The 57,671-nt window shown below is 41.1% G+C and carries 57 protein-coding genes and 1 riboswitch (2 of these 58 cut by a window edge); of the genes, 17 read left to right on the top strand and 40 right to left on the bottom strand.

Annotated elements, in window-relative coordinates; genetic code table 11:
- From cydB to C9414_RS00765, 13 genes are all read right to left on the bottom strand, one after another.
- Nucleotides 1-819: the 5' portion of a cytochrome d ubiquinol oxidase subunit II gene (gene cydB, locus C9414_RS00825; protein WP_047202951.1), read on the bottom strand. Its footprint begins 198 nt before the window's first position; 819 of the gene's 1,017 nt are visible here — the first part of the coding sequence; its start codon is at nt 817-819; its stop codon lies off the left edge, out of view.
- Nucleotides 806-2,221, bottom strand: a complete 1,416-nt coding sequence (locus C9414_RS00820; RefSeq protein WP_039182485.1) for a cytochrome ubiquinol oxidase subunit I — start codon at nt 2,219-2,221, stop codon at nt 806-808. Before C9414_RS00820 ends, cydB begins: the two co-directional genes overlap by 14 nt.
- A gap of 323 nt (nt 2,222-2,544) precedes the next feature.
- Entirely contained in the window at nt 2,545-3,660 is a 1,116-nt protein-coding gene (isdG, locus tag C9414_RS20600) for a heme oxygenase (protein ID WP_269773774.1), read from the bottom strand.
- A 7-nt stretch (nt 3,661-3,667) separates the two neighbouring features.
- Nucleotides 3,668-4,681 carry a FecCD family ABC transporter permease gene (locus C9414_RS00810; RefSeq protein WP_047202949.1) on the bottom strand — a complete coding sequence of 338 codons (1,014 nt, stop codon included), beginning with the start codon at nt 4,679-4,681 and terminating at the stop codon, nt 3,668-3,670.
- Nucleotides 4,678-5,616 carry an ABC transporter substrate-binding protein gene (locus C9414_RS00805; RefSeq protein WP_047202948.1) on the bottom strand — a complete coding sequence of 313 codons (939 nt, stop codon included), beginning with the start codon at nt 5,614-5,616 and terminating at the stop codon, nt 4,678-4,680. Before C9414_RS00805 ends, C9414_RS00810 begins: the two co-directional genes overlap by 4 nt.
- 18 nt (nt 5,617-5,634) lie before the next feature.
- The gene (gene srtB / locus C9414_RS00800) at nt 5,635-6,384 is read right to left on the bottom strand and encodes a class B sortase (protein WP_107162854.1); all 750 of its coding nucleotides are present in this window, start codon (nt 6,382-6,384) and stop codon (nt 5,635-5,637) included.
- Between the two features lie 26 nt (nt 6,385-6,410).
- A complete protein-coding gene (locus tag C9414_RS00795) occupies nt 6,411-7,181 on the bottom strand; it encodes an ABC transporter ATP-binding protein (protein ID WP_041087616.1) in 771 nt (256 codons plus the stop codon).
- Nucleotides 7,168-8,154 (bottom strand): FecCD family ABC transporter permease, encoded by a 987-nt coding sequence (locus tag C9414_RS00790; protein WP_107162853.1) that lies wholly within the window; start codon nt 8,152-8,154, stop codon nt 7,168-7,170. Before C9414_RS00790 ends, C9414_RS00795 begins: the two co-directional genes overlap by 14 nt.
- A gap of 34 nt (nt 8,155-8,188) precedes the next feature.
- The gene (isdE, locus tag C9414_RS00785) at nt 8,189-9,076 is read right to left on the bottom strand and encodes a heme ABC transporter substrate-binding protein IsdE (protein ID WP_107162852.1); all 888 of its coding nucleotides are present in this window, start codon (nt 9,074-9,076) and stop codon (nt 8,189-8,191) included.
- A gap of 76 nt (nt 9,077-9,152) precedes the next feature.
- Nucleotides 9,153-11,009: an NEAT domain-containing protein gene (locus C9414_RS00780; RefSeq protein WP_107162851.1), complete on the bottom strand. Its 1,857-nt coding sequence runs from the start codon at nt 11,007-11,009 to the stop codon at nt 9,153-9,155.
- 19 nt (nt 11,010-11,028) lie between these two features.
- Nucleotides 11,029-11,685: a heme uptake protein IsdC gene (isdC, locus tag C9414_RS00775; protein ID WP_047202944.1), complete on the bottom strand. Its 657-nt coding sequence runs from the start codon at nt 11,683-11,685 to the stop codon at nt 11,029-11,031.
- 20 nt (nt 11,686-11,705) lie between these two features.
- A complete protein-coding gene (locus C9414_RS00770) occupies nt 11,706-12,164 on the bottom strand; it encodes an NEAT domain-containing protein (protein ID WP_047202943.1) in 459 nt (152 codons plus the stop codon).
- Between the two features lie 370 nt (nt 12,165-12,534).
- Nucleotides 12,535-12,867 (bottom strand): winged helix-turn-helix transcriptional regulator, encoded by a 333-nt coding sequence (locus tag C9414_RS00765; protein WP_047202942.1) that lies wholly within the window; start codon nt 12,865-12,867, stop codon nt 12,535-12,537.
- Between the two features lie 177 nt (nt 12,868-13,044).
- Here C9414_RS00765 and C9414_RS00760 point away from each other — a divergent pair, with 177 nt between their 5' ends.
- The 3 genes from C9414_RS00760 to ribD are packed head-to-tail and all read left to right on the top strand — an operon-like array spanning nt 13,045 to nt 15,755.
- Nucleotides 13,045-13,899, top strand: coding sequence for a VOC family protein (locus C9414_RS00760; RefSeq protein WP_047202941.1), 855 nt, complete (start codon nt 13,045-13,047; stop codon nt 13,897-13,899).
- A gap of 16 nt (nt 13,900-13,915) precedes the next feature.
- A complete protein-coding gene (locus C9414_RS00755) occupies nt 13,916-14,677 on the top strand; it encodes a GTP cyclohydrolase II (RefSeq protein WP_024427515.1) in 762 nt (253 codons plus the stop codon).
- The gene (ribD, locus tag C9414_RS00750) at nt 14,664-15,755 is read left to right on the top strand and encodes a bifunctional diaminohydroxyphosphoribosylaminopyrimidine deaminase/5-amino-6-(5-phosphoribosylamino)uracil reductase RibD (RefSeq protein ID WP_107162850.1); all 1,092 of its coding nucleotides are present in this window, start codon (nt 14,664-14,666) and stop codon (nt 15,753-15,755) included. Before C9414_RS00755 ends, ribD begins: the two co-directional genes overlap by 14 nt.
- Nucleotides 15,756-15,799: 44 nt before the next feature.
- Here ribD and C9414_RS00745 read toward each other — a convergent pair whose 3' ends face one another.
- From C9414_RS00745 to C9414_RS00715, 7 genes are all read right to left on the bottom strand, one after another.
- On the bottom strand, nt 15,800-16,168 hold the full coding sequence (locus C9414_RS00745; RefSeq protein ID WP_047202939.1) for a VOC family protein: 369 nt from the start codon (nt 16,166-16,168) through the stop codon (nt 15,800-15,802).
- A 298-nt stretch (nt 16,169-16,466) separates the two neighbouring features.
- A complete protein-coding gene (locus tag C9414_RS00740) occupies nt 16,467-17,315 on the bottom strand; it encodes a polysaccharide deacetylase family protein (protein ID WP_107162849.1) in 849 nt (282 codons plus the stop codon).
- Nucleotides 17,316-17,380: 65 nt separating this feature from the next.
- Nucleotides 17,381-17,710, bottom strand: coding sequence for a PTS sugar transporter subunit IIA (locus C9414_RS00735; protein WP_024423898.1), 330 nt, complete (start codon nt 17,708-17,710; stop codon nt 17,381-17,383).
- 19 nt (nt 17,711-17,729) lie between these two features.
- Complete coding sequence (locus tag C9414_RS00730; RefSeq protein WP_107162848.1) at nt 17,730-18,053, bottom strand: PTS sugar transporter subunit IIB; 324 nt, start codon at nt 18,051-18,053, stop codon at nt 17,730-17,732.
- Between the two features lie 12 nt (nt 18,054-18,065).
- Nucleotides 18,066-19,499 carry a glycoside hydrolase family 1 protein gene (locus C9414_RS00725; protein WP_107162847.1) on the bottom strand — a complete coding sequence of 478 codons (1,434 nt, stop codon included), beginning with the start codon at nt 19,497-19,499 and terminating at the stop codon, nt 18,066-18,068.
- Between the two features lie 31 nt (nt 19,500-19,530).
- On the bottom strand, nt 19,531-20,841 hold the full coding sequence (locus C9414_RS00720) for a PTS sugar transporter subunit IIC (protein ID WP_039182533.1): 1,311 nt from the start codon (nt 20,839-20,841) through the stop codon (nt 19,531-19,533).
- 89 nt (nt 20,842-20,930) lie between these two features.
- On the bottom strand, nt 20,931-22,889 hold the full coding sequence (locus tag C9414_RS00715) for a BglG family transcription antiterminator (RefSeq protein WP_107162846.1): 1,959 nt from the start codon (nt 22,887-22,889) through the stop codon (nt 20,931-20,933).
- Between the two features lie 136 nt (nt 22,890-23,025).
- Here C9414_RS00715 and C9414_RS00710 point away from each other — a divergent pair, with 136 nt between their 5' ends.
- On the top strand, nt 23,026-23,241 hold the full coding sequence (locus C9414_RS00710) for a hypothetical protein (RefSeq protein WP_235436031.1): 216 nt from the start codon (nt 23,026-23,028) through the stop codon (nt 23,239-23,241).
- Nucleotides 23,242-23,289: 48 nt separating this feature from the next.
- Here C9414_RS00710 and C9414_RS00705 read toward each other — a convergent pair whose 3' ends face one another.
- The 6 genes from C9414_RS00705 to C9414_RS00680 all read right to left on the bottom strand — a co-directional run bounded on the left by C9414_RS00705 (nt 23,290) and on the right by C9414_RS00680 (nt 29,016).
- The gene (locus C9414_RS00705) at nt 23,290-23,715 is read right to left on the bottom strand and encodes a YwqH-like family protein (protein ID WP_039182541.1); all 426 of its coding nucleotides are present in this window, start codon (nt 23,713-23,715) and stop codon (nt 23,290-23,292) included.
- A gap of 287 nt (nt 23,716-24,002) precedes the next feature.
- Nucleotides 24,003-24,266 (bottom strand): YwqI/YxiC family protein, encoded by a 264-nt coding sequence (locus C9414_RS00700; protein ID WP_047202934.1) that lies wholly within the window; start codon nt 24,264-24,266, stop codon nt 24,003-24,005.
- 37 nt (nt 24,267-24,303) lie between these two features.
- Nucleotides 24,304-24,729: a YwqH-like family protein gene (locus tag C9414_RS00695; RefSeq protein ID WP_041118256.1), complete on the bottom strand. Its 426-nt coding sequence runs from the start codon at nt 24,727-24,729 to the stop codon at nt 24,304-24,306.
- A 295-nt stretch (nt 24,730-25,024) separates the two neighbouring features.
- Nucleotides 25,025-26,431, bottom strand: a complete 1,407-nt coding sequence (gene nhaC / locus C9414_RS00690) for a Na+/H+ antiporter NhaC (protein ID WP_024427525.1) — start codon at nt 26,429-26,431, stop codon at nt 25,025-25,027.
- Between the two features lie 145 nt (nt 26,432-26,576).
- Nucleotides 26,577-27,998 carry an aspartate ammonia-lyase gene (gene aspA / locus C9414_RS00685; protein WP_039182553.1) on the bottom strand — a complete coding sequence of 474 codons (1,422 nt, stop codon included), beginning with the start codon at nt 27,996-27,998 and terminating at the stop codon, nt 26,577-26,579.
- Nucleotides 27,999-28,026: 28 nt separating this feature from the next.
- Entirely contained in the window at nt 28,027-29,016 is a 990-nt protein-coding gene (locus C9414_RS00680) for an asparaginase (protein ID WP_024427527.1), read from the bottom strand.
- 205 nt (nt 29,017-29,221) lie between these two features.
- Here C9414_RS00680 and C9414_RS00675 point away from each other — a divergent pair, with 205 nt between their 5' ends.
- Nucleotides 29,222-29,569: a helix-turn-helix domain-containing protein gene (locus C9414_RS00675; protein ID WP_039182556.1), complete on the top strand. Its 348-nt coding sequence runs from the start codon at nt 29,222-29,224 to the stop codon at nt 29,567-29,569.
- Nucleotides 29,570-29,622: 53 nt separating this feature from the next.
- On the opposite strand, the gene C9414_RS00670 is transcribed toward C9414_RS00675, so the two are convergent.
- The 5 genes from C9414_RS00670 to C9414_RS00650 form a co-directional block, all read right to left on the bottom strand.
- On the bottom strand, nt 29,623-30,087 hold the full coding sequence (locus C9414_RS00670; protein ID WP_039182560.1) for a helix-turn-helix domain-containing protein: 465 nt from the start codon (nt 30,085-30,087) through the stop codon (nt 29,623-29,625).
- A gap of 99 nt (nt 30,088-30,186) precedes the next feature.
- Nucleotides 30,187-30,714: a YfjD family protein gene (locus C9414_RS00665; RefSeq protein WP_058838437.1), complete on the bottom strand. Its 528-nt coding sequence runs from the start codon at nt 30,712-30,714 to the stop codon at nt 30,187-30,189.
- A 21-nt stretch (nt 30,715-30,735) separates the two neighbouring features.
- The gene (locus C9414_RS00660; protein WP_058838436.1) at nt 30,736-31,494 is read right to left on the bottom strand and encodes a hypothetical protein; all 759 of its coding nucleotides are present in this window, start codon (nt 31,492-31,494) and stop codon (nt 30,736-30,738) included.
- Between the two features lie 12 nt (nt 31,495-31,506).
- Nucleotides 31,507-32,703, bottom strand: coding sequence for a DUF6861 domain-containing protein (locus C9414_RS00655; RefSeq protein ID WP_024427531.1), 1,197 nt, complete (start codon nt 32,701-32,703; stop codon nt 31,507-31,509).
- Nucleotides 32,704-32,707: 4 nt separating this feature from the next.
- On the bottom strand, nt 32,708-33,031 hold the full coding sequence (locus C9414_RS00650; protein ID WP_024427532.1) for a WXG100 family type VII secretion target: 324 nt from the start codon (nt 33,029-33,031) through the stop codon (nt 32,708-32,710).
- 226 nt (nt 33,032-33,257) lie between these two features.
- On the opposite strand from C9414_RS00650, the gene pepT reads away from it, so the two are divergent.
- Both pepT and C9414_RS00640 read left to right on the top strand, forming a co-directional pair.
- A complete protein-coding gene (gene pepT / locus C9414_RS00645) occupies nt 33,258-34,490 on the top strand; it encodes a peptidase T (protein WP_047202931.1) in 1,233 nt (410 codons plus the stop codon).
- A gap of 289 nt (nt 34,491-34,779) precedes the next feature.
- Nucleotides 34,780-34,959 (top strand): hypothetical protein, encoded by a 180-nt coding sequence (locus tag C9414_RS00640; protein ID WP_008345664.1) that lies wholly within the window; start codon nt 34,780-34,782, stop codon nt 34,957-34,959.
- An 83-nt stretch (nt 34,960-35,042) separates the two neighbouring features.
- Here C9414_RS00640 and C9414_RS00635 read toward each other — a convergent pair whose 3' ends face one another.
- Nucleotides 35,043-35,720, bottom strand: coding sequence for a DUF3298 and DUF4163 domain-containing protein (locus C9414_RS00635; protein ID WP_039182576.1), 678 nt, complete (start codon nt 35,718-35,720; stop codon nt 35,043-35,045).
- Nucleotides 35,721-35,881: 161 nt separating this feature from the next.
- On the opposite strand from C9414_RS00635, the gene C9414_RS00630 reads away from it, so the two are divergent.
- The 5 genes from C9414_RS00630 (at nt 35,882) to C9414_RS00610 (ending at nt 42,035) form a co-directional block, all read left to right on the top strand.
- A complete protein-coding gene (locus C9414_RS00630; RefSeq protein ID WP_181286087.1) occupies nt 35,882-36,739 on the top strand; it encodes a MurR/RpiR family transcriptional regulator in 858 nt (285 codons plus the stop codon).
- 198 nt (nt 36,740-36,937) lie between these two features.
- Nucleotides 36,938-37,831, top strand: a complete 894-nt coding sequence (garR, locus tag C9414_RS00625) for a 2-hydroxy-3-oxopropionate reductase (protein WP_107162845.1) — start codon at nt 36,938-36,940, stop codon at nt 37,829-37,831.
- A 7-nt stretch (nt 37,832-37,838) separates the two neighbouring features.
- Nucleotides 37,839-39,260, top strand: coding sequence for a four-carbon acid sugar kinase family protein (locus tag C9414_RS00620; protein WP_107163154.1), 1,422 nt, complete (start codon nt 37,839-37,841; stop codon nt 39,258-39,260).
- 50 nt (nt 39,261-39,310) lie between these two features.
- On the top strand, nt 39,311-40,630 hold the full coding sequence (locus C9414_RS00615) for a gluconate:H+ symporter (protein ID WP_024423918.1): 1,320 nt from the start codon (nt 39,311-39,313) through the stop codon (nt 40,628-40,630).
- Between the two features lie 82 nt (nt 40,631-40,712).
- Nucleotides 40,713-40,825: riboswitch (SAM riboswitch) on the top strand.
- Between the two features lie 88 nt (nt 40,826-40,913).
- Nucleotides 40,914-42,035: a 5-methyltetrahydropteroyltriglutamate--homocysteine S-methyltransferase gene (locus tag C9414_RS00610; RefSeq protein ID WP_107162844.1), complete on the top strand. Its 1,122-nt coding sequence runs from the start codon at nt 40,914-40,916 to the stop codon at nt 42,033-42,035.
- Nucleotides 42,036-42,187: 152 nt separating this feature from the next.
- Here the strand turns inward: C9414_RS00610 and C9414_RS00605 are convergent, their stop codons facing one another.
- The gene (locus tag C9414_RS00605) at nt 42,188-43,180 is read right to left on the bottom strand and encodes a JmjC domain-containing protein (protein WP_047202926.1); all 993 of its coding nucleotides are present in this window, start codon (nt 43,178-43,180) and stop codon (nt 42,188-42,190) included.
- 1,002 nt (nt 43,181-44,182) lie between these two features.
- Between C9414_RS00605 and C9414_RS00600 the strand changes: the two genes are divergently transcribed.
- From C9414_RS00600 to asnB, 5 genes are read left to right on the top strand one after another with little or no spacing between them, the layout of a single operon-like run.
- Nucleotides 44,183-44,911: a class I SAM-dependent methyltransferase gene (locus C9414_RS00600; protein ID WP_107162843.1), complete on the top strand. Its 729-nt coding sequence runs from the start codon at nt 44,183-44,185 to the stop codon at nt 44,909-44,911.
- Complete coding sequence (locus C9414_RS00595) at nt 44,901-45,158, top strand: PqqD family protein (RefSeq protein WP_047202924.1); 258 nt, start codon at nt 44,901-44,903, stop codon at nt 45,156-45,158. Before C9414_RS00600 ends, C9414_RS00595 begins: the two co-directional genes overlap by 11 nt.
- Complete coding sequence (locus C9414_RS00590; protein WP_107162842.1) at nt 45,155-46,144, top strand: GNAT family N-acetyltransferase; 990 nt, start codon at nt 45,155-45,157, stop codon at nt 46,142-46,144. The genes C9414_RS00595 and C9414_RS00590 overlap by 4 nt, the downstream gene beginning before the upstream one ends.
- The gene (locus C9414_RS00585) at nt 46,141-47,529 is read left to right on the top strand and encodes an MFS transporter (RefSeq protein WP_047202922.1); all 1,389 of its coding nucleotides are present in this window, start codon (nt 46,141-46,143) and stop codon (nt 47,527-47,529) included. The genes C9414_RS00590 and C9414_RS00585 overlap by 4 nt, the downstream gene beginning before the upstream one ends.
- A gap of 6 nt (nt 47,530-47,535) precedes the next feature.
- On the top strand, nt 47,536-49,719 hold the full coding sequence (gene asnB, locus C9414_RS00580) for an asparagine synthase (glutamine-hydrolyzing) (protein ID WP_107162841.1): 2,184 nt from the start codon (nt 47,536-47,538) through the stop codon (nt 49,717-49,719).
- A 214-nt stretch (nt 49,720-49,933) separates the two neighbouring features.
- Here asnB and bglH read toward each other — a convergent pair whose 3' ends face one another.
- The 7 genes from bglH to C9414_RS00545 all read right to left on the bottom strand — a co-directional run.
- Entirely contained in the window at nt 49,934-51,352 is a 1,419-nt protein-coding gene (bglH, locus tag C9414_RS00575) for an aryl-phospho-beta-d-glucosidase (RefSeq protein ID WP_107162840.1), read from the bottom strand.
- Nucleotides 51,324-53,231 (bottom strand): beta-glucoside-specific PTS transporter subunit IIABC, encoded by a 1,908-nt coding sequence (locus C9414_RS00570; protein WP_107162839.1) that lies wholly within the window; start codon nt 53,229-53,231, stop codon nt 51,324-51,326. Before C9414_RS00570 ends, bglH begins: the two co-directional genes overlap by 29 nt.
- A gap of 327 nt (nt 53,232-53,558) precedes the next feature.
- Nucleotides 53,559-54,392 carry a BglG family transcription antiterminator LicT gene (licT, locus tag C9414_RS00565; protein WP_047202918.1) on the bottom strand — a complete coding sequence of 278 codons (834 nt, stop codon included), beginning with the start codon at nt 54,390-54,392 and terminating at the stop codon, nt 53,559-53,561.
- Nucleotides 54,393-54,627: 235 nt separating this feature from the next.
- A complete protein-coding gene (locus tag C9414_RS00560) occupies nt 54,628-55,443 on the bottom strand; it encodes a YwqG family protein (RefSeq protein ID WP_107162838.1) in 816 nt (271 codons plus the stop codon).
- 169 nt (nt 55,444-55,612) lie between these two features.
- Nucleotides 55,613-56,068 (bottom strand): methyl-accepting chemotaxis protein, encoded by a 456-nt coding sequence (locus tag C9414_RS21270; protein WP_257218432.1) that lies wholly within the window; start codon nt 56,066-56,068, stop codon nt 55,613-55,615.
- Nucleotides 56,069-56,602: 534 nt separating this feature from the next.
- Nucleotides 56,603-57,337, bottom strand: coding sequence for an energy-coupling factor transporter transmembrane component T family protein (locus C9414_RS00550; protein ID WP_058838430.1), 735 nt, complete (start codon nt 57,335-57,337; stop codon nt 56,603-56,605).
- A protein-coding gene (locus tag C9414_RS00545) for an ABC transporter ATP-binding protein (RefSeq protein WP_107162837.1) crosses the window boundary here: on the bottom strand, nt 57,327-57,671 show its final stretch. It continues 1,254 nt past the right edge of the window; only the last 345 of its 1,599 coding nucleotides appear in the window; its start codon lies off the right edge, out of view — the gene reads right to left on this strand; it ends in the stop codon at nt 57,327-57,329. The genes C9414_RS00550 and C9414_RS00545 overlap by 11 nt, the downstream gene beginning before the upstream one ends.

Here is a 57,671-nt window from a genome sequence, read left to right as displayed (position 1 = left end):
TGCAGTGAACAGCATGGACACCGTCACCATGATGCCTGCGCCTGTGAATAAGAATGTCCAGCCATCACGTTCTTTTCTCATCAAAACAAGAGCAGCTATATAACAAGCCACAATCAGCACAGTTAACGGAATGGTGATGATCGGGCGTACGGTATAAATATCTGTTTCAATGATGGACACACCGACAAAGATGACAAGAACAGGGAGTGCAATGAGCAGGACACGCTGACCTAGTTTTCTTGCACGATCTCTTAAGTCACCCTCTGTACGAAGTGTGACGAAAATCAAGCCATGCAGCAGGCAAAGAACTGTCACAGCTACCCCGCCGATCACTGAATAAAGATTCACAAAGTCCGTAAAACCAGCGTACATGTTCATGTCTTGATCAATTGGCATCCCGCGTAAAATACTCGTGAATAATACACCTAGTAAAAATGGCGGAAGCAGACTGCCAAAGAAGATGACCCAGTCCCACACCTTGATCCAAGAGGCTTTCTCAACCTTCCCTCGGAATTCAAAGGCGACCCCGCGCCCAATGAGCGCTAAGAGGAGAACCGCAAACGGAATATAGTATCCGCTGAACATCGTGGCATACCAGTTAGGAAATGCAGCGAAAATAGCGCCGCCAGCTGTAATCAGCCAGACCTCATTCGCATCCCAGAAAGGACCAATCGTATTGATTAAAATGCGGCGCTCGTGCGCGTCCTTTCCAAGCAGCTGCATGGACATCCCGACACCAAAATCAAATCCTTCTAAGAAGAAAAATCCAACAAACAATACTGCGACAAGAATAAACCAAATCTCGTTAAGATATGCCATGATATGCGCCTCCATCAAATGGATCTGTAGACAGGTCCGTTTCATCCTTTTGATCTGTATCTTCTTCAGAATGTGCACCTTTTTTAATTTCTCGAATGAATAAGTAAGCGAGCACAATAGCAAGAATCAGATACATCGCCGTAAAGCTAATGACTGAGAATAACAGCATGCCATACGATACGTTCGGTGAAATCGATTGAGCCGTCGTCATCATGCCAAAGACGGTCCACGGCTGACGCCCGATCTCAGTCATGATCCAACCGGCTGAGTTCGCAATAAACGGGAACGCAATCATCCATACCATGAAGCGTAAATACCATTTGTTTGTTTCGAGTTTCTTTCTAAAGCTTAAGTACAAGCCAATCATACTAGCAAAAATCATCAGCATTCCTGCACCGACCATGATTCTAAAGCTCCAGAATGTTGTTTTCACTGGCGGAATATAGTCCCCGGGACCAAACTTGGCTTCATATTCTTTTTGAAGTGTCAGCATACCTGGAACGTCTCCACTGAACTTCGAATAAGCCAAATAACTTAAGGCAAACGGAATATTGATCTCCGCAGAGTTTTCTTTTTTATCTGTGTCAATGTTGGCAAATAGTGTCCAAGCCGCTGGATCTCCACTATCCTTCCAAAGGGCTTCACTTGCTGCCATTTTCATTGGCTGTGATTTCATTAAATGCTTCGCTTGATCATGTCCAGAGAACGCCACACCTAAGCCAGAAATTAAAGCGAGGACCATCGCAATCTGGAATGACTTTTTGAAAAAGGCGATTTCTTGTTTTTTAATCATTTTATAGGCACTAACTCCTGCAATAAAGAAAGCTCCTGTTGCCAGTGCACCAAACAGAACGTGCGGGAACTCAACCCAAAGCTGCGGGTTCGTCACAAGAGCGCCAAAATCATTCATTTCTGCACGGCCATTTTTAATGGCAAATCCAACTGGCTCCTGCATAAATGAGTTGGCGAGTAAAATCCAAAACGCCGAAAAGATCGTACCAAGGGAAACAAGCCAAATGCACAATAAATGAATTTTCTTCGGCAGACGATCCCAGCCGAATATCCAAAGTCCAATAAATGTAGATTCAAGGAAAAAGGCCAAAAGCGCTTCAATGGCAAGCGGTGCACCAAAGACATCACCGACAAACCTTGAATAATCTGACCAGTTCATCCCAAACTGGAATTCCTGCAGAATCCCTGTTACCACACCTACTGCAAAGTTAAGTAAGAACAGGTGACCCCAAAACTTCGCCATCTTTTTATAGATGTCTTTTTTCTTGACGACATAAAGGGTCTGCATCAATGCGACGATAAACACCAAACCTATTGACATAGGAACAAAAATAAAATGAAATAATGTCGTTGAAGCAAATTGAAATCTTGCTAAAAACAGCTCACTCACAGCCTTACATCCTCCCTTACTTTCACATGCCGAACGATTCATGCTCACCATTTCACAAAATGTTCACTATTTGTTCAATGTTTCACAAATAAAAGTCCATTTGAAATGGTTCACTCGGTGAAATTTTACTCTTGATTTTCATTCGGTTAGTTATTTATACCTGTACTTTACACCCATACGCTTCAAAAATAAAGTAAATTTTACCTAAAAATTGGATGGTATTGTGTCAGTTATTTGAATACTTTGTCAACAATATGTGACGGAAAATAAAAAACCGCAAAAAAAAGAGCGCTGCATGTGGACCGCAGCGCTGTGTTTCTTTTTTAGGCTTTTTTCTGTAATGCAGGTCTTGTGACTTGCACTTCATAATACGTAATTTTGTTTTTTAATAGTCCTTCAGGTTTCGCTTTTCCATGAGCGTGTGCATCTCCAAATGCCTGAGATTTTGTCCAGTTCACAAAATCTTCTTTTCGATTCCAGCGGGTATGAATAGTCACTTCATCGTAATCGGTTGTCTGCTGTGTGACCCAGACTTCCATGCCTAAAAATCCTTCCATGAATTCTACTTGTCCCTGCTTGTTAAAACGCTTGACAAGGTGGTCTGCACTGCCTTTTTCTACTCTAACCTGGTTGTTTACAATGATCATGTTTGATTCATCTCCCTTTTGTTGTTGGATCGAAGCGATTGGGATAATGAGCGGATGCTCTCCATCTAAGTGAACCTCTGCCTGAATCCCAAAGACTTCTTTGAAAAAGTTTTCTGTTAATACTTCGTTTGGTGTCCCTATTTGGTAAACCTGACCACGCTTCATCGCAATCAGGCGGTCACAATATTTTGCTGCCTGCTGCAGGTCATGAAGAACCATTAAAATGGTGATCCCATGCGTTTCATTCAGCTGTTTGAGCAGCTCTAGTAAATCAAGCTGGTGCGCAATATCTAAGTAAGTGGTAGGCTCATCCAGAATAATCGTCTCTGTTTTCTGAGCCAGTGCCATTGCAATATACGCCTTCTGCCTTTCTCCGCCTGACAATGTATGCAGCATCCTGTTTTCATTCACGCGGCTATTTGTCACATCAAGCGCCCACTCTATCGCTTCCTGATCTGTCTGCGAGCTCTTTTTCCAGATCGAACGATGCGGACTGCGTCCAAGTGCAACCAGCTCACGTACTGTCATCGATGGGATGGCATTTCTCGTCTGCATCAGAACGGCGATTTCCTGTGCAATCTCCTGCGCTGTCATTTCTTTTTGCGGGATATCGTGAATATAAATCATGCCGCTTTCAATCGACGTAAGGCGTGCTGCCGCTTTAATAAACGTCGACTTCCCTGACCCATTCGGTCCAATAATTCCTGTTACACTCCCTTTAGGCACAGCTGCTGAAATAGACGACAGCCGAAAGCCTCCTTGACTGAGGCTCACGTCATCCATCGCAATCACATCCAACTTAACCCCTCCCTTTCTTTTTTAATAAATAGAGGAAGAAAGGTGCACCAATACAGGCAAGCAGAATACCAACAGGCAGTTCAACCGGTGTAAACCATACCCGTGCTGCTGTATCAGCAAAGACCACAAGTACGCCGCCGCCCAGCATGGAGATCGGAAGCAGGTACCGGTAGTCATCTCCAATTAAAAGGCGGATAAAATGAGGAACGACAAGACCGACAAATCCAATTAAACCGCTCACGCTTACCGCTGCACCCGCCAAAAGCGCCGCCAGTGCAATTAAGAAAAAACGGGTTCGCTCGACTCTAAGGCCGAGCAGCTGCGCTGACTCATCACCAAGTAAAAGAAGATTTGCGGGCTTGATCGCAAAAAAACAAAGACACAAACCGGCAAGCGCATAGGGTGACACAAAGCTCAGATGATGCCAGCTCCGTCCATTTAATCCTCCTGATAAAAAAGGCAGAACAGCCTGCACACGCTCACTATAAAGCACCATCAACCCATTCATGACCGCACCAAGCAGGGCATTGACTGCCACTCCCGCCAGAATCAATTTCAGTGGCGAAACCCCTTGGTCAAACGACAGGATATACACAACGAGTGCCGCTAATAAAGCGCCAAGAAAGGCAGCCGCTGGAAGCAGATATGTGAATTGTGGGAACACAATCATGCTGAGTACAGCAGCTAACCCACCGCCGGCGGTCACACCGATGATGCCGGGATCAGCGAGTGGATTTCGGACGACTCCTTGTAAAATCGCTCCTGATGCTGCGAGACAGGCCCCGACGATGAAGCCTATGAGAACGCGCGGCAGGCGTAAATCCATGACGATCTTTTCATGGACAGGCTGGCCTGATCCCGTCAAAGCAGCGATCAAATCTGGCAGCGATAATTGAACAGAACCTAATGCAAGCCCTAGACATATGCCCACACCTAGCGAAAGAAGCAGTCCTGGTATCAGCCACCTTCGTCTCGACTGTCTTTTTTGAAAATCTAACTCTGCATTCACCTTCATGATGACAATCGCTTCAATCTCTTTTCTAGTTCATCAATCGCCTTGATGACGTCTGCGCCTGGATTCGTCCCGAATAAATCACTAGGCAAAATCTCCACGCGACCATTTTTGACAGCTGATACGTCGTGCCATGCTGCATTTTGTTTCATTTCACTCATAAAGCCCGCTTTCACATCTTCAGGATTGCTGTGTGTCATGAGCAGAATGAGATCAGGATCGGCTTCGATCACCATTTCTGCATTGATTTGGGCGTATTGAGGGAATTTTTCGAGTGCCGGTTCATTCTCAGCAATGTTTGCACCCCCGGCGATATGCAATAAATCTCCGCTTAAGGATTGAGGAAGCGCCGCCATATATGTGCCGGGTGCACCGTACACAACGAGTGTTTTTACTTTTTTCTTAGGCTGCTTGACCTGCTTTTTCCGCTCATCAATTTGATCATTGAGTGCTTTAGCCTTTTGCTGCTTCCCAAGCAACTCCCCAAATAACGAAATTTGGCGCTGGATGTCCTTCACTGAATTGGCGCTTGTCAAAAGAAGCTGTGAACCAATTCCTTCTATTGTCGAGATGTCCTTGCTGTTTAATTGTTCATTTCCAAGCACAACATCAGGTTGTAGGCTTGTGATCAGCTCTACATCAAATTGATGCGTTGTGCCAATCGTTTGTACGGACTTTGCCTTTTGTAAGCTGTCTGGTAACTCGGCAGTTGGCCTGCCGACCACCTCACCGCCTAAAGCATATAGAATGCTCAAGTCCCCGGTCGATAAGGCGACAATACGCTGAGGTGATTCATCAAATGACAGCGTTCTTCCGGTAAAATCCTTTATCTTCAGCGCTCCTGCCGCGCTTTCTTTCTCTACAGGTGCTGCCTGACTGCATCCGCCGAGGAGAAGCATCAAGACGAGTCCCGCCAAGATCACATGTGAAAATTTCAACCGTCTGTCTCTCCTTTTCTAGTAAACTTTCTTTAGCTTTGCCTGTACCACGAGACGCCCGTTTTTAGGTGCAAGCACATGATCACAGGTCGATAAGGTGAGGATGAGGTCATCTGTGGACACGTCTGTCTTCGTTTGATAGATTGATTTATTCCGCACAGCTTGCAAGTAATGGGCATATTCGCCAAGATCCTGAAAATCGGTTTGAATATAATCGAAGTCAACCGTCGTTTCATACACGGCAAAAATCTCCGCTTCATAGCTTTGATACAGCGTATCGTACTGAAATGTCCGGTGCTCATTAAAGAAATCTTTTTTTAGATAGTTTGTGAGTCCAGCAAACATGGATCCATCCCTCATCCGATGGCCGTACACCACTGTATTTGGGCTTTCATGCAGGACATCATTACGATAATCCATAAAGATACTGCCTGCCCGGGTGTCGTTTTTTAAATAATTACGAGTCAAGTAGAACGCATTATCGCGAGATTGAACGATCGGATACTGAATCATCGTATCCTCCATATTGATCCAGCCGACAATGTCCTCATTCACCTTCCGCAGCTCATCAAATGACGAACGGATCTTTCCCGACTCCCGTTTTTCATTCATTTCTTCATGTCCATACATCGTCTGGGCCTTTGCAAGCACCTGTCGATTTTGATAATAACCGAAAAGTTCGAAGCCGATGGCTGTTCCGCTATAAATCAATACTCCTAAACAAACGATCGTCAGCATCCGTTGCCAAAGCCGTTTTCCTCGTTTCACACTGTCTCACCTGCTTTTTGCCCAGCTTATATACCAACAGGCACGATGTACATCCCTGTTTCTGCATCCTGTCGAATCGTGACGGACACATCATAAATGTGCCGTACGTTCTCTTCTGTTAACACATCGTTTGGCTGTCCTTCGCTGATAATCTGTCCATCCTTCATCGCTATGATGATATCGCTGTAGCGGACAGCCTGATTCATATCGTGGAGCACCATGACAATGGTTAATCCGTGCATGGCATTCAGCTCACGAATCAGCTCAAGAATGTCAAATTGATAGTAGATATCCAAATAAGTTGTCGGTTCATCTAAGAAAAGGATCGGTGTTTTTTGCGCAAGTGCCATCGCAATCCATACACGCTGACGCTCTCCACCTGACAGTGAGGCGAGCGGCACCTTTCGTTTGTCCGTTAGCTTTGTACTGGACAGTGCCCACTCTATCGCTCTCTCATCCTCTTCCTTGTCTCCTCCGCGCATTGTCTGGTACGGCGTTCTGCCGAATGCCACGACCCGTTCGATCGTTAAATCAAGAGGTGCTTCATTTTGCTGATGGACGACAGCCAGCTTTTTTGCCAGCTCCTTTGGCTTGAACGCATTCAGCGCTTGCCCGTCTAAGTGAATCTGCCCTTTATTTGGACAATGATTATTTGCCATTAAGGAAAGCAGTGTGGATTTTCCCGATCCATTTGGACCGATAATGGTTGTGATTTTCCCCTTTTCAATCTGTGTTGTGACCGATTGAACGATGTCCTTCTGCTGGTCATATGAGAATGACACCTCACGAATGTCCATGGAGACGGTCCCCCCTTCTTAATAAAAAGATCAGAAACGGCCCGCCAATCACGGCCATGATCGTAGAAGCAGGAATCTCATTTGGCGCCACAAGCGTCCTGCCAAGCGTATCAGCCGTCAAAATAAGCAAAGCCCCGCTTAACGCAGAAAATGGAATCAGTACTCGGTGATCCGAGCCGACAAGCCTTCTTGAAATGTGCGGAATGAGCAAGCCGACAAAGGCTATCACGCCCGCTACTGCAGCTGTCACTGCCGCAAGTAAAACGGCTGTGATGGAAATCAAAAGGCGCATTCTGGTCACACGCAAGCCTAAGTTTTTCGCTGTCTTGTCTTGAAGGGCCAGGAGATTGCACCATCTGCTGAAGAAGAGTGCAACGACAAGACCGACGACACCATAGACACCGATTAAACGGACATCTCCCCACGTTTTCATCGTGAGATTCGACTGTCCTGACTGATTAATTGTGATATTGAAATAGCTGCAAATGGTCACAAATGCTTCAGCCATTCCAGTAAACATGGCATTGATGGCGATCCCAACTAAGATCATGCGGATCGGGCTTAAACCACCCTTCCAAGATAGAACGTATACGAGGAAACACGCAATCGCCCCGCCTAATACCGAAAATAAAGGTGAGTAGAAATAAAATTGAGGAAGCGCTGTAATCGCCATTAATGAAAAGAAGCTGGCTCCTGATGAAATCCCAATGACGCCGGCATCAGCTAACGGATTCCTCATGACCGACTGCAGCAGTACACCGGAGACAGATAAGGCGGCCCCTGTAAACATCGCGATGAGCACGCGGGGGATTCTCAAATCTTTAATGATTTCTACCTGTGCATGTTGACCGGTGATGAGCCCTTCTAATAATTCAATTGGGGTCACATGAATGCTCCCAGTAATGGCTGAATAAATAAACACGCAGATCAGTAAGAGACTGACTATCAGAAATAAAAATCCTGTTTTTTTCATCTTGAACGTCCTTTTATCATTAAGATTCGCAAACTTATGACGGATACAACATACGAGTCAATTCATCTAATGCCTCTGCTGCCTTTAAATTGCCTGTTGTCCCGAATAAGCTTTCTTCGAGGTCATACACCCGGTCTTGTTTGACCGCATTAAAATGTTTCCAGATGTCATTTGTTTTAAATTCTTGATCAAACATTTTGACGACTTCATCCGGCATCCCATGTGCGGCTCGGAGAATGATATCTGGATTGGCTTTTTGTAAATACTCCGTATTGGATTCCAAATACTCCATTTTCTCGCCTTCCACAATGTTCTTTCCTCCTGCGATACGTACAAGATCACCAATATATGAATTTTCTGTCGCCACCAAATAACTTCCTGGCACACCAAGCAAAATCAGAACGGACGGCTTGCGTTTTCCTTTTGCCTTCTCTTGTATGTCTTTCTTTTTTTGCTCAAACGCAGACACAATGCGCTCAGCCTGCTTCTTCCTGTCATACTTATCCCCAAGCTTCGTGATGGCCTTCTCCATGTTGGCCATACTCTCGAGATTTAAGTATGTGGCAGGGACACCTGCTTGCTGAAAGGGTTTCTCTAAATCATATTGAAGGGTTGTGACAGACAGGACATCTGTCGGTTGAAGTGATTGGATGATTTCCATGTCCGGGCTCATGGGATTGCCGACTTCTAGCAGTCCTTTGTAACGAGCTGGCAAGGATTTTTGACTTGTTGGCACCCCGACAAGATCCACCTCTAAAGCATCCATGATCTCCGCAGCAGCTACAGTCGTTGCTACAATACGCTCACTTGATTCAGCGCTTTTTTTGCCTTTTGCTGAGCTTTCAGCTGACTGTGAGCAGCCCGATAAGATCATGCACACACTGAAGGCAGCGATCAAGGTACATAACATTCGATGCTTCAAAAACAGAAGCCTCCTTTCGAAAAAAGAGAGTGGATGCGCCGAGGTAAAAGGCGCATCTCACTTAAAATAAAACGAACTATCTTGTCCGTGTTTGATATTTTCTGACGAGTACGAATAACGAACCGCCGAATAAAAGAATATACACCCAAAGAAGAGAGGCATCTCCCGTTTTCGGATTCAGCTGTCCAGACTCAGATTTGGTTTGATCATCTGATGGCGTAAATGTCATCTGCTCCGCACCCGTTTCCTCTGGTGCTACATTCTCAAGTTGAGTTTTTTGAGAATCGTGATCATTTGGATTTTTGATAAATCCGATACTCTCATCGTCTCCAATGACCGTTGAAATTCCGCTTCCCTCACCGAGAGCGATTCCTTTTGTGTCATAGACAAGTTTGACATCGTACTGCTCATGATAGTTCGCAGCTGGAATATCAATTTTTACGCGTGCAGCCTGAGCACTGCTTAAACTTTTTGCTTCATATTGAATGACACGTGTATCTGCTTTTTGATCTGTTTTCGCGACAAGTGTCTCTTCAAATTTTCCGCCTGTTCCTACTTGGAATGACGTGATGGCTGAGCTGTTTTTCACTTTATATGAAACGAAATGGCGGCCATTTTTCACAACCAGTGTCGCAGGGCTCACGACGTAATCGTTCATGCGGGAAAGCTCATCCTTGTCTGCTTTCTTCATTGAGAAAGGAAGCTTGTATACACCATCTTTTAGCTGAGTAGTCTCTTGATCAGCTCCGCTGTTATTTGTTTCTGGTGATGGTGTATTTGGTTTTGGCGTTTCTGGTGTAGCTGGTGTTTCTTCCTCTACCACCTGCCCGTCCTTCACTGGAGCGATACTCTTTGAGTCAAATTGAAAACGAATATCGTAGGTTTGGTCATAGTTAGCGGCTGCTACTACAATGTGTACTTTTCCTTTCACCGCTTTTTTCAAATCAGCAGCATCAAATGAAACCACTCTTGTATTCTTCGCTTCATCTGTGCTCACTGTCTTTGCTTCTTGATAAGAACCGTTTTTCTCTGTTTTCAAAGAAGCGACAGACTTATGATCCTTCACTGTAAAGGAAATGGTCTGCTTTCCATTTTTGACAGTTAAGGTTGCGGGATGTGAGAAGTATTGATTCATTCGAGATGCTTCATCCGTATCCCCTTTTAGCACACTGTAATTGATACGATATACGCCATCTTTTAATTGATTTTGCGCAGAATCATCTGGCTTTGTGCCATTGTTATTGCCTGGTGTTGTCGGTTGATCGTCTGGTTTTGTGCCATTTTGGTCATCCGGTTTAGTTTCATTGTCATCTGGCTTTGTACCGTTTTGATCATCCGGTTTTGTTTCGTTATCGTCTGGTTTTGTACCGTTTTGGTCATCCGGTTTAGTTTCATTGTCGTCTGGCTTTGTACCGTTTTGATCATCTGGTTTTGTTTCGTTATCGTCTGGTTTTGCAGGCGTAACGAGTGTTAAGCTGCTTTGATCGAATGCAAGCTGTACGTCATATGCTTCGTCATAAATAAAGCCGCCTAAATCCCAGTAAATCTTCACCCAGCCGTTTAATTTTGCTGATAAGTCGGGTACGTCAAATTTGATCACACGTGTATTGGCTGTTTCATCCTCACTGACTGTTTCAGTGGTGACGAGCGCACCATTTTGTTCAACCTTGAAGTCTGTAATTTCTTTGCTTTGCTTCAGTGTGACATAAGCTGTTGTCTTGCCATTTTCCACAATCAACTTAGCTGGCTTTTCTGTATAGGTATCCATCATAGACGCTTCTGAGGTACCATCTTTTAAAATGGTGAATCCGACTGTGTATTCCCCATCAACGAATGAAGCCGCTTGAGCTGTTCCTTGAGGAATCTGAAACGCAGTCAACAAACTGAATAAAACAAGCAGAATGGCTGCCTTTAGATGAAAAAGACGTTTCAAATGGTGACACTTCCTTCCGTTATTGCTTGATGATCCACTTTCTTGCTAAAAACCCGCCTGAACATAAGACAAGCACAAGGAGCCATCCTACCTGGCTTGTATCACCAGTTTGAGGGTTCTCTTCTTGTTGTTTCGTTGTGGATGTATCAGCTTTGTTTGTTGATTCTTTTGATGGCTGCTGACTTTCTTGTGCACCCGTTGATTTATTTGCACTGTTAGACGATAGCGATTTCATACTGCTTTCATCAAATTTCAGCTGAATGGTGTAATCATGATCATAATCAGCAGATTTTACAGTGACGTGAATTTTTGACTTGATCGGTTTAGACAGGCTCTGAGCTTGGAACTGAACGAGTCTTGTATTCGCTTTTTTATTCGTTGAGAGAACAGTTGTGTCGACATAGCCGCCATTTCCAGGCACTTTAAATTCCGTTACCCAGCTGCTATTTTTAATCGTCATTTGCACAGTCAGCTTCCCATTTTTCGCAATCACTTTTGCCGGCTTCAGCCAGTAGTCATTTGCCATTGATACCGCATTTCCTTCAGCTTTCAGCACAGTATAATTGACGGAATATGTACCATCCTTTAACGTGGCAGCCTGTGCGTTTGAAAAAGGCAGTAGAAGTGCCAGTAAAAAAGCGGCCATGAAGGCTGGCAGCCTCATCCATTTTTTCATCAAGCGAATTTCCTCCCTTTCTATTGAACAGATGCCGCATCAAATTTAAGACGAATGTCGTAATTACCTGTATATCCGATGACCGGTACAGTCACACTCACTTTTGCTGGTAAGACCTCAGTCAGGCTGTTCACATTGAATTCTACCGTTCTTTTATTCGCAGCTGTATTGGTACTGATCACTTTCGCATCTTTGTAGACACCTTGATCAAGCGTTTTAAAGCTTGTGATCCAAGAGCTATTGTTTAACGTGACTTGCGCTTTGATTTTTCCATCCTTTACGACAAGCTTAGCTGGTTTTTCAAAATACGTATTCGCTGTTGAAGTCGAATCGCTATCAGCCTTCCATACCACATATTGCGCTGAATATTGACCATCTGCTAAGCCAGCTGCTGAGGCCGAGCTAACAGGAGCTAGAGCAAATAATAGAACAAAACTAAGGAATAATAATACGGGTGATGTTGAACGAATGACTTTCATGTGAACCCTCCTAAATGATATTGATAATTATTCTCAATAGATAATAAAAAAAATAACCTTCACAAGTGCTGGAACACACTTATAGATGATTATGATAATCATTATCAATTGAGTTAAAAAAATAAATCTTTGCTTCCTAAAAGTCAAAGATGTCTGCTTCTAAATGATGGATTGATACGAGTTTTAGGCAATCTGTCCCATTTATAATACCATGGCATAACCTCCATTCCATTACAGGGAAAAGAACCCTCTTCTCCTTGATATTATATAATGCATGAAATGATTGTCAACATCATTTTTCATACTATTGTCTTAGTTTTCTGGAAAATCACACAAAAAAATTTCGATCAGACACACTGATCGAAATGGATTAAGATGAAACATGTTCCTCTATTTTGCTGTGTTTACGATCTAAAGACCAAGCATACATTTCACGAATAATCGGTTCAATTTTCTTCCCTTGAACTGTTAATTCGTATTCAATCCGTACTGGAATATCGGGGTATACTTTTTTCTCAACAAGTCCCTCAGCTTCTAAATCCTTCAGCCTTTCTGATAGTAATCTTCCGCTGATGTTCATTTCATTTTCAAGCTGACAAAAACGCTTAGGCCCTGTCAGAAGCTGATTGATGATGAGAATGACCCACTTCTTGCCTAGAATCTCCATGGCATCTGTAATTGGACAGCCATCTACTTGAGCCATATCTTACTCCCTCCTGCTTTTTTCTCTTTTTTTTATTATAACACAATTAATTACTTGAAATAAGTCACTAACTATTATATAGTTTATTTACTAAAAGTAACAAGGTATTCATTTTTTATAGATTTTCAAAAACATTTGAACATGCCGATGCATATATCATGAAGGAGATGACCGAGCTTGAAGACAATTGAGCAGCTAAGGCTGGGTGTAACAGAATTACATGTGTCCAGCTTTGATCGTTCTTTACCTTTTTATACAGACATTTTAGGATTTTCTATATTAGAAAAGACAGATTCCACGGTGACACTTGGCAGCAATGCAAAGGAACCGATTCTTTTGTTAAAAGAAGATGCACAACTGAAAGAAAAGCCTGATCATGAGCCAGGACTTTATCATTTTGCTGTTTTATTACCTACCAGAAAAAACCTGGGCACATGGCTGGCACATGTAATCAAAAAAGGCTATCCTTTAATTGGAGCAAGCGATCACTTTTTCAGTGAAGCCATTTATTTAAGTGATCCTGACGGCATTGGCGTAGAAATTTATGCTGACCGTCCTCAGGACATTTGGGTCGGTGAGCATGGAGAACTGAAAGGTGGCGGAAATGCACCGCTTGATGGAGATGGACTCCTGCAAGAAGCTGCTGATACCACATGGGAAGGACTCCCTGCCGGTACAGTGATGGGACACTTGCATTTCCATCTCAACCCAGAAGAAGCGGATTCATTTTATGTCAATACGCTCGGTTTTCATATCCGAATGGCTCCACCAGCAAGCGTATTTATCGCCGCTGGTGTGTACCACCACCACCTTGCCTTTAATGCATGGGGACGCGGACGAAAAGGAGCCATTGATCCACGTTTTTCAGGAATTAGAAGCTATACACTGGTTTTCCCAGAAGAAGCAGACAGACAATCCGTCGTCGAACGTCTGACAAAAGCAGGCACTCAAGTCAACACGACAGGAAAAAGCAGCGAATTTGTTGATCCATTTGGCGTTCTCGTTCGTTTACAGATTGAAGAAACAGACTAAAAAGAAGGTGCAGAATATGGACAAACACACAGAGCTTAAAACAGCCATATTAAAAGATAAAATCAAACGAGTACAGCAAGAAGACGGGTATATCTATATCACTGGACCCATTAAACTGCCAGTGAATTTAGACGGCAGAACCGTGATGTTTAACTGGTATTCATGGTTAAAAGACGATGGAAAAGAGCCACTGTCAGATGAAGCTTTAATTGAAAGCCTTTCGTCCCGCCAGCTGGCTGATCATCAGCAGTCAAGCGTTCTTGTGTATGGGGATTTCGAGCACGCTGACGAAGCTCTTATCCGTATGCATTCCATTTGCCACACTGGCGATATTTTCGGAAGCAAGCGCTGCGACTGTGGATTCCAATTGAAGCAGTCTATGCGAATGATTGAGGACAATGGAGCAGGAGCCCTGTTTTACTTAGCCAATCATGAAGGCCGCGGCATTGGTCTATTCAGTAAAGCCATGGCTTATATTCTTCAAGAAAACGGCTATGATACAGTAGAAGCGAATGAAGCACTTGGTTTTGAAGATGACACACGTCAATACGAAGAAGCCATTGCCGTTCTTCAAACACTTCGTACAAAGCCGGTCAGACTCATTACCAATAACCCGAAAAAGACAGATGCGATCAGCCATGCAGGTTTATCTCTTTCTGGACGCATTCCGCTTTGGGGAGATGTCTCTGAATTTAACGAGAAATACTTGCAGACAAAAATCAACCGCTCAGGTCACATGAAGGCGGAGCAAGAGGTGCGTACGATTGCCACATCATGAGCGATATATGAAGCTAGCCCTTGATAATGCACGGGCAATGAAAGGTCAGACATCTCCGAATCCGCTCGTCGGGGCTGTGATTGTGCGAGAGAATGAGATTGTTGGAGTCGGCGCTCATATGAAAGCCGGTGAACCGCATGCTGAAATTCATGCACTCAACATGGCTGGAGACAAGGCAAAAGGAGCCACGATTTATGTGACCCTTGAGCCTTGTTCCCACCATGGGCGCACAGGCCCTTGTGCCGAAGCACTTGTGAAAGCCGGCGTCGAAACCGTTGTCGTCGCAGCTCTTGATCCGAATCCACTTGTCGCTGGCCGCGGGATTGCCATTTTACAAGACGCGGGCATCCAAGTTATCACGGGCGTACTTGAACAAGAATCCATACTGATGAATGAAGTATTTAATCACTTTATTACGAAAAAAACACCTTTCGTGACGCTCAAAGCGGGCATTACCTTAGATGGGAAAATCGCCTCTGCCACGTCTGACAGCAAGTGGATTACATCTGAGACATCCCGTTATGATGCTCACCATATCCGCAGTATCAATGATGCGATTTTGGTCGGTGCTCAAACTGTCATTCACGATGATCCTTCATTAACTGCGCGGATTCCAAATGGAAACAATCCGATTCGAATTGTCTTAGACTCTAAGCTGTCTACACCACTGACAGCAAAGATCGTCACAGATCAGATGGCACCTACATGGATTTTTACAACAAAGCAAGCCGATGAGGAAAAACGAGCGGCTTTAGAAGAAGCTGGCGTCCGTGTCTTTATGACTGACAGCGACAAGCGGGTTCCCCTGCAGGAAGTGCTTCAAGTGCTGGGAGAAAAAAATATCTCCTCCCTCATGATTGAAGGCGGCGGCCAGATTAACGCCTCTTTCTTAGAACAGCAGCTTGTAGATAAATTGGTCATCTATATGGCGCCTAAACTCATTGGCGGACGACTTTCCCCTTCCTTTTTCGGAGGCGAAGGCATACGCCTCATGAGTGATGCCATTGAACTGGATCAACTCGCTGTGGAACCACTCGGAAAAGATATCAAAATGACGGGCTATCCCGTTTATCAATAACAAATAGGCTGTCGAAGAAATCTCGACAGCCTTATTTTTGTCTTCTAGTCTCTTCTCTCTAAAAACTCAATTCGATTCCCAAATGGATCTTCTACATAAAACCGATTGGCTCCCTCCAATGGCTCATCTTCTTTTATACTAATCTGATGCTTCAATAATACCTCTTTTAATTCTGATAGGCTCTTTACAAGAAAAGCTGGATGAGCTTTCTTTGCAGCTTGAAAATGTTCCTGAATGCCAATGTGAAGCTGATGATGACCGCATTGGAACCAGACACCTCCTCGTTTAGCTAAATTACTAGGCTTAGGTATTTCTTTCATCCCTAAAATTTCACCAAAAAACAAGCGAGCTTTCTCTTCACTGCCTTTTGGGGCAGCTAGTTGAACATGGTCGATTCCCAAAAAGTTTGACATATTTCCCTCTCCCTTTCTGTTCTCAATTGGTTTTTCAATGTAGTGTTTCTTCAGTTTTTATGATGCTGAACAAATTTGATTGTTACCTCATTGGTGGGCTTGATACTTGAAGATTTTCTTTGAGGTGTTTCATAAGATGTAGTGTTTGAATACAGTATTTTTTTCAAAAACAGAACTCCCATGATCATGAAAGTTCTGTCCATCTAAGTGTCTCTTGTCATGACATTTGAAACCAAGATATATCATGATTCATTTTGATGAAACTTGTCGTAAAATGTTTCATGTGAAACATTGATCGTTACTTCCCTTCGACCAGCCTGCCAAAGCTTTCTGGTGAAAGTCCCGGTGAAATGCGGACGCGGTGCAAGGACATCATGCCTTGTTCCTTCTTCGCATGTCCTGGTTCAGTGGTAACAGCCATTTGGTATCCGGCTTCCTTCGCCAGCTTCAACGTCTCTTCATTATAGCGCCCGACAGGATAGCTGACCATTCTCGTACGCTGAGAAAATCGCTGATCAAAGAATGTCTTTGATCCTTTTAACTCCTCTTCCTGCTGCTGCTTTGATAATTGATTGAGCTCTAAATGATGAATCGTATGACTCTCAATCGAGATCCCATGTGCCATCATCTCATCCATTTGCTCATCCGTTAAGTGATTCGGACGGCCAATGGATTGCTCAATCATGAAAATCGTTGCTTTCATTCCATACTGCTTTAAAATCGGAAATGCCTTTGTATAGTTATCCGTATATCCATCATCAAATGTAATGAGGACACTCTTCTTACTTGGCATCGAATTTGTTGTGAAAACGCGGTACACCTCTTCTGGCGACAGTGTGACATAGTCGTTGTCCTTCAGCCATTTCATATGAGATGCAAATTCGCTCTTTGGCACACGTAACGAGTTACCGCTTGAGATGCTGTGATACATCAAAATTGGAAGCTCGACCGGCTCCTTTTGCTTCATCCAGTTTTGTGTCTTTATCACTGCCGTTTCTTTTTTCTGATGCATATCTTTTGTTTGTAATGGACCCTTTTCCTCTTTGACGACTTGCTGGCTTCCTTCCGCCTGCTCCTTCATTCCCATACAGCCCGAAATGAGCAGCAGCATAAGACCAACCGTCATCAGCATACATGTTTTCTTCATTCACCAATCCTGCTTTCTCTTTATCTACCGAATGATTATAACAGAAATTGGTTATTCATTGATATCTATTTAGACAGGGTATTCATTTTTTTACACATTTCGATCATCTCGATGGCGAGCAGATGAATGGTCTCTGTTGTGAGCATTTGATCTTCTGCGTGTATCAGCAGTAAAGAAAACGGAAGCTGTTCACCTGCCGCTTCTTTTTGAATCAGCGACAAGTGCAGGTTGTGGATGCTTCGAAACGCTTCCTCCCCTTTTTCGATCAACTGCTGCGCTTTTTCAAAATCATCAGCTCTTGCTAGACGAATCGCTTCTACATAATGACTTCTTGCCTCGCCTGCATGGGCAATGATTTGAAAGGCTGCTCCCTGCATTTCCTCTAATACCGTCATCTGCTTCTCCTCCAATTACTCAAGATTCATTTGCTAGTTTCAGTGCATGATCTAGGATTTTTTCTCCGTTTGCTGTTCCGTATAATCTCACATTGACGACATCGACAGGGATTTGATAAGGTGCCGCTGTTTTTTCTGCTGCTTTTTTCATAAAACTTACTTGCGGTCCAAGTAAAATCGCCCTTACATCCTCTCCATGCTCTTCTAGTTCATCCGCAATGGCTCCTTCAGGTATAGCATAAATATAGTAATCCAGCCCTTTAGCTTCTGCGGCGGCCTTCATTTTCGACACCACAATGGACGTCGACATTCCTGCTGCACAAGCGAGAATGATTCGTTTCATATCCCATCACTCCTATTGATAAATGACTTCTGTTTCAACTGTCAGTTCCCTAGTTTTGATTAATGTCTGGTACCAATACGCAGATGCTTTCAGCTGTCGATTTCGTTCATTTTCCAGCTGGATTTCGACTAAGCCGTAGCGGTTTTTAAAGGCATTCATCGGTGAGACATTGTCTGTAAATGCCCAAAGCATATAGCCCGTGCAATTTGATCCTTCTGCTTTCGCTTGAAGTGCCCGCTTCAAATGCTGGCTGATAAATGAAATGCGATACTGGTCATCAATGATTCCATCTTCTTTTTTAAACCGTTCTTCCTTTTCTACACCCATGCCATTTTCGGCCACAAACCACTCAATATTTCCGTATTCTTCTTTTATCCTCATCCCCATATCGTAGACAATCTTCGGGTAGATTTCCCAGCCTCTAAAAGGATTCATTTTTCTCCCTGGAAGCTCAAACATATCGTAATAATAGGATGGGTGAAAAGGCGTCCCTTCGTTCCAAGCCTTACTCGGCGCCTTGACACGATGCGGATAGTACAAATTAAGTCCGACGACATCTACCGTATGATTCTTGATGATTTGAAGCTCTTCCTCTGTGGAATCGAAAAGAATATCATGCTTTTTCAACACATCGATCAGTTCCTCTGGATACTCCCCTTTGATGGAAGGATCTAAGAACACTCGATTAAAAAACAAATCATACATACGTGCCGCTTCTTGGTCATGCGGAGCAGACGATCTTGCATACGTCACTTCTGGATTGAGAATCACCCCGATTTTGGCTCCTGCCGAATCCTTCAAACCCATCTCCTGAAACAGCTTCACCACTTTTGCTGTTGCCAGTGCTTTATGATAGTTCCACTGCATCCATTTCTTCGTATTTTGCTCATACGGATATCGGATGGCATCTAGATAAACACGTGTCTGGACAACAATCGGTTCATTAAAACTAAACCAATGTTTGACCCGGTCCCCGTAGCGCTCAAACACTTTTTCTGCATAGAGAACAAACAGATCGACGACATGCTTTGATGACCATCCGCCGTACTTCTCAAGCAAAACGGCAGGAAGCTCATAATGCTCTAAGCAAAACATCGGCTCTACACCTGCTGCGATTAATTCATTGATCAGATTATCAATGTAACGAGCATAGGCCTCATCCACTATCCCATTCTCGTAATCTATGAGAAATCTCGACCAATTGATCGATGTCCTGTAATGTGTCAGTCCAATCTCTTTCATTAAGGCTACATCTTCATGATAGCGCTCGTAAAAGTTCGTCGCACCAGCTGGCCCATAGCCTTCGTGCCACACGTGATACCCTTCCTTATACCATAAATCGATGTACGAGTCCTGATGCGCCCGCTTTCCCTTCCAGCCCTCCGTCTGCCATGCAGAAGCCGCAGCACCTAGGATAAAATCTCTTGGAATCTCAATGCTGTTCATGTCGCCGCCTCCCTTTTCTTCTTCTGAATGTTTATTCTGAATCTGGTGCTGCTTCTGGCTTGCGATTAGACAAGAGAACAAACGGTAAATAGATGAAAACAGCAACCACAATACAGATAAGCTGTGTGATGACAGCTCCCATGCTGCCAGCAGTGGACAGCCATGCATTCACAAGCGGCGGTGTCGTCCACGGCACCATCACGACCGCTTTTCCAGCGAATCCTGTAGCCGTCGCAATATAACCAATCGTACCTGTCACAAGCGGTGTGACGATAAATGGGATCGCCATCACAGGGTTTAGCATGACGGGTAATCCAAAAATAACGGGTTCATTGATGTTGAATAGTCCGGGTCCTGATGAGAGCTTGGCAATGCTTCGCATCTCTTCCCTTCTCCCAGCAATAAAAATCGCAATCAAAAGACCAATGGTCACACCTGAACCACCGATGCTCATATACACATCCCAAAACGGCATCGTGATAATATTCGGGATCTCTTTTCCCTCTTGAAATGCTGTCATATTCACTGCAATCGATCCTAATAAGAGCGGCTCCCGGATCGGCTTAATCATCTGGTTGCCATGGATGCCGATCACCCAGAAAAATTGTGCCACAAACATCAACGTTAAAATCCCTGGCAGCCCCTGCACAACACTTTCTAGCGGACGCTGCACCACGTTATACACTGCTTCATGCAAATAAATGCCTGTCACACGATGAAATGCAAACCCGAATGAACTAATGATCGTAATTGTAATGATAGAAGGAAAAAGTGATGAAAAAGACGTTGCCACATTCGACGGAACCGAATCTGGCATCTTGATTTGCAGCCATTTCACCTCAGTCAGCTTACAGAAGATTTCCACAGATACGATCGCAATGATCATCCCTAAAAATAAGCTTTTTGGATCGGAAAATTGTCTTGCCAACACGTCTACAACCTCACGCATCGATCCATCAACTTCAAGAAGAAGTGTGGTTGGAATAACGGATATAAATGAAATCAACGCCATCAATCCTGGGAACAGCGACTTGTGCCCGTTGATTTTCCCAAGCTCAATCCCAATGAGGAACACAGCCCCAATGGTTAAAAAGTTCAGCGTGGCATAATTGATTGCCTTCATAATAGGCTGAAGCTCTGCTAAAAACCTGAATATCTCAAAATGAGCAAGCCCTGTTTCCGGGCTCATGATCATATTTGCCACCAGTACAGCAAAAGCTCCTGTAATGATGATCGGCATCAGTGTGACAAATGCCTGTTTAATCGCCATAATATATTTCTGATTGGTGATGCGATAAGCCACATGCCCCATGACATCTGCCGCTTTCTCCTTGAAGCTCATGATCCGTCTCCCCCTTTGCACAAACTCGTGATCATCCTCCTTTTTGATGTTATTTTAAAAGCGCTTTCATTAACATCTAATCTTTTTCCTCACAGATGCGGAAATGGGTGTCTCGTTTTTTCATTTGGCTGCTCCAATACTTGAAGAGCTGCTGTCAATTCTTCAAATGAAGAGGCTTTGATGAGCTGCTCCACCACTTCCTTCCGTTCTGTCAGCCGTACAAGAAATTGATAAAGCGACTGTAATTCTTTTTGATACGTCTTCTGGATGCTTAACAAGCAAACGACTTGTACTCGATCTTCTCCCCACAGCACCGGCTTTTTTAACGTACAGATTGCACAAAACGTATCGTCTGTTGCCGGCTTAATTGGATGAGGAATCGCAACCAAATGACCGAAAGATGTGGGTGACACTTGCTCTCTTTCTAGCAATAATTGTTCAAACTCGTCTGGGATTCGATGCTGCTTCTTTAACACGTTCACGAAAAATTGAAGAACCTCTTCCCTTGATTGAAGGTCTTGCTGAAAAAATGTCAGCGCCGGACTCACATACCGTAAAACCCCTGTATCCTGTGAATTTTGCACAAATCGTTTCAGCCGGACAATATCATCGTCACTTAGAATCGTATGTACATCAATTACTGGTACCGGCAATGTATTCTGTAGCGGAATGGTACTAATAATAAAATCAATGCTTCTCAAATCATATGAAGGAAGTTCCCCGACACTTGCAGTTCCAGCGATCTCCAGCCTTCCGCTAAAAGCCGCCGTGAGCTTATGAAGAAGAAGCTGACTGCTGGCGACACCCGTCGCACACACAATAAGACATGTCTTTCTCACATACTGTGATTTTGTCCGCTCGATTGCAGCTCCAATATGAAGTGCCAAATATCCGATTTCATCCTCAGGAATCTCAACACCCTCTTTTTCCTTCAGCCACCTGCCCATATAAACACCCGCCTCAAACGCAATGGGATAGTGCCTTTTAATGTCTGGTAAATAGGGATTTCGAATATTCATATCGTATCTAAAACGATGAATGGCGGAACGCAAATGAAGACTTAAACCAACGATCAGCTCCTTATCAAACTGAATATCAAGTGACATATGCTCCTCCACATAAGCAAGCAATTGGTGAGTGAAACGAAAATGATCTTCGTCCAGCAGATGAAATAGCGTATGGCCAGCCTCTCCATATGCCATCATCTTTGCCCCCATTAAGTGAATTGCGATGTACGCCATTTCAGATAACGGAAAATCAATCGCTAATACGCGGCGAATATCTTCTGTCATTTGTTGAGCTATTTGGAAAACTGGCTGCACTTGAATTTCTCTCAATTCCGCTTCTGGCATCTGAACCAGCTTTTTTTCTTCTATTCGTTTGCATGCGATGGCAATATGGGTCACTAAATTACTTAAACCGATTTCTGATAAATGAAGCCCGGTGGCTTTTGTACGTGAACGCACGATGTCCTGAATCAGTTGATACGTTTCTTCAGGTAACAGTGCAGAGTTCGCTTGATCCTGCTGAAACACATGCTCTGCCATACAATATCTTAATTTCATTTCATCGCCTGTCAGACGCAGTCCATATTTAGGGCGGTGCGATATAGAAAGTCCATGCAATGAAAACAAATGCCTGACAGCTTTTAAATCATTTTTCACTGTGGATTCACTCACAAATAATTCCTCTGCCAATCCCTCTAATTTGATATAGTCTTCTGACAGAAGCAGTCTTTTCAATAGATAAGCCACGCGGTCCTCAGGCTGATTGGGAATGAATTGTTCCTTTTTCTCATTTCTTTCTCTCAATGATTTTTTCAAAAATGTACGAAATGCCCCATAATCTTCAACGCTCAATGTATACCCTGCCCCGCGTTTAATATGTAGTGCGGCACCATGTTCTTCTAAGATTTTTTTAAGCGCTTTCATATCTGTTCGGATGGTTCGTGATGTGACTCCGATCACACGGGCAATTTCTTCACTTGTCAGTTCCTGCTCCGCTTGCATCAATCGTTTCAGAAGCTCCTCCTGACGTAGAGACAGCATGGGCTCTCCTCCCTTGGCATTTACTTTTGCCTATCATCATAAACGAAAATAGAACTCTTTGCCCAGTTTTTCTTTCAAATCGGGAACCTGGATATGGCTCATTCGTATGAATATGAAACTAGAGGAGGGATGCATTATGGGTACTTTTATGTTTTTTGTCATTATCATATTAGCTTCTTTAGGAGCCATCGTTGCCAGCTTGTTCACACCAAAGGATAAACGTGCATCTGCTAAGCGTTCTGCACATCATAATTCAACGACAAGTACATATACTGATTCGTATACCCATCACGCTTCTGATGCCTCCTGCGGGAGTGATTCAGGTGATAGCGGCGGTGGTGGATGTGACTAAACAAAAAAACAGCCGCCCTTTTATGAGACGGCTGTTTCGTTTATGGTTTTAAAGAGCTTTCCAGCCCCGTTCAATCAAATGTTTAACATCCTTTGCAAAATCCTCGCCCTTTTCCATCACGTCCTGAGCTCTTCCTGCAAAATTACTGGCAACGGCCAACTCCATTTTTTTCAATTCAAAGTGTAAGATTTTTTGGTCAATCTCTGTTATATATTTTTCATATTCATCGTTGACGATGTCGTGCATCACGCTGTAAGCGTCTTTTCGGTGGCGATGAAAGTCGGTTCCTCTCTCGCCTTTCCATGACGAATCTAGAGCAGGCTTCTTGATTTCTTTGATATCTGACTGGGCAAGATCTTGTTCTGTTCGAATATTGCTTTTGGCTGTCTTTAACCGAGAGATCATTTCGTCAAATTCTGCACGTTTGTTCTCAATTCCCATATGCAGATGGTGCAGCATCTCGGATAAACTCATGTCATCCACCTCTATCTGACCTCATACGAAAGCACGGCGTGAGCACCTTTGGAAACCATCGACTCACTTGATTTTTCCAATCCTGACATTTCTATCGTTCTGCTTTCATTAAGTATAGTATAAGGTGAAAAGCCTCAGGCTTAAATAGGGAAAAGGTGTCCTTTTAGTGACGTGTTTGGAAGAAAAACGGAATAATACAAGGTCTTACACCCCGAATTTTATATGAGTCTTTTTAACTATAATTACATCATGTAAATGATATCCATAAATAAAAGCGATTGTGCTGACTATTTTGCAGCAATCGCTTCGTCTTGTTCTTTTAATGTTTTCACGTTAGAACGTGTATCCTGAACATTTTTCATTAAAGCTTCTTTAAAGTTTGAAACCATTTCGCTTACCTCTGCTTCACGTGCCGTCCACTTGGTTACAAATTCAAGACTGTTTTCACCTGCTTTATCTGCTGCTTTTTTCATCGCTAAAGCTTCGACTGCTTGGGAGACTTCATCTAGTTTATCCATGACTGTTTGGTAGTTTAACTTAATTTGTCCCATTGTGATATCCTCCAGATTTGTTCAGCATGAAGCTCGCTTACAAGCTGCTCCATGCTTTTGAGATCAAGCGTTTTGCGTCCTCTACTGCGTCTTCTCCTTTTTCAGCAAGGCGTGCGGCGTCTCCAGCTAAGGAACTGGCAAAGGATAACGCAGCTTGTTCTGCTTCTAATGTACTGATTTTAAATTCGATACGGCTCACGTAACGTGGGTATTTATCGTTCACGATCGTTTGCAGCGCATCATGTGCTTCATTTCGGTCTGTTTTGAAATCCTGGCTTCGCTCACCTTTCCAAGAGGTCCCAAGCTTTGGCTGCTTGATTTGCTTTAAATCTGTTTCTGCCGCATCTTGTTCACGTTCAACCTTGCTTTTCGCCTTTTTGAGCCGAGCGATTTTCTCTTCAATTTCTGCTTTTTTATTTGAAATGCCACCGTTAAGGGCAGACAGCATATCCGATAAGCTCATATGGGTTCCTCCTCCTGTCAAAAAATAAAAACGCTGCTTAGAGTTCCTCTAAACGAGCGTAAGGTGAATTGCACTTTTTCCAATATTGTTATTATAAGGTTCAAAGACTCATGTTTGAATAGGGATTTGTACCCTTTTTATGGGATAAATATGCTTTCACTCTGCTTCACACTCCCCCTTTTGACCTCTTTTATAGGAGGTCAAAATTCCTGTTCGTTTGCTATATGTCACATATAGTCTCTCGGTCCTAGGACAAACAAAGCCGCCCCGTGCAGGAGCGGCTTTTGCAAACGGCTTATGAGGCCGATTCTTCTCTTTCTTGTTGATCTTTCACGTACCAAATGAATTTGCCCGTATATCCGTAAATGATCGCAAGACCAATGGCGACAAAGCTCAGCCACATAAATGGTAAATAAGAGAATGTCGATACGCCAAGAATTCCTGCCATGTAAATACCGTTATCTGACCATGGAACCATACCTGACGTAAGCGTACCACCGACCTCAGAGTTTCTGGATAAAACTCGTCTGTCTAACTTTAATTTATCGTAGCTCTTTTCCATAATTTTTGGTGTAAGGATAATTGATACATACATTGCACATCCAAAAATGTTAGCAAAGAATGCAACAAGAATAGTGGAAAGAGTAACATTTCCCGCATTGTGCAGTTTTTTCTCAAAGGTTGAGACAATGACTTTCAATACACCCAGATGTTCCAATACTCCCCCGAAACCAAGCCCAAGGATAATCACTACCAAAGAGCCAAGCATGTTGACCATTCCACCACGATTGAGAAGTTGGTTTAGAAAGTCTACATCTGATTGAATTGAAAATCCATTGTATGCTGCACCAATTGCATCACTAGGATTCGCACCTTGAAAAGCAAAGGCCCAGATCGCCCCAAACAAAGCACCGATTGCAATAACCGGCAGAGCAGGCTTTTTCATGACAAGTAAAACGACAACAATTAGAGCTGGAATGAGCATCCATACATTAATATTGAATGTATCGAGCAGTGCATTCTTTAAGTATTCAACCTTTTCTTGATCAATATTACGTCCTCCATATATAAAGCCGGTGACCGTAAACATAATAGCTGTAATAACAAAGGCAGGTATGGATAAGACCATCATCGCTCTTACATGCGCCAGCACTTCTACCTTTGATAAGGACGAAGCGAGAACTGTACTGTCTGACAGTGGAGAAAGCTTGTCTCCAAAATAAGCACCTGACAAGACGGCACCTGCAACGATTGGAAGAGGAATCCCTAAACCTTCACCAATGGCAATCATGGCAATACCAGCTGTACCAACTGTTCCCCAAGATGTCCCTGTTGCGACAGACATAATGGCACAAATAATGAGTGTTGCCAGTAAGAAGATATTTGGATGAATAAATTCAAGACCATAATAGATCAGTGTCGGTACGACTCCGCCAGCGATCCAAGTTCCAATTAAAGCACCTACAGCAAGTAAAATCAAAACAGCATCTAATCCATTTGATATCCCTTTTGTAATAGCACCCTGTAAATCCTTATATGAGTGTCCTAAATGAAGACCAAGCCCAATTGCTAGAAACCAAGAAATAAATAAAGCCAGTTGAATATCCAAGTCAAAATAAATAGTAAATGATAAGACAATCGCCAAAAATAAACCTAGTACGGCGATGATCTCCACCATAGATGGCAAGCGAACCGATTTCAATGTTGTTTCCTCCCTTTGTGCGTGCGTTAAGCGTTTTCAAAATATTGTGAAAAAAGTGTGTCAATTCGAAAGAAAGTGAATTGCCTGTTTTTTCTCTTTTTCACAGGCAATTCCACATATTAATAAAATAAAATTTTTGATAATATTATCGCTCTAGGAGCTCTGCACCCGCAATGCCAGGCTTTGTCATCTCAAATGGATTTAAGATAATATCAAGTTCTTCTTCCGTTAAAACATCGTTCTGCAAGCAAAGATCTCTGATCGATTGACCTGTTAAAATGGCTTCTCTTGCAATTCTAGCGGCTGCTTCATAGCCTAAGTGAGGGTTCACGGCAGTGATTACGCCTGCACTTTTTTCTACATATTCTTTCAAACGTATTTCATTTGCTTCAATGTCCACTAAGCAATGATCTGTGAATGAGCGGAATCCGTTATTCATTATACTAATAGACTGAAGCAAGTTAAAGACTAAAACAGGCTCCATCACATTTAACTCAAGCTGGCCTGCTTCAGAAGCAAGACAGATCGTGTGGTCATTCCCAATAACCTGGAATGCGATTTGGTTAATGAGCTCTGCCATGACTGGATTGACTTTCCCAGGCATAATGGATGATCCAGGCTGACGTGCTGGCAATGCAATTTCAGCAAGACCTGCACGCGGACCAGATGCCATTAAGCGAAGGTCATTGGCAATCTTAGACATGTTCATCATACATACTTTTAAAGCGGCGGATACTTCTGTGTAAGCATCTGTATTTTGCGTTGCATCCACGAGATGCTCTGCGCCTACAAGAGGAAGACCCGAAATATCAGCGAGCTTTTTCACCACGATCTCAATATAACGAGGATCTGCGTTTAAGCCCGTCCCAACAGCTGTCGCACCCATATTGACTTCATATAAATGCTGCTTCGATTGGTTGATCCGCTTAATATCACGGCTCAGCACACGGCTGTAAGCTTCAAACTCCTGTCCCAAACGGATTGGAACAGCATCCTGCAAGTGCGTACGACCCATTTTGATCACATGATCGAATTCTTTTGCTTTCTTTTTGAAGACGTCCTGCATGGCTTGCATCGTTTCAAGCAGAATGTCTAACTGCTTGAGCACAGCAATATGGATCGCCGTTGGGAATGAGTCATTCGTTGATTGCGACATATTCACATGTGTGTTTGGGCTTAAATGGATGTATTCACCCTTTTGATGTCCCATGATTTCTAATGCTCTGTTTCCAATCACTTCATTGGCATTCATATTCATGGACGTTCCTGCGCCGCCTTGAATTGGATCGACAATAAAATACTCGTGAAGCTTGCCTTCAATGACTTCGTCAGACGCTTGAACGATGGCATTTCCAATTCCCTCATATAAACGTCCGACTTCCATATTGGCTTGAGCTGCTGCTTTTTTCACGATGGCAAAGGCTCTGATTAGTTCCTCGTGCATCCGATATCCTGTAATCGGGAAATTCTCTTTCGCACGAAGGGTTTGAACCCCATAATACACGTCTGCTGGAATTTCTTTTTCTCCAAGAAAATCCTTCTCATAGCGATAAGTTGCTTGAACCATCTCTTATGACCTGCTTTCTATAGAATAGTTAAATCACTAAATCTTCAGCGATTGGCGTTTCCATAATCTTTTTGACTTCTCTTGGATCTGTTGTTTTGCCTAGTGCCCACATCAGTTTCGGCACGATAGCTTCTGTATTCATATTTCTTGAACGTGCCACCAATTCTTGATTGATCTTGCGTCCTACCTCATACACACTCATGTCTTCGCCTTCTTCAAGACACTGAGTGGTGATGACAACAGAAATGCCTTCTTCCAGCAATTCGTTGATCTTTTCTAAAAGGTTTCTTCCTTCGAAAGGAATTCCGCCGCTGCCGTAGCTTTCAATGACAACGCCTTTGTACATGCTTTTGACTGCATCTAAAAACTCAGGCTTAAGGCCTGGGTGCAATTTTAACAGACACACATCTGTGTTCAAGGATGCATCTAATTTAAGCGGTTTCATTGGTGTTCTTTTTACTTTGCTATTGTATTCAATTTGATGGTTTTCAATTGATGCAATATATGGGTAGTTAATGCTTTCAAATGCATCATAGCTTTTCGTTCTTAGCTTGATCGCACGTGTTCCTTGGATGACTCTGCCATCAAACACGACATACACGCCGCCAACACCGTCACATGCAAAACGAATCGCATCTGTGATGTTTTTCTTCGCATCTGTTTTCTTAAAAGTAATCGGAATTTGTGAACCTGTAATTACGATCGGCTTATCAGGATTTTGCAGCATATAAGACAGCGCTGCTGATGTATAGGCCATTGTATCGGTTCCGTGAGTCACGACAAACCCGTCATACTGATCATAATTCTCATAAATGGCTGTTGCGATATCAACCCAGTATTCAGGCTGCATATTTGTACTATCTATACTCATTAGGGACTTTGTGTCCATTGTATATTCTGCATTAATTTCGTTTAAATAGCTCAAAAGATCCTCAGCTTTAACACCTGGAGCTAATCCATTTTCACTCTCTACAGATGCTATCGTCCCACCAGTCGTTAAAAGCAATAATTTCTTCAACAGGTCCACCTCTTTCGTAAAATTACTTCGTTTGTCACACATATTATAAGCTAGCTTGTGCTATTCTATAATATACGCTTTACGCGTACCTTCATTGCCATTATAGTCACATAACGCGAATTAATCAAGAAATTGTTACGCATAACGCGTACATTCTATGCCAAAATATGATATACTGTTGTTGTAAATAAAGGAGCGTTCATGTATGATACTCGATCGTTTAACCACTCTTAGAAAAAAGAAAAAATGGTCTCTCCAGCATACGGCAGATCGCCTAGGTATCGCCAAAAGCACCTATGCCGGTTACGAATCTGGGTACCGACGACCTTCGCTTGAAGCAGTGAAGCTGCTGGCTGATTTGTATGATACGTCCATTGATTTTTTACTTGGTAGAACGGACGAGCCAGAGATACAACGCAAAATCTCTGATATCAAAATTGAACTGACGGAAGCAAAAGAAGGAACCATTCATGTAGACGGCGTTCCCCTAAATGATGAAGAAATCAAACAGCTTGTTGCCTTTATTCGGGCGAAAAACACTCTAAAAGTATAAACACAGAAAAAGAGGCACCTATCCAACAGGTGCCTCTCTTTCCTTTTCCAATCTCAATATGGAGAAGACAGCTGGCTTAATTCCTCTAGCCGCCGCTTCGCTTCTTCTTTATTAAAAGAACTATAATAGCGGTAATTCTCCTCATCTAAGATGCGGTAGTGCTGACTAAGTACATTTTGCTGAAGGCGAAACGTGCCTTTTTTGACAGCCGTCCTCCACCAAACCTTTCCGCCAATCGTACGCTCAACTGATAGATGTAATTCATCATGTGCCACAACTTCCAAAATCTCAAGCGGGTCATCCCCTAGTGTCCCTTTCAGAATGTCACTATCTCTGAATAATGCACATACGGCCGCGGATTGCGTCCAATTGAGACGCAGCCTGTTTTTTTCAACCTGCTGTAAATGCCGTTTCGATAGACCAAGTACCTCTGCCATGCGATCCTGCGTATAATCCTTTTCTTTTCGAATCCGTGCCATTTGTTCTGTGACGAGGTCGATTACCATCTCTTTATCCATATCTCATCACCTCTTTCGAGTGTTCAGTCTTTACTGACATCATACACGACTTTTCCGAAAAAGTGGCGCCTCATCCTATAGAATTCTGACAAAAACAGCTTAGTCGGTCTTCTCTTCTCCCTGGCCATGCTGCTGTCTCCAATTTTCTTGGGCTGCCTGATGTAAATATGGATAGATCTCCTGTTTGACGGTCTGCTCAAATACTTCTTCATCTAAAATGCTGTACGCCGGAATTCTGATCAATTTTCCATCTACTTTCCGAATGAGCACATCCATAAAAAGAAATCCTCTTATACTGTAACGATGCCTGCGCATGTCGATTGATTGAATATCTTGAAAAGGAATCGTTCGCTCCCTGTGCAGCACAGCGCCATTCTCTCCGCGCTGAATCCGAAAAATCACATTTCCCCTCTTCGTAAAAGCAGGCAAAATCATCAAAAAGGAGATCCAGCCATAGACAATACCTAATAGTCCACCTAAAAATAAAAACAATGTATAGTTCGATTCAAATGTAAGAGCTTCTGAAAATAACCAAATACCGATGATACCGAAGCCGCCCGTTGCTAAGAATGCCCATACTCTTAAAAAAGGTCTGCTCCTTACTTCTATTACTTCACTTGGATTCAAGCGTCATTCTCCTTTTCTCCATTAGAATATAGAACGGAAACCGTCTCGATGAGCCGTCTCAATGCGAAATTGATTTTCTTTTACTCCTGATACAAGCCACGATTGGTTCTCACCTGGAATGACAAATATCATCGACTCCACATCAGGCGTATTATTTTTGTCATAGACGACCTTCATGAGGGAATCCATCTTTCCTTTTCTCGTCTGTACATCAGAAACAAATGCCTTCACGAGCTCTTGATTCTCTGCTTGATTCAGAAAAGATGGCCACTCATTTTTTGCTTCGCTTGCTTGCTCTAACAGCATTTCAAATTCCTCCGCCTGGAGACTGATTACAGGTTCAGGGTGATCATTCATCTGTATGTTGAAAAAGGCTGTCACTTGCTCTTCTGCCTGCTGATCGCCGCTCAGTTTACGAATTTGATGCACTTGTTGATCATAAAGCGTATGATGCGCATATACACCCGCCTGAGTTGTGTGAAAGGAGGTGCTGATTTCTTCATCTAAATCTCCAAATCTAGACGCCTTGACGGTGTAAGAGGCATCATTCATCGCCTGGATGAAATGACGGTATTCCGCTTTATAACGGTATTGTCTGTTTCGAAATTCCAGTACACCTTTTGCGAGCAAAGAACGGCACGCAATTTCAAATAAAAACCCAAGGCGCTCATCCTCAACATCAGGATAATACGCTTCCTTTAAGGACATGCCTTGTTCAAAATAGCCTTCACTGTAAAAACTAAAGATGAGTTCCTCAATACTTAGACTTAGCTGATCCAACTTGATCTCTCCTTATCCAAAAGAAAATGCACCCTTAAAGAAATCGCCTGCACCCTTTATGAGCGAATCTGCGGTTTCTTTTGTTTTTTCTATCCCTTTATGTATCACCTGATTTGCCTGATCAATGGTATCATTGACTGCTTTCACACCTTGCCCCGCCAGTTCGAATGCTTTTTTCCCTTTATCCACGACCGCATGAATCGGGTCCTTTAATTTCACTGCCATCTGTTCAGCAAAACCGGATGTCAGCTTGGCGACTTTTTCTCCAATAAATCCACCTACCGCTGAACCAATGGCTCCGCCAACAACGGTACCAATCGGGCCTGCAAAGCTTCCTAGAGCGCCGCCGACAACGGCACCTGCGACAGAACCGCCAGCGATAAAGACCGTATTGTTCACTGCATTTCCAACAGCCTTTGCATTTTCACGCTTAAGAACTTCTGGCTGATCACCGAATTCTGCATAGTTCTCGGCAATTTTCAATCCACAGCCCACTGTTTCTGTTGCACCAGTGACAACTGTTGCAATGATGGCATTCCCTTTCGCAAACCTTGCACCATTTTTCAGAACAGACTTGATCGCAGCTGTGTCCTTCCAATTAATACTTCCTTTTGTAAAATCACGGACACTGTTTGTGAACGCAACTGTATCGTCAGGATAAAATTTTGTGAATTTCTTATGGACCAAGTCAGCCATCGGCCAGTTCGATCGTTTTAATAATTCTTTTTTACTCAGCCAAATCCTTGCTAACCGGTCAAATCTCGTTCCTTCTACCCGGCTGGTCAGATCAAGCAGCAGCTTCGAATGCTGCGCTGCATATCGGCCATTTTCTTTAATGAAGGTCGTCATTCCAAGCCCGTAATATTTCGCCTGCATCATCACGATACCTGCTAAGCTCGTGAGTGTACCATATTGATCATAGATGCTGTACAATTTCCGCAATATATCATCTGCTTCGACCATTTTATCTGTTGCATGACGAATGGCAATATCATCGCTGCTCAATTTGCTGATTAACGCTTGTCCTGCTCCCCATGCATCCCCGACACCAGAAAAACAGCTTCTATACCGAGGATCGCAGCCTAAAATCAGCCCGTCCAGTTCACTATGTAAATCGCGGTGCTTCGTTTCAATGGCTGACAGCTCGCCTACAAAATCATTCGCCAGCCCTGTCAGCTGATCTGGATCAACCACAATGTCACGCGCCATCACATCATCTCCCTTCTCTGTTTCTTTCTCTCCGTTCTTCTCGTCTCTTTCGCTCAAGCTCTTCCATTCTGGCAATTTCAGCTTTACGCTCCTCAATTTTGACCGCTGCATCCCGCAGTTCCTGACTTGTTTCAAGCAAATCCTTTTCAAATTGATCATAGCGTGCCGTTGTTTCTTCAAAGCTTTGATCAAATTTATCTCTTGCTTCTCCCTGCCAGCCTGATCCTACTGCCTTCAGCCGATTCTCCAGCAGCTGCTTTGACTGCCGAATCTCATCAGCCGCTTCCTGAAACTTTTGAGCGAGTGCCAGCGTTTGACTAGAATCCAACTTTCGCACCCCTTTCTCCCAATTTAACGTACAAATGGATGATTTTATATGTCCTCATTATAAATAAAAAGACACCCAAAAAAATCACCCTAAAGAACCATTCAGCACATCACCTAATGAAAGTAGGCCTTTTTCCTCTCTAATTGCCAGAGAAAGCCTTTCTTGTTATGAAGCGCATTCAAGACGTGATAAAATGGACGTATTCTACAAAAGGAGTGACGTATAGATGAAAGAGGAAATGATTCAGCGTTTCACAAGTTATGTGAAGGTAGATACGCAGTCAGATGCAGAAAAGGAAAGTTGCCCATCTACTGAAGGACAATTGAACCTGGCGAGACAGCTTGTTGAAGAAATGAAATCCATCGGGATTCAAGAAGTGACAATGGATGAAAACGGCTATGTCATGGGAACGATCCCATCTAACACAGACAAAGACGTGCCGACTATTGGCTTTTTGGCTCATATCGACACAGCCACTGACTTCACCGGCAAAAATGTAAAACCGCAGCTTCATGAGAACTATCAAGGCGGCGACATTACCTTAAATGAAGATCTACATATCGTTTTATCTCCACAACAGTTTCCAAATTTACAAAAATACCAAGGACATACGCTGATCACAACAGATGGCACTACCCTGCTTGGTGCAGATAACAAAGCTGGTATCGCAGAAATTATGACAGCTATGCATTACCTAATTGAACACCCAGACATTAAGCATGGAAAAATTCGCGTCGCTTTTACGCCAGATGAAGAGATTGGCAGAGGGCCGCACAAGTTTGATGTTGATGCCTTTGGCGCTTCCTATGCTTACACAATTGACGGCGGACCGCTTGGCGAGCTGCAATATGAAAGCTTTAACGCAGCAGGTGCGAAAGTATCCATTAAAGGAAACAACGTCCACCCAGGAACAGCTAAGGACAAAATGGTCAGCGCTGCGAAAATCGGGATGCTCTTTCACAACAAACTTCCTTCTGACGAATCTCCGGAGTATACAGAAGGCTACGAAGGCTTTTTCCACCTGACGAAATTTGTAGGAGAAGTAGAAGAGGCGGAGCTGCAATATATTATCCGTGATTTTGATAAAGAGAAATTCAACAATCGCAAGGCATTGTTTGAAAAAATAGCAAATGACTTAAAAGCCACTTATGGAGAAAACAGCATCACCCTCAGCATTCAGGATCAATATTATAATATGAGAGAAAAAATTGAACCGGTGAAACATATTGTGGACATAGCTCATGAAGCTATGGAAAATCGCTCAGTCACACCGGTCATTGAACCAATCCGCGGCGGCACAGATGGCTCCCAGCTTTCATATAAAGGTCTACCAACGCCAAACATCTTTACTGGCGGGGAAAACTTCCACGGTAAATATGAATTTATTTCCGTTGAAAACATGGTGAAAGCAACCGAAGTTATCGTTGAAATTGCCCGTTTATTTGAAGAAAAAGCATAGACATGTTTACAACCGTTCCTGTTCGGGAACGGTTTTTTATTAAAAGTTTACAATTTTCTGAAACTTTTATGACACTTATTCGTACTAATAGAGACAACCCCAGAAAAAATTCTTCTTGACGAGTGAAATAACTGGAAATATAATAGTTAAAAACAACCAGTATTTTAGACCTAAAATAGCAGATCGAATGAACCTTAAGGACTAAACCGATTCTGCTGCTTATTTTCAGTTATAAACATCACTCACCCTGTCTACACTTAAAGAATAGGATGAATTGGAGGAATGTCATATGATGATTTTATTGATTATCGCTTCACTTTGCTGCTACTTACTATTCTCTTTCAAAAAAGATAACCGCACCCAAAAAAGAAAAAGCGCAGAGCTTTCGGAGTTTGAAATCTTTCGTATGCGCCGCCACTACAACGGAAAACGCCGTCACCCTCTAAACGATGCACCTAAACAAGTATAAATCCAAATAAGAGAGCCTCATGAGGGGCTCTTTTTGTTGAATAAACAGCAAAAAACGACCAGATTCAGTGGTCGTTTTTCTTTTTATTTATATACCTTCGCAGGAACTTGAATCATAGGAATTCCAACATAATAAGGTGAAATTTCATATGGCTGGAAGACAACAGCAATTCCCTTTTTCGTGAAGTAATACTGTGTGTTGTAGTTGATTTCAATGTCACTTTTTTTCAGGTTCGCATAGAATTTGCTTTTATGTTTCTTTGTGTAGTTATAAATATAATCTCTTACTTTCGTACGCTTTTTCTTTGTTTTCACAACGTCAGTCAAGAACAGCTGCTTTGTTTTTTTCTTTGTTAACACATAGTTCATGCTGGAAACCATTGTGTCTCCGTGCATGCTGCCATCATTCATGTAGTCATAGTTTAAGATACTTAGTTTCTTCCCATTGTTAAATTTCGTTTTAAACGATCTCTCGTACGTGATCTTCCCAAAGCCTTCCTTTTTCGCTTCGTCCTTTAAAAACAAGTACGTAGAATAAGAGAATGCAATATCTTCTTTTAAATCACGATTGATGGTTTTCATATGCGCCTTGCTTAGGTTTTTCACCTGTGCATATTTGAACGTTTTTTTCTTTTTATAATAGTGTGTGCTTACTTTTGCTTTTTTTGCTTGTTTGGCATCCGCAGATCCAACTGGCGCAAACAAGGAAACAATCAGTGAGAAAATAAGCAGGCTGATCGTTAGGCCTTTTTTCATTGTCATAGTAAAAACCCCCATTTTTGTCTATTACCAAATGAGTATACCATGACAAAAGAACCAAAAGAAGTATTTTTTCCATATTATTCTTCATTTTTCCACATCTGGTTTGTTTACCGTTTTCATAAGTTCCTGTATGCTTAATGTAGAATGCTAGATGAAGTGTGGTGTTTATCATAGAAGAGAATATTTTTAGTCACATTCGGACGACGTTTCATAGTTTGTCCCCAACCCAGAAAAAGATTGCCAATTACATTTTACAAAACCCTCAGAAAGTTGTGCTTCATTCTATCAGTGCACTCGCTGCTGAATGCAGCACAAGTGAAACGACGATTTTTCGTTTTCTAAGAAAAATTGGCTATGAATCGTACCAAGTGTTTCGTGTCCATGTTGCACAGGATATCGCGACCAATACACCTCAATCCATATACGGCGAGATCGAGGCATCCGATAGTGTAGCTGACATTAAGCATAAGGTCATAGAGTTAACAACAAACTCTATTCAAGATATGAAGCATATTTTAGAGGATCATGCCGTCACACAATTCATTGAACACATGAAACAGGCACATAAAACCGTCTTTTTTGGAGCAGGTGCGTCCAGCTTTATTGCTGGTGATGCTTATCATAAGTTCCTGCAGCTTGGTTTTGAAGTGAGCCTCTGCAGTGATCCGCATATGATGAATATGATTGCAACACACGCCACGGAACACGATTTTATCGTCGCAATCTCCCATTCAGGAGAAAGCAGAGAAATTCTTGACGCCGTACAGTTTGCAAAAGAAAAAGGGGCAAAAATTGCCTCTATCACCAGCTATCCGAAATCAGAGCTCGCAAAACGGTCTGATTTTCATCTGCTTAGCTCTTCCAGAGAGACAACCTATCGATCGGACTCCATGATCTCCCGTATCAACCAGCTTGTGATCATTGATGTACTATACGTCGCCGCTGTTTTAGAGCTAGGATCAAATGCCATTGAAAACGTGAAACGATCTAGATTAGCTGTAGCTAAAAATAAAACATGAACACAAAAGACCGGAGCTGATTCCGGTCTTTTTTTGTGACTTTTTTCATATTTTCCGTTGACACGTTCCTATCACGTCATGTACATTAAATGAACAATAGTTTATTTCCTACTATTAAATTTAGAAGATAGTATATATACTAACACAAAGAAAAGAAAGCGCTTTTTGTAAGGGTTTTCTATATAGGAGGCGGACAACGTGACAAAGAAGATTGGATTTATTGGACTAGGTATTATGGGAAAACCTATGGCACTCAATCTATTAAAAGCCGGTCATACTTTAACGGTTTTTGACCTAAATGAGGAAGCGATTCGATCGTTACAGAAAGCCGGAGCAAAAGGTGCTGTTTCAGCAGCTGAGGCAGCTTCTGAAAGCGATATCATCATCACAATGCTTCCTAAAGGAGAGCATGTAGAAGCAGTCGTTTCAGGTTATCAAGGCATTTTAACGACAGCCGCACCAGGCACTGTCATCGTAGATATGAGCTCAATTTCTCCTGTAACCTCTAGGGCTTTAGCTGCTCTTGCCAAACAGCATCAGGTGGAATTTATCGATGCACCTGTCAGCGGCGGAGAACCGAAGGCAATAGACGGAACACTTGCCATCATGGCTGGCGGCGAAGAATCCATCTTTGAGCAAGTGAAGGATGTCCTGCTTGCAATGGGCACTGAGGTCGTATTAGTTGGACCGAATGGAAGCGGAACAACAGCAAAGCTTGCCAATCAAATCATCGTCAACTTAAATATTGCGGCCATGTCCGAGGCGCTCGTTCTAGCTGCTAAATCAGGCATTGCCATTGATAAGATGTATGAAGCCATCCGCGGCGGACTGGCAGGAAGTGCCGTTCTCGACGCAAAAGTCCCCCTCATCTTAGAACGAAATTTTGAACCTGGCGGACGCATCGACATCAACTTGAAGGATTTAACCAATGTCATGGAAACTGCTCATGATATCGGTGTTCCTCTTCCGCTTTCTAGTCAGCTGCTTGAAATCTTCCACGCCCTCAAAGCAGACGGAAAATCCGGGCTTGATCATGGCGGCATCGTTCAATATTACGAAAAAATGGCTCATGTCGAAGTAAAGAAAGGATGAGATGGTCATGAAGCAAAGTACTGACATATTGAATGCCATTCCAAAAGCAGATTCAAAGGCCATTCAATCAGCATACGAACAAGCACTGAGCGACTTTCAGCATAAAGTCATTGTATTAGACGATGATCCAACAGGGATTCAAACCGTACATGGCGTCTCTGTTTTCACCGATTGGTCAGAAGAAAGCATTGAGGCTGGTTTTCTTGAAGACAGCCGCATGTTCTTTATACTGACAAATTCTCGCAGTATGACAGAGAAAGAAACTGCCGCTGCGCACGAAACAATTGCTGCAACCATTGTAAAGGTGGCTGAACGGCTTAATCAGGAATTCATCATTGTCAGCCGAGGAGATTCTACTCTTCGCGGACACTTTCCGCTTGAAACTGAAGTACTCAAAACGACCATTGAACAGCAAAGCTCCCGCCAGTTCGATGGAGAAATCCTTCTTCCTTTTTTCCAAGAAGGCGGACGCTTTACGATCGACAATATTCATTACGTACAGGAAGGACACGAATTAATTCCTGCTGGTGACACAGAATTTGCACGAGACCGTACATTCGGCTTTCAATCCTCTCATCTAGGAGAATGGATTGAAGAAAAGTCAGAGGGATTGTTCACAAAAGAGAACACGACCTACATTTCGTTAGCTGATCTGCGGGCTTTACGCATCGATCCAATCAAACAACAGCTCATGGGTGTGAAGGATTTCAAAAAGGTGGTTGTAAACGCAGTGGACTATGACGATGTCAAAGTCTTTGTCACCGCTCTCATTGAAGCCATTCAAGCAGGACAGCAGCTGATGTTCAGAAGTGCGGCGGCGCTCACAAAAGTACTTGGCGGTATAGGGGATCACGCCTTATTAACAAGAGGTGACTTGATACAAGAAGAAAGCCCTCATGGTGGTCTCATTATGATCGGTTCTCATGTAAAAAAAACAACAGAACAATTACAAGCGCTTGAGCAAAATAAAGAGATGGCTTTTATTGAATTTAATACCCACCTCGTGTTAGAGCCTGATGCCTTTCGCAAAGAAATTGACCGTGTCATTCAGCAAACTGAAGCACTGTTGGTAGCAGGTCAATCTGTGGCTGTTTATACAAAAAGAGAACGGCTTGATCTTGGGGATGATCGCCAAGAGGAAGAATTAAAGCTCTCTGTACAGATTAGTGATGCTGTGACAAGTATTGTCCAGCGCCTCACCATTCGTCCTAAGTATCTCATTGCCAAAGGCGGAATCACTTCCAGTGATATTGGGACAAGAGGACTTAGCGTGAGACGTGCGACCGTGGCAGGTCAAATCAAACCAGGGATCCCTGTTTGGCAAACAGGAGAAGAAAGTAAATTCCCTTTCATGTCTTATGTGATTTTCCCGGGAAATGTTGGGTCAAAGGATACGTTAAAAGAAGCTGTAGACATACTTGAAGGATAAGGCATAGGGGGTGTCTGCGCCCCCTTATGCACCACAAAGGAGGAAAGATCATGTCGTTAGTGTTTATTGGACTTGGCGTTTTGTTATTGCTTTTACTCATGGTTGTCTTTAAGTTAAACGCTTTCATTTCTTTGATTATTGTCTCTTTAATTGTTGCTGTGTTAGAAGGGATGACACCACTAGAAGCGATTGCTTCCGTCGAAAAAGGACTTGGCAGTACGCTCGGACACCTGGCACTCGTTCTCGGTTTTGGAGCGATGCTTGGAAAATTGATGGCTGATTCTGGCGGTGCTCAGCGTATCGCGATGACACTCATTGACCGATTTGGCATCGGAAAAATCCAATGGGCGACGATGCTAACTGGATTTGTGATTGGAATTGCTCTATTTTATGAAACCGGATTCATTATTTTAATTCCATTAGTCTTTACGATCGCTCAGGCTGCAAGACTTCCTGTGCTGTATGTGGGCATGCCGCTTGTCGCTGCTCTCATCACCACACATGGCTTCCTCCCTCCTCACCCAGGGCCGACTGCCATTGCGAATGTCTTTCAAGCAAACATGGGACAAACCTTATTGGTTGGGATTATTTTAGCGATTCCTGCTGTTTTAGTAGGTGGACTTCTGTTTACAAAACTATTTAAAAAAGACCAGTTGCACGCACATATCCCAAAGAACTTATTTAATCCAAAGGAATTCACAGAAGAAGAAATGCCTAGCTTCGGCATTAGCATTTTCACCGCTGTTTTGCCTGTATTGCTTATGACTTTCAGAGCATTTCTAGAAATTTTCTTCCCTTCCTCCCCATTGCTGCCTACCGCTGAGTTTTTAGGCGAACCGGCGATTGCACTATTAATCTCAGTGCTGCTTGCCATCTACACGTTTGGGCTTGGAAGAGGAAAGAGCATGCAGGACGTGATGAAGTCCATCACGGATTCTATCGGCTCTATTGCTATGATTTTATTAATTATTGCGGGCGGAGGCGCCTTTAAACAGGTGCTCATTGATAGCGGCGTCGATCAATACATTGCAGGGATCATGCAAGGAAGCACACTTTCTCCCCTGCTTCTGACTTGGCTCATTGCTGCTGTCCTTCGTGTCTCTTTAGGATCAGCGACTGTCGCCGGTCTCACGGCGGCTGGCATTTCTGCACCACTGATTGGCCTGACGGGTGTCAGCCCTGAATTAATGGTGATCGCAACAGGTGCCGGCAGTATCACGTTCTCTCATGTGAATGATGCAGGTTTCTGGATTTATAAAGAATACTTTAACCTATCAATGGCTCAAACCTTTAAAACGTGGACATTGATGGTCACCGTGCTTTCACTTGTCGGACTAGCTGGTGTTCTTGTTGCTGATTTGTTCATGTAGGAAATTAAATTGTAAAAACCATTGACTTTTCCTCGAAAAAGTTGAATAATTGTGTTTATTAAGAAAATTGAATCAAAAGGTAACCTTATTAAGAGTGGTGGAGGGACTGGCCCTGTGAAACCCGGCAACCGCTGTTCCTAGGAACAGAATGGTGCTAATTCCTTAAGCAAGCAGATGCTTGTTTGAAGATAAGGCAGAGTTCTCACAGTATATGATGCTCTTCCTTATCCAAGGAAGAGCTTTTTTAATTGTTTTTTTAACCTGAAGAAAGAAGGGATTCAGCATGACACAAGTACAAACCATTGGAAAGAAAACAACGAAACCGCCATTCCGCGCAGATCAAGTAGGAAGTTTACTTCGTTCAGAGCGCATCAAGGAAGCACGCAAGCAAAAAGCAGATGGTACGCTGACAGCAGAGCAGCTCCGACAAATTGAAAACGAAGAAATTACACGTATTGTAGAGAAGCAAAAAGAAATTGGGTTAGAGGTTGTCACAGATGGTGAGTTCAGACGTGCATGGTGGCATTTTGACTTTCTGGAAGGACTCGATGGGGTTGAAGGATTTGAAGCAGATCAAGGCATTCAATTTCATAACACAACGACAAAAGCTAGAGGTATCAAGGTAACAGGCAAGATCGATTTTACAGATCATCCAATGCTGGAGGATTATCGTTTCCTGCACAGCATCGCTGGTGATCATACAGCTAAAATGACGATTCCAAGTCCGAATATGCTCTTTTTCCGTGGAAAGCTTGAAGAAGGGGTGTATGACAGCTTAGAGGAATTCCACCATGATGTGGCACAGGCGTATAAGAAAGCCATCCGTGCTTTTTATGATGCAGGCTGCCGCTACTTGCAGCTGGACGATACAGCATGGGCGGTGTTCTTTTCTGAAAAAGGCCACGAACAAATCAAAGCCTTTGGCCGTGAAGAAGATGAACTTCGTGAGTCGTTTGCGAAGACAATCAATGAAGCTGTTGCCGATCGCCCAGAGGATTTGGTGATTACTATGCACATTTGCCGCGGTAACTTTAAATCAACTTGGGCAGCTGAAGGTGGTTACGAAGCAGCGGCAGAAACAATTTTCGCCGGCTTAGATCTTGATGGTCTCTTTTTAGAATTCGACGACGATCGTTCTGGCGGATTTGAGCCTCTTCGATATGTGAAGAACCCAAACCTTCAAATCGTACTAGGCCTTGTCACTTCAAAATACGGTGAGCTTGAGCCAGTTGAACAGATTAAAAAACGCATTGAGGAAGCGTCTCAATATGTGGACATTAACCAAATTTGTTTGAGTCCACAATGTGGATTCGCCTCAACAGAGGAAGGCAACCTGTTAACAGAAGAGCAGCAATGGGAAAAACTGCGTCATGTGATTGAGATTGCAGATCAAGTGTGGAAATAGGCGGAAACCTACAGAAAAAGCTGACCGTCATCATAAAGAACCGCTTTTTTGGGCGGTTCTTTATTTTTTGTCATCTCAATCGACATTATGCTAAGTTTAATCGTAATACTTCTATAGTTGAGTTAAGAAGATAATGAACATAAGTTATCTTCTTAAAAACCATCTTTTATACTCATAAGTTGTCTTACAACAAGTTGTGTAGATTGATATACATCTAAGTCATCTTTCTTTCTTGCCAGAATATCCCCTACTGAAATTCCCCTGAAATCGTTTGGTAAATTATTTATCATTGATTTTAATTTTTCTTCTATCTTTTTTCGTTCATTTTCATCCAAAAGATCGATATTCACCAGCTCTCTCCATTCGTCTTTTTGAATCAGTCGATTCCTTAATTCTATTAAAATTAGATCTAGCCAAGCTGGCTGACCGAAGGTAAAGTTTAATGCAATGGTTTCTTCAGAAGAACTAGTTGAATGCCAACAACCTCTTGGAAGAAATAAAAATGAGCCCGTATCTAAAATCAATTCCCTTCCATTAGATAAATTTTCATCAGGAAATTCACCATTCCAATACGACTTTAATGGATCTGGCAAATGAGGAGCCTCGATTAATTCATAATGTTGAAGTGGATTTACTGTATTAAAATTTTCAGCCAACTTCCATTTCTTTTTCCCTTTAAGTTGAAAAATGAAATTGCAATACGCATCAAAATGTGCTGAAAATCCAGCTGATTCTTTAGCAGCGTACAATACTGCTTTTGCCATTGTTCCCTCAGGCAAACCTAACAGTGATTTTAGTTTGTTAATAGATTCACGAAGCTCTGGTATAAATATTTCTGTGAAATCAAATTCTAAGGCAGCTCCTTTTTCATACCAACTCATTGCCTCTTCAGGTGGAACTAAAAACTTGTTAAGGATCCCCCCTGTCTCCTCAATTATTGCATCCCCAACAACCATTACTGGATTTTTATATATCTTTAGAATATTCTCTAAGCTGGATATACTTTCGATTCCAGGAACTGAAAAAAATCGTTCTAAACTTCCTTTGTTATGCAAAAAACTATTTGGCCAATATTCATTTAAAAACTCATCAGAACTCATCTCGTTTAAAACGTCGTCTAATATATTTCCATTTATTATTTTCATTATTTACCTCCTACACTTATATTTCCAAATACAATTATACAAAAAGCAAATCCAATTTCAACTAGTAATCTTAACATTCAGATAAAAAGAATAGATTATCAAAAGATATCCAATAAAAAATAATATGTATACAAGGATCGACAGAATTACTTTTAAAAGACCTATGGACAAATGAAGATTAAAGGTATTATTCCTATACGTTTGTTAGTATGCACAATCATCACAAACATAAAAGATTATCCTATTCCATTTAGAATTCAAATTCAGTGGTTAGACAACTCTCTAAAACAATAAACGTCTCTTCAGATTAAGATAACCCATGATTCTAGACATTTTTTGAATATTCCCCTATTTCTTTTTCACAAACTCTAACTCTATTTTGTAGCAGCGATTTACTCATCACTTTTCACTTTATAAACTTAAAAATTTGTCAAAAAAAAATCATTGTTTAAATATTGAAAAAAATATAAAAAATGTGCTATCATGACTTTCGTTAGGGTATGAAATTGAAATTTAAGACATATATAGGAGGGATATTACATGAAGAAAGTTTATAAAACTCCACGTCTTGTTGAGATTCGTAATGTAGTTGTTGCTGGTGGACATTAATCTAATAAACCCCTTTTAGAAAAGGACAATAAAGGAGGTGAATCACATGAAAAAAGTTTATAAAACTCCACGTCTCGTTGAGATTCGTAATGTAGTTGTTGCTGGTGGACATTAATCCAATAAAACCCTTTTAGAAAAGGACAATAAAGGAGGTGAATCGCATGAAAAAAGTTTATAAAACTCCACGTCTCGTTGAGATTCGTAATGTAGTTGTTGCTGGTGGACATTAATCCAATAAAACCCTTTTAGAAAAGGACAATAAAGGAGGTGAATCGCATGAAAAAAGTTTATAAAACTCCACGTCTCGTTGAGATTCGTAATGTAGTTGTTGCTGGTGGACATTAATAACTGGTTTTTCATACCCTAACACTTTATGAAAGGAGTGTTCATTCTTTGCTGACTCATGATGAATGTTATTTATATAATGATTTTGTCAAAGAAAATCAACTATACATATACCCGTTGATAGGTAATAAAATTTTAAATCATACCCTTTCAGGTTCTGAAGAGACAATTGTTGATATGGGAACTGGTCCTGGTTATTTAACACATTATTTATGTAACAATTCAAATGCCACTATCTATGCTACTGACATTAATAAAACAATGTTAGAACTAGCCAAAAATCAAATAAATACATGTCTTAATAAAAAAAATGTGATTTTTGAAATACAAGATGTTCATTCATTAACGTATGCTAATGAATCAATTGATGCACTAGTTTCTTATTCATGTCTCCATCATTGGGTAGAGCCAGTAAAGGGATTAAAAGAGTGCTATAGAGTGCTAAAACCGGGAGGTAAAATCATCATTATTGATACTCACCCTATATCTTTACTCTCCTTGGATAGCCTAAAAAAGCAAATAGACTCAAAGTATATAAGTATTTTGGAGGAAGCCTTCTTAGAAAGCTATACTGAAAAACATGTAGGTGAAATGCTTACACGCGCAGGTATTTCAAATTATTCATTCCATCCTTTAGAGTTCTCTGTTGAAGAATTTATGGAAGTTATTGATGAAATTGGAGATATTCCAACAAGTATGGATACAAAGGAGCCAAAGCCACAATCTTGGTACCTTGTTATAGAAAAAAAGAATGGAGGGAATCCAAATGGAAAATAATACAATTCTCATAAAGAATCCTGATAATGTTACCAGAAAGTACTTAAAAGGTATCATTATCGAACCAGGCATGTCCCTAAATCAAGTCGCTGCTGATTTTTATGAACGAATTGACGGGCAAAGAGAGTTTATTTCAATAGTAACGGAAATTGCTGAAGAATATGATACAGATGTTCAAACTTGTATCGAAGACCTGCAAGCATTGAGTAAACAATTAATTGAAAAGGAAGTTGTATATGTAAAATGAATAAACTTAACAACGATATTCTAGAAAACATCTATAAAAACATTTCAATTAAGAGAAGCAAAACAATCGTTAATTACATTGCAATGCTAATGGCACTAGCGAGAGATAATGAACTAAACGAGGATGATTTAATTAATTGGATTCACAGTAAATTAAGTGGAATAGGATATTTTCAAGAAAAAAACCGTTTATTTACTCAAAACAAATTAGATGAATTTGTCTTAGAGTTTATTGAAGGAAGAGCACTATTATATGATGATATCAGCATAACTGAAACAAAACAAAACGAATATGTCATCAGTAGCAAACTGTGGTACAAAAAGAATCCACCTGAGAGTTTTTTTTATTTTGGTATTGACCCTGAAGATTTTTCGAACTATGCACAAAAACTTGCACAAATAAACGCCGAAAAACTAGGCATCTCAATCCATTTTTCTGAGGATCAAGCGAATGAAAAAGAAGTAGCCCATATCCAGCTGTCAAAAAAATGTCCTCTTTCAAAAGAATTGACAGTAACTCAGCCAAGTTCAAAAGACTTTTCGTGGTTAACATGTTTTTTCAATGAACATTGGGGTGGAACGACTATGGTGTCTAAAGGGACAACTTATAATGTTTTAAATGAAAACATTTTGTTGGCTAAACGTGAAGATTATATAGTAGGAATATTAGTTTATAAAATATTTAAAGAAGAGGCAGAAATCCTGACTTTGGAGGCTCTAGAAAAGTACCATGGTGTTGGAAGTAGATTACTTCTTGAGTTAGAACAAAATCTAAAAACACAAAATATATACTCTATTAATTTAATCACTAGTAATGATAACTTAAATGCAATTAGGTTTTATCAAAGAAAGGGATATTCTTTCAAAAACATCTATATTGGTGCAATTGATAAAGCAAGAATGGTTAAACCTACAATCCCCTCTATAGGAAATTACGGGATACATGTCAAAGATGAATTAGAATTTGAAAAAAGGTTGATACAATGACTATAAAAAGCAGATTGATTGTTATTGCGATTTCACTCGGAGTATTTGCTAGTTCAATGAGTACTACCATGTTATTTATAGCCTATCCTGAGCTAGTTCAATTTTATAATATTGATTATGAAGTCATGCAGTGGAGAAACATCGCTTTTTGGTCTTTCTTCGGGGTTTTCATGCCCTTTTTTGGCATCATGGCCAAAATGACAAATGTTAAAAAAATGTTTTTAATAGGGTTAAGCTTATTCACTATTTCTTGCTTGCTTAGTGCTTTTTCATCTAACTGGGGAATGTTCTTGGTAGGGCAATCTCTTCAAGGTTTAGCTGATGCTATGATTGTTCCAGTGCAAGCTGTGCTTATTAGAAGCATATTTAGTGAAGATAGAATTGGTTGGGCATTTGGATTACAAGGTTCAGTGATGGCTGCATCAGCGCTGTTAGGTCCATCATTAGGCGGTTTGATTATACAGAGTATGAGATGGCAAATGATATTTTTGTTACTAGGGCTAATTGGATTGATAGCACTTGTTCTAGGGTTAATGCTAGTTCCTAATATTGAAACATCAACTAAATTTATTTTTGGAAATTTACCTATAGTAGGAACTTTAAGCTTACTTATAACCTTTATATCCATTCAAGGAATATTTATTAGTGAAAGTGACGTTTGGATTTTATTTGGTTTTGCAGGTTTTGCTTCATTTTTGTACGTTGAATTTTTCAATAAAGTCCAAACAAAAATCATACCCCAAGATTTATGGAGTAATAGGCCATTTTTAATCAATGCGCTCAGAGGTTTTTTTATTTTTTTATCCATAAATGCTATTGCTACGTTTACCCCGATTTATTTTAGAATGTCTCAAGGATATGAAGCCAGTATAGTAGGCATGGTATTACTTGCAAGCCCTATCGTGATGATTTCACTAGGTGCATGGGGTGGAAGACGCGTGGATAAGTCATTAAATAAAACGATGATATTTGGTCTAACTTTATTATCAATATATAGTATTGGATGCATTCTCCCCGGTGAAAACTCTTTTCATTATGTATATTTTGTCTTGGTGTTCATTATAGGTGGTATTGGTGCTGTAATGGTGCTGCCGGCTCAAAATAAAGTAGCCTTAACTTCTTCACCAAAAACTGAAACAGGAACCTATATGGGATTATTTCAGATGGTTCAATTTACCACGGCAAGCGTAGCGGGTGTCTTGTTTGCTCCAATCATACAATCATCAACGAATACAGAAATATCAGTATCCGGTTATCAGGTGATTGGTGTCACCTCTACTGTATTCTTTCTCTGCTCAATGCTTATTGTAATTATAGAAGCGAAAATAAATAGACGAAAAATAGTAGATAATAATGGAGAAATTCAACTTAATAATAAGGAATGATCATTAATGTGCGGAATAGTTGGATTGGTTAAATTTCATTATGATGTTACTTCACATGAAGTTCTTTCTATGAAAAACATGTTGGAAGAAATCAATTACAGAGGTCCAGATGGAGAATTTTATCATATAAACGGAAGAGAAGCATTCGGATTTTGTAGACTTGCGATAAATGATATTACTCATGGTCATCAGCCCTTCGCTAATCATGACGAATCTATTATTGTCATGGTTAATGGTGAGATATACAATTATCATGATCTAAAAAGCAAACTAAAAAGAAAACGAGCTTTCCGTAGCCGGTCAGACTGTGAAATTGCATTATACTTATATGAAGATTATGGAATAAATTTCTTGAATTTTTTAAATGGAATGTTTGCAATCAGTATTCTAGATAAAGTTCAACAGAAGCTTTATCTTATAAAAGATAGGTTTGGCATTAAACCTTTGTTCTATAACTTTACGGGAGAACGTATTATCTTTGCATCAGAAATTAAAGCTTTATTGCAATATCCTAATTGTCCACGCACATTTGATTGGATGGAAGCTTTAAGTGATTCTTGGTTAGCTGGGCATGTTTCTAATAACATAACGCCCGTGGGGAGCTTTTTTTCAGGGATTGAAAATATACCAGGTGGACATTACATCGAAGTGAACCTCAGAAATAAAACAGTGAATACAAAAGAATATTGGAACATAACCAAAATTCCTATACATCACCTATCGAAAAATAAAATCATAGAGAAATATATAAATCTTTTAGACACTTCTTCAACAAAATGTTTAATGAGTGATGTAGATATAGGTTTATTTTTAAGTGGTGGTATTGATTCTGTGTCAATAGGTCATTTTGTAGCAAAACATACAGAGATCAACAGCTTTTCTGTTGTAAGTAGAAGTACCATTATTAACGGGGATGCAGAGTATGCTTTAAAAGCCGCACAGCATTATCATTTTAATGAACACTTTGCTGATTTTAATGAGTATACTATGGACTATAGTATCGATGATTGGAAATCTCTTTTATGGTTATGTGAGAGTCCTTATTGTAGTGCCGAGCAGCTCTATAAATATCATCTTCATAAATTCGCAAAACACTCCAATCCAAATATAAAAGTAATATTAACTGGGCAAGGTAGTGATGAATTTAATGGTGGATATAGCCAACTTTTTTCTGAAAGGGATCCAGCCTGGGCCACTTTCATGCAATCGTTAAAGATTTTGGATAAAAACAAAGAAAAGAATTTACTGAATGACCCGATTAATACATGGGATAATTTATTTCAAGGAAGTTTATTAAAAAATAACTTTTTTAAGACCAAAAACAATCCTTACTTAAACTATGTTTATTCCAAGTATAGAGATATTCAGATGTATAACTGCTGGATGGAAGACAGAATTGCTGCTGGTAACCATATAGAGAATAGGGTTCCTTTCTTAGACCACAATCTCATTGAGCTAACACTTGGTGTTGAAGAAAACAAGTATGCTGATCTTTTTTTTGATAAAAACATACTTAGAGAAGGTCTTCTAAAATATACAGATATTCCCGAAACATTAGTGAAGAGACCTAAAGTTCCATTTTTTTATGGGAAAGGGGTTAAGTCTACTAGAAATTTAATTTTGAATATCCTAAAGAAGAATAATTATGAAATAATTGATTATGCTTTTAATAAAAATAGTTTTGTTAATATAGATTCCATCTATCAATTTGCAAAAACCATTGAAAATCATCATGACTTAGAAAATATTGAGTTCTTAACACGGTTAATCAATATGGGAATGTTAGAACAAATGTCGAGTGATTTATCGGTAAAAGTTAAGAGCACAAATAAAATTAGCATTCCACCAAAAAGAAATATACACAAGTTACACTTAAACCAAGACGATGCTCTAACGATTAATACATTACACGTTCCAATACTAAAAGAAAACATAGATGTTTTAATGCCTTTGCAAGAGGATAACTTATTATATATCACTATTAATAATAGCATTGAATACCTTGTTGATTCACGCGATGATTATGAATGGTTTACCTTTTTAAGTAAAATCAATGGCATCAAATCCATAGAGGATATTTTATCTCAAAATAATCTAAAATTTGAAGATATAAAAGAAATACTTGAAGAAGCAATATCACTAGGTATTATTGAATTGAAGATCAAAACTTCTCTTCAAAAGCTTAAATAAATATATTCGAAGAGCATATGATTTACTTGAACCACGCAACAATTTAAAGTGTGGTTTATTTTTTGTTCAATTTTATCTTTTTAATAAAAAAAGGCATTATCACCATTATGTCCCCCTAAAGAAGACCCAAAGAATGATAATGCCTGATTCAAATTGTTTTCACCCTTACGAGACACCATATGTTATTAAAGGATAGAAACAATATTTTCTCTGTTTAGTAATCCAAATGTTCACCATTCGTCGCAATCACTTGTTTATACCAATCGAAGCTTTTCTTTTTCTTTCTATCTAATGTACCGTTTCCTTCATTATCACGGTCGACATAAATGAAGCCGTAGCGTTTTTTCATTTCAGCCGTTGATGCGCTGACTAGGTCAATTGGGCCCCAGCTTGTATAACCGATCAGGTCTACTCCGTCTGCGATGGCTTCTCTCGCCTCTAGCAAATGGCTTCTGAGATAATCAATTCGGTAATCGTCTTGAATTGATCCGTCTTCTTCTACTTGATCGACAGCACCCAATCCATTTTCTACGATAAACAATGGCTTTTGGTAGCGGTCATACAGCTGATTCAGTGTTGTACGAAGTCCTTTCGGATCAATTTGCCAGCCCCAATCACTTGCTTCTAGATAAGGGTTTTTCACACCTTCAAATAGGTTACCACCAGTAACTTGTTCAAGGACCTTTGGATCCGTACTGGTCACAAAACTCATATAATAACTGAAGCCAATATAGTCAACTGTATGGTTTCTTAAAATGTCTTCGTCCCCGTCTTGGAACTCAATGTTGATGTTATTTTCCAGGAAATAACGTTTCATGTAACCTGGGTAGTAGCCTCTTGCCTGTACATCTGAGAAGAACAATGTTTTACGGTCTTGCTCAATTGCAGCAAACATATCCTCTGGTCTTGAGCTGTACGGGTATGTGGTCATCGCTGCAATCATACAGCCAATTTTTGCATCTGGAATGATTTCATGTCCTGCTTTAACAGCCAGAGCACTTGCAACAAATTGGTGATGCGCTGCTTGATATTGAATGCTTTTCTCGTCTTCTCCTTCTTCAAATACAAGCCCGCCACCAGTGAAAGGTGCATGTAACACGACATTGATTTCATTGAAGGTCATCCAATATTTCACTTTATCTTTAAAGCGAGTGAACAATGTTTTAGCGTATGTTTCATAAAGATCCACAAGCTTACGGTTTCTCCATCCACCGTAGTTTTTCACAAGTGCAAGCGGCATTTCATAGTGAGAGATCGTAACAACTGGCTCAATTCCATGCTTATGCAGTTCATCAAATACTTTTTCATAAAAAGCGAGACCTGCTTCATTCGGTTTCGCATCGTCGCCATTTGGGAAAATACGCGGCCAAGATATGGATAGTCTGAAGCTCTTGAATCCCATTTCTGCAAAGAGTGCAATATCTTCTTTATAGCGATGGTAGAAATCGATGGCATCATGATATAAGTTAAGGTCTTTCATTGATTCATCGAATGGGTGCATAATACCATTTGGCGATACATCAGCTGTCGATAAGCCTTTTCCATCTTTATTATATGCGCCTTCAATTTGGTTGGCTGCAACAGCACCGCCCCATAAGAAACCTTTAGGAAATGTTTTTTCTAACTTGTTCATGTTGAATACCCTCCTCTTTTTCTTCTACACTGACTGTAAGCAGTGTCTCTTTCACTGTAATCGCTCCATCTGTTTTCGCATCAACTTGAGCATAATCATTTGTGTTGGTCACAATAACAGGAGTGGTCACATCATAGCCTTCTTGCTGAATACCCTTGATATCAAATTCAACGAGCACATCCCCTGCTTGTACAAGATCACCGGACTGCACATGACTTGTGAAATACTTTCCGTCAAGTTTTACCGTGTCAATCCCGACATGAATAAGAAGTTCTGTGCCTTGGTCACTCTTCAAGCCAATGGCATGTTTTGTGTGGAAAATGGTTTCAACCTTGCCGTTGAACGGTGCAACAACGCGTCCAACAGTTGGTACAATGGCTGCACCTTTACCCATGATTTCATTAGAGAATGTTGCATCATTTACTTGATTGAGTGGCTTTAGCTGACCTTCAAGCGGGCTTTGTACAACTTCATTTTGAAGTGCTCCTGTGTCTTTCTTTTCTTCTGATTTGTCTGCTTTTGTATCTTCTTTTACTGGTACATCTTTAAAGCCTAGAACAAGTGTCATGATCGTTGCTACAACAAATCCGATGACTAAACCGATGATTGAGTAGACAAATGTTGGTCCAATGAATGTTGGGAGACCTGGGAGGCCTGCTGATCCAGATATCACATATGATTTTACTTTAAAGATCGACATGAACACGCCGCCTGCTGCTGCACCAATGAGGGCTGCAAGGAACGGTTTTTTCAATCGCATGTTCACACCATACATAGCAGGTTCAGTAATACCCATTAAGGCTGTGATACTTGTAGACATCGCCAATGATTTGAATGTTTTGTTTTTTGATCTTAAGAAGACACCGAATGCTGCGCCTGCTTGTGCCATATTCGCTACAAACATCATTGGAAGAATAAAGTCAAAACCGTTTAACGTAATGTTGTTAATCATGATTGGAAGCAGTGCATAGTGCATGCCCGTAATGATCAATGGTGACATGAATCCGCCTATCAAGAGCCCTGCCAAAATACCTGCATGTTTAAACAATAAATCAATTCCACCTGAAAGGCCATTTCCGATAATTCCACCAAGCGGTCCAACCGCGATAAGCATAACTGGTACAACGACAAGAAGTGTGACTGTTGGAACAAGGATGATCTTTAATGATTTTGGACTATATTTTTCCGCAAATCTTTCAACATATGAGCCGAGCCAAATGGTAAGTAGAATTGGAATCACCGATGAAGAGTACACAACGGCAACCACTGGCAAGCCGAGAAATTCTGTATTTCCCGCACCCAGTAAAGCGGTTAACTGCGGGTGCAGTGCTGCTGCTGCAATGGCAGCTGCGATATACTGATTTGTACCAATTTTTTTGGCTACGCTTACAGCAAGTAGAATCGGTAAGAAGTAAAAGGCTCCATCTCCGATAGCTGTTAAAATCGCATACGTGCTGCTTTTATCTGATATCCACTGAAATGTGAGCATCAGTGCCAAAATCCCTTTGATCATACCGGCTCCAGCGATGGCTGGGAGAATTGGTGTGAAGACACCAGAGATAAAATCGAAAAGCTTTGATATCACATTTTGTTTTGATGCTTCTTCTGTACCGCTTGATTTTACATCTGTTGATAACCCAGAGTCAGCAATCATTGCTTGATAGACGTTTGATACATCGTTACCGATAATGACATGGTATTGACCGCCGCTTTGATTCACACCCATGACGCCGTCTGTTGATTGCAGCTTTTCTTTATCTGCCTTGCTTTCATCGTATAAGTTGAAGCGAAGTCTTGTCATACAATGTGTGACTTGCTTAACATTTTTTTCACCGCCGACAAGTTCTAGCACTTCTTTTGCTGTTTGTTTGTGGTTCATTGTGTTACCCTCCAATCGTTGATTTCATCTTGATATAGAAAAAACCTAAACATCCATTAATGTCCGAGAAATAGTGATTCAGACATTAATCGATATTTAGGTTTTGCCTGCTTAACCAGTAACAATCCTTCATAGCGATTGATCGTTATTTAATTTTTATAAGTCTTTAGATATAAAAAAACCTAAATCATGCCTTATCAAAGATAGGGACAATGATTTAGGTTTTGCCTGCTTGACCAGTAACAATCCTAAAAGATTGTGGGTTATTTAGTTTATAGTTATAAATTATCATGTTAATTTTGTGATGTCAACGCTTTCTTTTTGAATTTATTTTCTTTTTATTACTCTGTCTATATGCAAAGTTAAATATAACATTTCATCTTCTATGAGACTTCGGTTGTATTCTTTTTGAACATACTCGTTAATTTTTTCTGCGCATTGAAAAGCTGCAGTGTTTTTCTCTTTTACCACTTCATACAGAAACTCATTTTGATTTTCCATTTGAGTTTCGTTAAACAGACGCTGCCCAAAAAACTTCAAATGCGTCACAAAACGGAAATAATTTAATGATTCCTCGTCTAAATCAATTTGAAAGTGATACTTAACGATGTTTAAAATATCTTGAATGAGTTTGGTGATTTGAATAACATTTGGCATTTCCTCATTGAGCTCTGCATTGACAATATGCATGGCAATAAAGCCCGCTTCATCCTCAGGAAGATGGATGCTCAGCTTGTCCTCAATGATCCGAATAGCTTCTAAACCACATCTGAACTCATCTTTATACAGCCGTTTGATTTCCCAGAGCAAGGCATTTTTGATGTCCATTCCTTTTTGATGACGTTCAATGGCAAAGGTGATATGATCCGTCAACGTCACATAGATGCTGTCATTTAGATTTTTGTTAAGCGTTGTTCTCGCATGCTCAATAATCGACTCACACACTTGCATATACTCGATTGGAATATCATAAAGCAGGGTTTTGAATTTTTCTGATATATCTTTATTTTGAATAGAAAATACCTTCTCAATTCGTTCTTCGTCAATCGGATCTCCGCTTTTCTTTTGAAACGCGATCCCTCTGCCCATAATGACCAGCTCATGCTGCTCGTCATCATACGCACTGACAACATTATTATTGATTACTTTCGAAATGATCAATTGATACCCCCCAGTACATTCCGCTTTTTCGAGCATTTTATCGTTGATTGATATGTCATGTTATTATTATTTTCAAAAAAGAGGACTTTAAGATGATTTTACATTTTTTTTTGATCCGGTCAACTAGAAAGAATGACATATTACCTCTCAAAAATGACGAAATAGGGGCAAAAAAGTCTAAAAACATACACAAAAACACTCTATAAAGAGTGTTTAAAGTGTGTTTTTTACAAAATCAGGAGCAGTCCCAATTATAGACAACATTCTCGAAATTTTTTCGTTTGAGGTCTTCTGGTTTGATAAAAAAGTTGGCGATTCCGCAATCTCCCCACAACATATCTACTTCATCATCTGAGTCAATTTGCAATAACAGAACGGTATGTTCTTGATCTTCATAAGTACGCGGGTCTTCTTGTGTAAACCCTGGATACCCGCCCAATTTGTGACCAAAGCCACTCGCTGTTTCATAGAATTCATCCAACAGGGTATCTGCTTCATCACCATCAATACCAACTGCATCTTCGAAAAGGTCCCAGCTATGCTTTCCTGTGACTTTTTCAAAACGGAAATCTCCTACACTGATCGTTTCGCTTGCTAATTCACCTGTAATTGCGCCTTCCTTCGTAACGGGAAAATAAAAATCGTCTGGAATTTTCACAAAAGAAAAATCGGTCAATAACTCTTCTTCTGCTAAGAAAGGTTCTTCAATAAATTTGATCCGGAAATCTTTTTGTTCTGTTTTATGGTCAATATTCATTCCATAAAGATCATCATGCACAGAAATAAAGACTTGCAAAAGTCCTGTTTCTGGATAATCTTTCAGCTTCGGAAGCTGGCCGAAATTAATTTGTGCCAAAAGTTTCATAGGATGCCCTTCGCCATCAACCGGATATTCTTCGTTTTTGGGGAAGTAAGGATCTCCAGCTATTTTGCTGTCGTATGGTCCTGTTTTTCCTTGTTTCATCTGTAATTGAATCATTGGTTTTTCCGTTTTATCTAACAACGGACGGTAGGGTGCAAGTATTTCTTTCAGCTTCGCTGATTGTGTCACGATGATCTTCCTCCTTATGAATAGGTCTAATGACAAAACTAGTCTCTCTTTTTCTATCATACAGAAGTGTATCCTGCCTGTCAGCGATAAAACGGTCATAATTCTAACAAGTTTCTCACCTTGAAATGATAAAAAAACCTCCAATTCAGCTGGAGGTTTTGTCGTTCTTTTATTTCACTTGATAGTTCACTAAGTCGTTTGCCAATGATTTCATTGTTTCGTTTGTTTCATGAAGACCTTCAATAATTTTTGTAAAAGTGCCAACAAGTTCTGCCTGATGCTCAGAGGAAGCGACAATTTGCGCAATTTCTTCTTCCATTCCTTTGATCGATCCCTGCACATCTTTTAGGGCTGTTTCAATATCAGTTGTCGCCTGTTTCGCGTGAGTTGACAGCTTTCTCACTTCTGTTGCGACCACTCCAAAGCCTGCTCCTGCTTCCCCTACTCTTGCAGCTTCTATTGATGCGTTAAGTCCAAGTAAGTTCGTTTGATCAGAGATACCTTTAATGAGATTAGACACTTGATTGATTTTAGAGGAATTTTCGACAGTGGTTTTCGTATTTTGTAGAATTTGTTCACTTGTCGCTTGTAGTTCCTCTGAATGTGCGGCAACCTGCTGTACCATTGCGACTAGTTTTTCGGAAGCTTCATTGCTCTCCGTCATGATGTGCTCTAATCGTTGTTGATTGGTTTGGTCATAGGCCACACAGAAGGCAGCAACCACTTGACCTGATTCATCAGTAATTGGAACGGCTACGATATCCATTGGAATCCCGTATACTTCTTTCGGAATTTGGATAAACGATGGTTCTCTCCCATTTTTCAGCATCGCAAAGTTTTGGAATCCAGGATCTACTGTATCACCAGCTTTAAATCCTAAATCAATATTCCCATGTTGCTGATAATAAAGAACCTTCTCTTTCCCTAAAACAGAAAAAGTTAGCTGTTCTCTCATAGCAAGTCCAATGATTGGTAAAGCGTCTATTATGTTATCAATTCTCTGTGACATTCGCTTACGTTCATCCTCTCTTTTTCTCAGTACACCTTCTTTATCGGTTCGTTATATGATCTATTACAGCCTGTAATGTGTACTAATATCAATCAAATGACCTAAGGCATATAAAAAGCCCACATTCTATCTAGTGAATGTGGGTGTTTTTTAAAAAAAGTAAATGCACATAAAGACACTGATACCGATGAGAAAAAGATACATGTAGTCAATCCATGAGGTGCTGATGATATGATAATACGTTCGCTCTCTCGTCCCTGTGAAGCCCCTGGCTTCCATCGCAATCGCTAAGCGCTCTGATTTTCGTACACCTTGTGTAAAAAGGGGTAATGCATAACGCATAAAGGCTTTCCAGCTGTTTTTTTGCTTGTAGCCTCTGATTTTATGTGCAGCTTTCATTTGTTTTAATTCACTTTGAAATAACGGAATAAACCGGAAGCCGGCAAGCATTCCATACGCCCATTTTGGGGACATTCGGCATTGGTGAATCAGACTCATCATAAATGCCGTCAAATCGGTTGTGGACGTAAAAAGGAGACCAAATGTCACAAATCCAAGCATTCTGAAAGCGATGGTGAGACCATTTCTTAAACTCTCCTCCGTGATATGAAACCACGCCCACTTCCAAACAGTATGATCCCCCTTGCCAAATGCCGCCATCATCCAAAAGACGAGAATAAAAAAGAGCAGATAAGGGACAAGCCTTGTGATGAGATACTTCATATTCCATCCACCTAAAACAAGTCCAATGCCAAGAGCAAACAGCCAGATGATAAAGGTTGTTTTAGGATCAGATATCGCCATGAGGCAGCCCATCGCAAGCAGGTGAGCGAGTAATTTCATGACTGGATTCACAGTAGAAAGAAAGGAATGATTACTTTGCAATTGTCAGCACATCCTTTCTTTCTGCCACATAGCGATAATGTAAGGGAGCTTTCAGCTGATAAGCATCGACAAGTTCCTGATTTGAAAATAGATCATAAGGGGGACCATCATATACATGCTTGCCTTGATGAAAAAGAAGCACTTGATCGGCACATTCATCGACAAGCTCCATATCATGTGTAACCATCACAATGGTCGTGCCTTGGCGCTGCCGTTCTTTTAAACGCCTCATTAATTCCTTCGCTGTTTTTTCATCCTGACCGAAAGTCGGTTCATCTAACAGCAATACATCTTGATCAAAAAGGAGCATCGTGGCAACACTCAATCTTCTTTT

The sequence above is a fragment of the Bacillus sp. Nf3 genome (genome assembly GCF_003028545.1).
In the GTDB taxonomy this organism is placed as follows: domain Bacteria; phylum Bacillota; class Bacilli; order Bacillales; family Bacillaceae; genus Bacillus; species Bacillus safensis.
This window is presented reverse-complemented; position numbering and strand designations above follow the sequence as displayed.

Excerpts from the sequence above, each read along its gene's own strand:
- C9414_RS00715 (WP_107162846.1), bottom strand. The coding sequence starts at position 22,889 with ATGCTGTCTCTACGTCAGGAGGAGCTTCTGAAACGATTGATGCAAGCG.
- C9414_RS00570 (WP_107162839.1), bottom strand. The coding sequence starts at position 53,231 with ATGAACCACAAACAAACAGCAAAAGAAGTGCTAGAACTTGTCGGCGGT.
- C9414_RS00635 (WP_039182576.1), bottom strand. The coding sequence starts at position 35,720 with ATGACAATGAAAAAAGGCCTAACGATCAGCCTGCTTATTTTCTCACTG.
- C9414_RS00675 (WP_039182556.1), top strand. The coding sequence starts at position 29,222 with ATGATACTCGATCGTTTAACCACTCTTAGAAAAAAGAAAAAATGGTCT.
- C9414_RS00730 (WP_107162848.1), bottom strand. The coding sequence starts at position 18,053 with ATGAAACGAATCATTCTCGCTTGTGCAGCAGGAATGTCGACGTCCATT.
- C9414_RS00585 (WP_047202922.1), top strand. The coding sequence starts at position 46,141 with ATGACTATAAAAAGCAGATTGATTGTTATTGCGATTTCACTCGGAGTA.
- isdC (WP_047202944.1), bottom strand. The coding sequence starts at position 11,685 with ATGAAAAAATGGATGAGGCTGCCAGCCTTCATGGCCGCTTTTTTACTG.
- C9414_RS21270 (WP_257218432.1), bottom strand. The coding sequence starts at position 56,068 with ATGGTACAGCAGGTTGCCGCACATTCAGAGGAACTACAAGCGACAAGT.
- C9414_RS00795 (WP_041087616.1), bottom strand. The coding sequence starts at position 7,181 with ATGGACATTCGTGAGGTGTCATTCTCATATGACCAGCAGAAGGACATC.
- C9414_RS00770 (WP_047202943.1), bottom strand. The coding sequence starts at position 12,164 with ATGAAAGTCATTCGTTCAACATCACCCGTATTATTATTCCTTAGTTTT.
- C9414_RS00640 (WP_008345664.1), top strand. The coding sequence starts at position 34,780 with ATGATGATTTTATTGATTATCGCTTCACTTTGCTGCTACTTACTATTC.
- bglH (WP_107162840.1), bottom strand. The coding sequence starts at position 51,352 with ATGAACAAGTTAGAAAAAACATTTCCTAAAGGTTTCTTATGGGGCGGT.
- C9414_RS00700 (WP_047202934.1), bottom strand. The coding sequence starts at position 24,266 with ATGGGACAAATTAAGTTAAACTACCAAACAGTCATGGATAAACTAGAT.
- C9414_RS00670 (WP_039182560.1), bottom strand. The coding sequence starts at position 30,087 with ATGGATAAAGAGATGGTAATCGACCTCGTCACAGAACAAATGGCACGG.
- C9414_RS00590 (WP_107162842.1), top strand. The coding sequence starts at position 45,155 with ATGAATAAACTTAACAACGATATTCTAGAAAACATCTATAAAAACATT.
- C9414_RS00710 (WP_235436031.1), top strand. The coding sequence starts at position 23,026 with ATGGGTACTTTTATGTTTTTTGTCATTATCATATTAGCTTCTTTAGGA.
- C9414_RS00725 (WP_107162847.1), bottom strand. The coding sequence starts at position 19,499 with ATGAACAGCATTGAGATTCCAAGAGATTTTATCCTAGGTGCTGCGGCT.
- asnB (WP_107162841.1), top strand. The coding sequence starts at position 47,536 with ATGTGCGGAATAGTTGGATTGGTTAAATTTCATTATGATGTTACTTCA.
- C9414_RS00790 (WP_107162853.1), bottom strand. The coding sequence starts at position 8,154 with ATGAAAAAAACAGGATTTTTATTTCTGATAGTCAGTCTCTTACTGATC.
- C9414_RS00735 (WP_024423898.1), bottom strand. The coding sequence starts at position 17,710 with ATGACGGTATTAGAGGAAATGCAGGGAGCAGCCTTTCAAATCATTGCC.
- C9414_RS00705 (WP_039182541.1), bottom strand. The coding sequence starts at position 23,715 with ATGAGTTTATCCGAGATGCTGCACCATCTGCATATGGGAATTGAGAAC.
- C9414_RS00755 (WP_024427515.1), top strand. The coding sequence starts at position 13,916 with ATGGACAAACACACAGAGCTTAAAACAGCCATATTAAAAGATAAAATC.
- C9414_RS00610 (WP_107162844.1), top strand. The coding sequence starts at position 40,914 with ATGACACAAGTACAAACCATTGGAAAGAAAACAACGAAACCGCCATTC.
- C9414_RS00810 (WP_047202949.1), bottom strand. The coding sequence starts at position 4,681 with ATGAAGGTGAATGCAGAGTTAGATTTTCAAAAAAGACAGTCGAGACGA.
- C9414_RS00765 (WP_047202942.1), bottom strand. The coding sequence starts at position 12,867 with ATGGCTCAAGTAGATGGCTGTCCAATTACAGATGCCATGGAGATTCTA.
- C9414_RS00695 (WP_041118256.1), bottom strand. The coding sequence starts at position 24,729 with ATGAGCTTATCGGATATGCTGTCTGCCCTTAACGGTGGCATTTCAAAT.
- C9414_RS00745 (WP_047202939.1), bottom strand. The coding sequence starts at position 16,168 with ATGTCAAACTTTTTGGGAATCGACCATGTTCAACTAGCTGCCCCAAAA.
- C9414_RS00615 (WP_024423918.1), top strand. The coding sequence starts at position 39,311 with ATGTCGTTAGTGTTTATTGGACTTGGCGTTTTGTTATTGCTTTTACTC.
- pepT (WP_047202931.1), top strand. The coding sequence starts at position 33,258 with ATGAAAGAGGAAATGATTCAGCGTTTCACAAGTTATGTGAAGGTAGAT.
- C9414_RS00655 (WP_024427531.1), bottom strand. The coding sequence starts at position 32,703 with ATGGCGCGTGACATTGTGGTTGATCCAGATCAGCTGACAGGGCTGGCG.
- C9414_RS00595 (WP_047202924.1), top strand. The coding sequence starts at position 44,901 with ATGGAAAATAATACAATTCTCATAAAGAATCCTGATAATGTTACCAGA.
- C9414_RS00720 (WP_039182533.1), bottom strand. The coding sequence starts at position 20,841 with ATGAGCTTCAAGGAGAAAGCGGCAGATGTCATGGGGCATGTGGCTTAT.
- aspA (WP_039182553.1), bottom strand. The coding sequence starts at position 27,998 with ATGGTTCAAGCAACTTATCGCTATGAGAAGGATTTTCTTGGAGAAAAA.
- C9414_RS00740 (WP_107162849.1), bottom strand. The coding sequence starts at position 17,315 with ATGAAGAAAACATGTATGCTGATGACGGTTGGTCTTATGCTGCTGCTC.
- C9414_RS00605 (WP_047202926.1), bottom strand. The coding sequence starts at position 43,180 with ATGAAAATAATAAATGGAAATATATTAGACGACGTTTTAAACGAGATG.
- C9414_RS00620 (WP_107163154.1), top strand. The coding sequence starts at position 37,839 with ATGAAGCAAAGTACTGACATATTGAATGCCATTCCAAAAGCAGATTCA.